This window comes from Methylocella silvestris (assembly GCF_002891535.1).
GTDB lineage: Bacteria > Pseudomonadota > Alphaproteobacteria > Rhizobiales > Beijerinckiaceae > Methylocapsa > Methylocapsa silvestris_A.
The window spans coordinates 456,449-512,003 of the sequence record NZ_PDZR01000001.1 but is presented as its reverse complement, the minus strand read 5'-3'; the positions used below and the strand labels follow the sequence as shown (position 1 = coordinate 512,003).

Below are 55,555 nucleotides of genomic sequence, written 5' to 3'. Positions count from 1 at the left end.
TGCCAATAAATTTCGAACTGGGTCGGATTGAAGAAGCGCTCCGGCCGCAGGAGAATCTTGTATTCGCGATAGTGAATGTCGTCCATTTCGGCTGCCCTGGGGAAAAGCCTCTTTCCTGCATGCTATGGCTTGCGAAAAGGCAAATGGCAACAGATGCGCAAGACTTCGCGCCCTGACGCATGGCGGCAGGCCACTGGATGGTTTGGCGCGCCTGCAGGCTGAGGTTGCGCGGCCGGACCATCGCCGGCCGGCATCAGCCGCAAGAGAAGGAAGGGCGCACCGTCCCGACGCTTGTCCAAATAGTATCGCCGCGCGCGGCCTTGCCAGAATAAAAAAAGGAGCATGACGCTCGGGGAAGAGCGGCATGCTCCAGTTGGGGCTGATCGGGCATGCGGTCCGACCAACGGAGGAAGGCGAATGCGGGTCTCTCCCTCGGAATGCATCCGAAGAGTCCAAGATCCCGCGCCGATAAAAGACTGAGGCGGTTGACCTACTGCCCCAGCTTTCGATTGTCTCAGGCCTGTTGCGTTTCTTTATTTGCGGCCGTCGGCCTGTTGCGCCGGGGCGCCGTCCGTCTTCATCGGAAGCGGCTTCAGCGTGCCCATATATTTGATGTAAGCGACGAGATCCCAGATCTCGTCCGGCGTGAACACGCCGCCCCAGGGGGGCATCGGCGTCGCGCCGCGGCCTCCCTCGGTGATGGTGGCGAACACATAATCGGGCTCAAGTCCCTTTCGGCCGATAAACAGCGGCGGCTCCTGACCATGGCAGAAGGACGCGCAGCTTGCCTCGAAAGACTCTTTTCCGCGCGCAATTCTGGCAGGATCGGCGAAGTCTATATCCTCCGCCGTCTGTGGAGCCAGTGCTCCAGGCGGAGGACTGCCTCCGGCCGAGAGCGGAGCGGCGCCAAGCATCAGCAGGAAGACCGCCCCGATTAAACGTTCATTCATTCCGCGTATCCATTTTCATCAGAGGCTCGCGCCCTTTTTCGGCGTGGCCGAATCGCTGCCAATTTCCACTCCGACCAGACGCGCAGGAAGACCAGCGCCGCCGATCGGCACGACGAGAAACTGCTTTCCGCCCGCCGCATAGGTCATGATGTTGCCGAACGCCGCGCCCGGCAGCTTGAGCTCGCCGAGCAACTCACCGGTCTTCGGGTCATGGGCGTAAAGATAGGGCTCCGCCTCATCGACCGTCGCCTGGGTCACCAGCGCGTTGCCACGCGACGACAGGCCGATAACGCTGTTCGTCCCTTCAGGCGCAACAAACAAGGCCTGATCGGTCAGGAGGATATGGCTCTGGCGCGGCACGCCGACGCGGCCGAGGTTCAAATCCTTGATCGCCGGATTGTCGACCGGGCCTCGGCCCGCCGGGATCTTCCAAAGCTGCTTGCCGGTGTTCATGTCATAGGCCGTGATCGTCGAGAAGGGAGGTTTGAAGAGCGGCAACCCCTGCGGGCCGCCGACGCCCGACCACGTGCCAGTGTACTCGTAAACGCCGGCGACTTCCTTCTTCAGCTTGATGCCGAAGGGGATTGTGAAGGAGGGCACATAGAGGATGTTGCTGTCTGGATTATGCGCCGAGCCGACCCAGCTCGCGCCGCCGAGAACGCCGGGCGTTTCGAGAGTGCCCGATATATCGATCGACGGCGGCGTGAAGAGAGGCCCCGTATTATAGCGCGAGAAAATCTTCTTGGCCTGCTCTTTCAGGATAGGCGTCAGATCGAGAAGATCGTCTTCGGTCGAACCCTGTTGCACGTAGGGCAGCGGCCAGGTCGGGAAGGGTTGCGTCGGCGATGAGTGTTCGCCGGGAACCTGAGACTGCGGGACGGGGCGCTCCTCGATCGGCCAGATCGGCTTCCCGTTCGTGCGGTCGAACGCATAGATGAAACCCTGCTTGGTCGTCTGAACGGCGGCCTTGATCTTCTTTCCGTCGACCGTGAGGTTCATCAGATTTGGCGCGGTCGGCAAATCATAGTCCCAGAGGCCGTGATGAACGATCTGGAAATGCCAGGCCTTCGCCCCCGTCTTGGCGTTGAGCGCAACGAGAGAATCGCCGTAGAGCCCGTCGCCCTTGCGCCAGCCGCCGAAGAAATCATTGTCCGGCGTCGAGAGCGGCAGATACACGAGGCCGAGCTCCTCGTCGCAGCTTGGGCGGGCCCACATATTCATGCTTCCCGCGATCTTCCATGAGTCGTTCTCCCACGTCTCGTTGCCGGGCTCGCCCTCCTGCGGCGGGGCATGGAAATCCCAGGACTGCTTGCCCGTCTTGGCGTCGAAGCCGCGCACGTCGCCCGGCGGATGAAACTTCATCGGAGGACGGCCAACCGCGAAGGAATCCAGCACCGCGAAGGGCGGGATCACCTGCCCGGCGCAGATCATCGGCGCGGAGGTCACCGTCACCAGCGACCGGTCGATGGGGCGGCGCAGTCCTTTCGTCAAATCGACGCGGCCGTGATCGCCCCAGCTCTCGATCGGCTTGCCGGTCTTTGCGTCCAGCGCGATCAGAAACGCATCTGCGGTTCCGACAAAAATGCGCTTGTCGTCGCCATTCGCCCAATAAGCAACGCCCCTGTTGATGAAACCGAGATTTGGCGCCGTTCCGTCGACATAAGCTTTCGGATCATAGGTCCAAAGCGTTTTCCCGCTGGCGCCGTCGATCGCCGAGACGATGCTGAGCGGCGATGAGGCGTAAAGAATCCCGTCAATGGCGATCGGGGTCGATTCATTGACCCAGGTGCGCAGTTCCGGGTTCGCCTCGGGAATTTCATTGCCGGGAAGGTCGATGGTCCAGGCGACCTTCAGCTTTTTGAGCGCTTCAAGCGTGACGCTTTTGGCCGGCGCGTAATTCGACGCCGCCTTGTCGGACATATATTCCGGCCAGTCCCCTGACCCGGCGCGCGCCGCCGTCGCCATGCCAAGGCCGGCCAGCAGGCCAGCGCCCGCCGCAATAAATCTCTGCGGCTTTTGACGGCCGAAGACCTTCCGCGCCCCTTTCGATTTCGATAGTTTTGTCATCGACGTTTCCCCTTTTCGGATTGATCGTTTCTTAAAAGACGCGGGCGGCTCGGTGCTCGACGACGGCTGTCACCACACGTAAGCGAGTTTAAAGTAGCCGGCGTTAGTCATGGTGACGCTTGTCCCCTGGACCGAATGCGAGTAGCGCACCGTCAGCGACATCGTCGGCGAGAATTTGAACATCACGCCGGCGCCGAGGGCAGTCTCGTTGCTGTGCGGCGCGGTGATCAGCCCGCTCTCAACCTGATAGGCGCTGCTCTGCGTCTGCCAGTCGAGGGCGAGAAACGGCTCGAAAATTGTGGCGTTGACCCAGCCGAGGCGCACGTTGAAATGGTACGTCGTCCCTGGCACGGCCTCCGGGGACCCGTTCGGCAGATACTGATTCGAGCGCGTGACGACGCCGAGGTTTCCGGTGAGGCTGGCGATCGGCCATTGCGCGTCAAAAAAGATGCTCGCGTAATTGGCCCAATAGCCGTTTGTGACGTCCTTCATGCCGACCGGCACCTGCAAAAAGTTCTGCACGCCGAGCGTCGAGTTAGGGGTCGGCTTGAACCACATGGCGGGTCCGGTCAACGTATCGCCAATGCCTCGGACGCCGCTGCCGGTGCCCGGGCCGGTCACGCCGACCTCCGGCGTGATCACTTCATAAGCGAAGCCGATGTCATTGATGTTCGGGAAGCACCAGAAGTAGACATATTTTGAGAGGCCGACGAACTGATTCTGTCCACTTCCCGGAACCGAGTTGCCGGATTTGTCAAAGGCGCGGTTTCCTGTGTTGTTCTCGCCATATTGGACAAACACGTTGAACGGCTTGAAGTTGACCGGCAGATCATATTCATGCGGCCCGATGACCGCAAACGTGATGTTGTCGGCGAGCGCCGGCGATGCGCCGAGCCCTACCGCGAAGGCCGCAGCGAGCAGCGCCGAGGTCCCGCTTGACACCTTGTTATGAGCTCCGTCATCACCCAGACCCTGGTATGATTTTTCCGACATTTCCCCTCTCCCTCTTTGACGCTTTCAACATGTAAGATCGGTCGTGCCTCGACAGCGAGCGCCGCCGCTATTTTTGAAGCGCTGACCAAGCTTTCCATGAAGATCCGCGTCGCGAAAGCAGTAAAGGCGAAAACATTCTTGAATCTCCACGTAAGTGTCTGAAATACCACAAGCTTTATCATCTTGTATCGAGCCCACGCCCGGTCGGCCACGCTGGCGTTACGCCCGCGCGGGATCCCTTGATCTTGCTTACTTGCTGTTGCTTTACAGAAGCTTCGCCGCGCGCCTTCGAGGACGCGCAGCGGATGTCTCGAGCTATCTCGGCCGCAGCCGCCACATTAGCAGTCTGTTATGCATCATATTCACTTGAAAACCGCCCGCACTTTCCTGCTACACGCCAACTCCCTGACGAATCAACGCATTCACAGCAGCCGCTTTCTCCATCTGAACCATGTGACCTGCTCCATCGATCACTTCCGCGCGCCAACCCGCCGGCAGCGCCGCCGTGTGGGAAGCGGGGATGATCTTGTCGGACGCTCCCCAAATGACCGTGACGGGGCGTTTCGTCCCGGCGGCTTCATCGGCAAGCACAGAGCTCTGTTTGCCGCCAGGAAACATGTTTTTAGCCAAGGCCTTCAGGGCCTCGGTCACTCCGTCGAGCCGCTTGTATTTGAGCAGATCGTCGATCAACTGGCGGCTGACAAGATTTGGATCTTCAAACAACTGTTCAAGCGCAGGCTTCAGCTCGCGCCGCGAGGACGCGGCGGCGAAGCTCTCGATATAGTCGATGTTGATTTCATCGCCGAGACCCGCGGAGCTGATCAGCGTCAGGGATTTGACAAGGTCGGGGCGATCGATCGCTGTCCGCAGACAGATCGCGCCGCCCATGGAGTGGCCGACAAGATGGGCTGCCGAAACGCCGAGTTTGTCGAGAAAACCGGCCAATGCTTTCGACATCCCGCTCAATGAGGCGTCAGCGAGCGACTTGATCGATTGACCGTGGCCAGGCAGATCGAGGGCATAGACTGTCGCGTGTTCGGCAAGCGCGTCGATGTTGAACAGCCAGTTGTCGAGATCGCCGCCAAAGCCGTGAACGAGAACGATCTGCTCCGGTCCGGTTCCTCGCTTGGCGTAGCGAAGCGTTCCGGCGGGCGTCTCCGCGAACTCATATTGCGCGGCAGCGTCCTCCTCCGAACCTTCCTCGGCTGCGGGCATGACATAGCCCGCGACGAAGGCGTCGATCTCTGCGTCGGGGACATCCGAATCGGCCAGCACTCCGATCAGAGCCTTGATCGGATAGACAGTGTCCGGCTCCCCGAGAATGCGGCGCAGCACGCCGGCCTCGCCAGCTTCGACCACATTGGTGATTTTGTCCGTTTCAACCTCGAGGAGTTCGTCGCCGACCTTGATGGCGGATCCGGGCTTCTTGAGCCAGCCCGTGACCTTGCCTTCGGCCATCGAGAGACCCCATTTCGGCATCACCAATGGCTTTATGCGTTCGTCCGTCATTTGCGCTTTATCCTCAGGCTGCGACCATCTTCTGGATGATCGTTTTTTTGACCGCGCCCGCAATGGTTTCTGCGGACGGGATGTAGATGTCCTCGAGCGTCGGCGAGAACGGCACCGGCGAATGCGGCGCGGTCACCATTTGCGGCGCCGACTTCAGCGCCCTGAAGGCGTGTTGCGCGACGAAGGCCGTGATATCGGAGGCGATCGAGCAGCGTGGATGGGCCTCATCGACGGCAATCAGCCGGCCCGTCTTTTCGACACTTTCGATCACGGTGTCCCAGTCCATCGGCGACAGGGTGCGCAGGTCGATCACCTCGACGTCGACGCCTTCCCTGGCGAGCTTCTCGGCGGCCTCGAGCGAGCGATGCACCATCAACCCGTAAGTCACGATCGTCGCATCCCTGCCTTCGCGGGGGATCGCGGCCTCCCCGAAAGGAATGGCGTAGGATTCCAGCGGCACATCGACCTCGTGCGCGTAGAGATTTTTATGCTCGCAGAAGATCACCGGATCATTGTCGCGGATCGACTGGATGAGCAGCCCCTTGACGTCATAGGCGTTCGAAGGGCAGACGACCTTGAGGCCCGGGATGTGGGTGACGATAGGCGTCAACATCTGCGAATGTTGCGCGGCGGCGCGATAGCCGGCGCCGATCATGGCGCGGATCACGACCGGCGTTTCGGCCTTGCCGCCGAACATATAGCGGAACTTCGCCGCCTGATTGAAGATCTCGTCGAAGCAGCAGCCGATGAAGTCGATGAACATCAATTCGGCGACCGGCCGCATGCCGCAGGCGGCCGCGCCGATGGCGGCGCCGATATAGGCAGACTCCGAAAGCGGCGTATCCATGACGCGCGCGCCATGCTTGGCGAAAAGCCCTTTGGTGACTCCGAGCACGCCGCCCCAAGCGTCGTCTTCGCCGGGCGAACCGGCGCCCCCGACGATGTCCTCGCCCATCAAAATAACGGTCGGGTCGCGCGTCATTTCAAGGTCGAGCGCCTCGTTGACGGCCATTTTATAGCTAAGCTTGCGAGCCATGACTTCGTTACATCCTTCTAATCAATACGAGACGTAGACGTTGGACATCAGATCCTTCGGCGAAGGCAGCGGCGCGGCTTTCGCGCTGGCGACCGAATCCTCGATCAGCTCCGCAACCTCGCCGTCGATGGCATCGAGTTCCGCATCGCTGATGACTCCGGCCTCCGTCACTTTGGCGCGGAAGATTTTCAGACAGTCGCGGTTGGCGCGGTTGTATTCGTTTTCGCCCTTGGCCTTGTAGGTTTGCGCGTCGCCTTCAAAATGACCGAAGAAGCGGATGACCTCGCACTCGAGCAGCGCCGGGCCGCCGCCCTCGCGCGCGCGCTTGATGAGTTCGCCGACCACCTCGTAAACCGCGAAAAAATCGGTTCCGTCTGCGTGGACGCCGGGAATGCCGAAACCCGCGCCGCGATCGACGTAGGATTTCACGGCCGTTCCATAGTCGCGCGAGGTCGCTTCCGCGTAGCCATTGTTCTCGCAAACGAAGATCACCGGCAGATTCCACACCGCCGCGAGGTTCATGCTTTCGAGGACCATGCCCTGGTTGGCGGCGCCGTCGCCGAAGAAGGTGATTCCGACGCCGCCGTCGCCGCGAAACTTCGCCGCGAGCCCAGCGCCGCAGATCAGCGGCGCGCCGGCGCCCAGGATGCCATTTGCGCCCATCATCCCCTTGGACAGGTCGGCGATATGCATCGAGCCGCCACGCCCGAGGCACGAACCGGTTTCCTTGCCGTAGATTTCGGCCATCATTCCATGGACGTCGACGCCCTTGGAAATGCAATGGCCGTGGCCGCGATGGGTCGAGGCGATCCGGTCGCGATCATTGAGATGCATCATGATGCCGGTCGCGACCGCCTCTTCGCCGGCGTAGAGATGGACAAAGCCCGGTATGTCGCCTTTCGCGAAATCGATATGCAGCCGCTCCTCGAACTCGCGGATGGTCTTCATCATGCGGTAGGCTTCGAGAAGCCCGGCCTTGTCGACTGGAAAGGGATTGTCGCTCATTTTTTTCTCCGTGATCCTTATGACGACGCGGACGCCGCCATCAGCAGCGGTCCGTCGCCGGCGTCCTCGTTCGGCGTGTCTTCGCGCAACAGGCCCTGCGTCGCGGCGGCGCGCATGCACGCCGCGATATCGACGCTGCGAAATGCTCCCTCGCGCAGCGTGATCGAAACCTTGTCCTTGCGTGAAAATGCGATTTCGCGCTCTCCGTCAAAGGCGAGCGATCCGGCCTCGAGACGGGGAACGATCGCCTCGCCGGGCGCGATCCTGCGCCAGTCGGCGACGCCGATCGGCGCAATCAATCCCGGAGCGATCGGGGCGCGCAGCCGCGCGCGCGCCGCCCTGCCCTCGCCGGCGAAGATGACCTGCAGGCCGAAAGCATCTCGCCGGGACAAAGGTTCGATCAGACCGGCGATGGCGGACATTCCGATCAGCGTCGGGTCGGCAAAGGCGACATATAATTCGCGGAAGGTTTCAGGTTTCCACAGGGCTTTCGCGCCGACGTGGCGGTCGCTGACGAGCGCAATATCGACAAGGGCGATATGGGTTTGTCCGCCAATGACGGCGTCAAGGCGCTTGTTGGCGCGAAAGGCGAGCGCGGCGGGGAGCTGGCCCGTTACGGCGAGGCCGACGGCCAGGCCGACGACGGTCGGCTCATTCTGTTCGGCGAAGGCGTTGTTTGTTCCGGTCGAGATCGCAGCGATCGGCGTTGCGGCGCAGGCGGATATGACCGCGCGATGGGTGCCGTCGCCGCCAAGAGCGACAATTGCGCCGGCGCCTCCGGCGCGCATCAGGGCCGCTGCCGTGCGCGTATCCTCGACGGTTCCAAAGAGCGGCATGTCGAGCGGGGCAACCTCCGGATAGCGTTGAAGCCCCTGATTTCCCGCGCGGGCTATTCCGCGCAGCACATGATGCATCAGCCCGGCGCGATCCGGCATCATGACCGCATGGCGGACGCCACATGCATAAAGCCCGGCAAGCACGCGCAGCACGGCGTTGGCCCGCTCGGCGATTTGCACGCCGGACGCATCGGCGACAACGCGGCGAATGTCGCGCGCCGAAAATGGATTGGCGATGATACCAACGCTGGGCGTCAAATCCGGTCCCCTGATCCCGCTTGCTTGTTGTCGGGCGCAGAGAGAACAGCAAGGGCGATGCCAAGGCGATTTAGTTTATAAAATTGTAATTAAAACAGATAGTTATAAATTTATGATCCATTGTGCGAAGGCGTTGTGGGCCGCCCCGCCTGTGGCGTGCCGCGCAACAGGTGTGGCGCCTGCCGCAACGTCGATGCGCCCCTGGGCGCCGCCTTGTTGCGGCGCAATACAGAGCGCCTTCCGTCAAAACGCGCTGAATTCCTGGATGGGCGCATTTTCTAATTCACTGCCGCCGGCGAATTCATGCGGCCGAACAACGACACAAGGCCATCGAGCCGCCCGTCAAAAATCCCGCTTCTGCGGCGGGACAAGGCCAAGGCGCCGCATCCGCCGATGCACCGTCGAGCGGTCCACCGCAAGCGCGCGCGCGACCGCGGAGACGTTCCAATGATGCTCGCGCAACGCCTCCTCGAGCCCGTTCAGCGCGTCGGGCTGCGGGCCCTCGTCTCCGGCGCGATTCGCCGCGAGCGCAGCCGGCCCGGCGCCGTTGAGGCTCTTGAGGATCGATTCAGGCAAATCCTCGACTTCGATCTGTTGCTCGGAGCAGACAGCGCTGGCGTAATCGAGACAATTGACGAGTTCGCGGACATTGCCGGGCCAGGAATAAGCGCAAAGAGCGGCAAGGGCCGCATCGCTCAGATGGCGGAGCGCGTCATCCCGGTTCGACCCTCGTTGCAGGAGACGTTCGATCAGCCATTTGACGTCGATCCGGCTGCGCAGCGGCGGCAGGGTCAGAACAGCTCCATTGAGCCGGAAATAGAGATCCTCGCGGAAACTCTTGGCTTTGACGAGTTCGACGAGATCGCGGTGGGTGGCGGCGATCACCCTTATGTCGATCGGGATTGGCTTGACCTTGCCGAGCGGCGTCACCTCCCGCTCGGCAAGGACGCGCAAAAGACGCGTCTGCGAGGCGAGCGGCATGTCGCCGATCTCGTCGAGAAACAGGGTGCCTCCCTCAGCGCCGAGCACCAGTCCCTTCTTGCCCTTGCTCGCTGCTCCAGTGAACGACCCGGCCTCGTAGCCGAATAATTCGCTTTCGATCAGGCTTTCCGGCAGCGCCGCGCAGTTCACCGCGACAAACGGCTTGTCGGCGCGGGGCGAGGCGGCGTGCAGCGCCTTGGCCAGATGCTCCTTGCCGGTTCCGGTTTCGCCCTGGATGAGGATGCTCATCTGCGTGCCGACGATCTTGGCGGCGCGCCGCAACGCCTCGAACATCATCGGATCGCCGGAAAACATTTCACGCAGCGGCAACGGCAGATTGGGGCCCGGCGTCGCCGGCTGGCGCGGCAGAGAGGCGAGCGGCGGCGGCATCGCCTGCGCAAACAACATCGCGCCGCCGCCGACAAGCCGCATGGTGCGCTGATCGCTTGGGCGGAATCGGGCAAATCGCGGCAAGTTCGAGACGTCGCATTCAAAAAACGTCGACAGAGGTTCGCCAATGAAACGATCCTTCTCATGACCAAGCCGACGGCATTCGCGGGCAAGCAGCTCGCGCGTACGGCTGTTATGGCCGATGATGCAGCCGTTGGCGTCGACCGCGAGAATATATTCCGGATCGATGTCGAGGAATTCCTGGGCTTTCGACAGCTTCAAAATCCACTCGCCGCGGAAGCGATTGAGCAAATTCGCATTTTCGATCTTATGGGTGAAGCTTCGCACGAGCTGCAGCGCGAGATGCTGGCTAAGCTTGGGCTCGGGCGAATGAAGCGCCGAAATATCGAGCGCGGCGGCGAGGTCGCCATTGGTGTCGAAGATGGGCGCGCAGGTGCAGGTCAGCGAAATGTGCGAGGCGTCAAAATGATCGCTTTGATGCACGATAAGAGGCTCGCCGGTGGCGATGCAGGTGCCGACTGCGCATGTTCCGGCAAGCTCCTCGTGCCAATCGGAGCCGAGATAGAGGCCCGCCTTGCGCAGATAGCCGCTATAGGTCGGATCGCCCATGAAATCGACGGTGACGCCCTTGGCGTCAGTCAGCAGCATCACATAGTCGAGGCAGGACACCTGGCGATAAAGGGTCTCGAGGCCAAATCGCGCCGTGTGCAGAAATTCCTCCATCGCGTCGCGATGTTCGTTGAGACGCTCCTGCGGCAGGATATAGGCGTCGCGCGAGGCGATCGGATCCAGGCCGTGCTCCGTCACGCAGCGGCGCCAGGATTCCTGAATAACCCTGTCGCGCTCGGTCGTCTGGCCCATCATGAGGGCCAGCACCTCATCAATATGAGCAACGCGGCTTTGCCTGATCAAGGGCTTCCTCCCGGCAAAGAATGCTGGTTCTTATTTTTGCCAAGAAGTAAAAGCGTTTGCGTAAATGTTCAAGCGTAAATGACAGCACTTGCACAGCGACAAAGATTTCGATGATTTTCGTCTTTGGCCGCATTGAAAACGCGAGACGCCCATAATCTTGGGACAGGTCTATTGCTATCTAAGTCGTAGTTGGCCTTGCAGTCGCTCCGTTTTCATCGAAAGATTCACTTTCGTTCATTTGATTCTCGATCTCGGGAGCTGCATCTCGAGCATGATCGGAAAAGGCGCAGCCTTTCCAGCAAGGCGCATGCATAAATCAATAGATCAAGTGCGGCAGGCGATTCACCCTGACCGCCCGGGTGCAGCGCCTTGAAGGCGGGGCGAGCGCCGCGCAAGGCGGACGCCAAGCGCCGCTTCCGTCAATCCCCAAACACCGACCAGCGCATGGCTTTGGCCAGCTGCTCCAGCGCGAGCGATCCCAGCACCGAATTGCCGTTCTGATCGAGACCGGGCGACCAGACCGCGATGGAGGCCTTGCCCGGCGCGACGGCGAGGATGGCGCCGCCGACCCCGCTCTTGCCCGGCAGGCCAACCCGGAACGCGAAATCCCCTGAGCCGTCGTAATGTCCGCAGGTCAGCATCAGCGCGCTGATGCGCCGGGCCCGTTCGCTGGAGACGACCGAAACATTCTGGCCCGGCAGCCGCCCGGAAAAGGCAAGATAGCGCCCCGCCATAGCCAGCTGGCGGCAGGTCATCGCAATCGAGCAATGGTGAAAATAGACGCCAAGCACATGGTCGACCGGATGTTCCAGCACTTTGAAGGCGCGCATGTAATTGGCGAGCGCCGTGTTGAGGAAGCCGGTCTGCTTTTCAGAACGGGCGACATGTTCGTCGATCGAAATTGTTTCGTCGTCGGCGATAAAGCGGACGAAGTCGAGGATCTCCCCCAGCGCTTCCTTTGGCGCGTGTCCGGCGAGCAGCGTATCCGTGACCGCGATGGCGCCCGCATTGATGAAGGGATTGCGCGGCTTGCCTTTCTCATATTCCAGCTGGACGATGGAATTGAACGGATCGCCCGAGGGTTCGCGGCCGACCCGGCTCCACAGCCGGTCGCCTACTTTCCCGAGCGCCAGCGTCAGGGTGAAGGCCTTCGAGACGCTCTGGATGGAAAAGGGCGTCTCGGCGTCGCCGGCGACGATCATCTTGCCATCCGCCATGAACACAGCCATGCCAAACTGGTCGATGGGCACCCGCGCGAGTTCGGGAATATAGGTCGCGACCTTGCCGCGCTCGGTGCGGCGCGACAGGCTCTCCGCGATCTCCGCGACGACGGATTCGATGTCAGGCAAATAAGCTTCTCCCGGATCGGATTGGGCCTTCGCCTGACTATAGCCGAAAACTTATCCATCATATGCTGCGGGCCAAACTCGATGCCTGATTAGCCGTGGGCCGCCGCAACGCAGCTGAACTCTGGCGGCGTCTCAAGTCGCTCGGCTTCCCGGGCTCGCGAGCGTGGCGGGCGAATGGGCGACCCGGCGGCGCACCGAAGGCCAGCCGCCAAGATTTGCAGAAAGCGCTTTTGCGCCGCACCGATGACCACGGCGCGCGATCATTATGCAAGGCGGAAATCGTCGCCATCGCGGCGAGTGAAGCCGGCGCGCCGATGCTCGGCAGGATCGCTTTGACCTGAATCAATGCGGCGCCCAGACCGATAATTGGTAGTAATTGGATGGCTGGCTTGCATTTCAAGTTTCGCGACCGGGCCGATGCCGGCCGCCAGTTGGCAGCCAAATTGGTCACGATGCAGCTTGATCGCCCGGCAGTCTATGCGTTGCCGCGTGGCGGCGTGCCGGTGGCTCTGGAAATCGCGCGCGCCCTGCGCTGCCCTCTCGATCTCATTCTGGTGCGCAAGATCGGCGCGCCCGGCGCGCCGGAATTGGCGCTTGGCGCCGTCGTCGAAGGCGAAAGCCCGCAGACCGTGATCAACGAAGATGTTCGGCGGGCTTCCGGCGCGGACGACGCTTATCTTGAGCGCGCGCGCCAGCGTGAACTCGCGGAGCTCGAACGCCGGCGCGTCCGATACCTTGACGACCGTGCGCGACTGGAGCCAACCGGACGCACCGCCATCATCGTCGACGATGGTCTTGCCACGGGGGCCACGGCAAAAGCCGCGCTCATCGCGATCAAACGGCAGGGCGCCGCCAAAATTGTCCTCGCCATTCCCGCGGCGCCGGAAGAAACGCTGGCTGAAATGCGCCAGCACGCCGACCTTGTCCTGTGCCTGCATCCCGCCAGGCATTTCCAGGGGGTCGGCGCCTTCTACGACGATTTCCATCAACTCACCGATGAAGAGACAATCGGGTTGCTGCGTCAGCGCTGGGCGGAGACCGGGGAAGCCGAGTCGGGTTCAGCCAGGCGTCAGATCGCTGTCCCGCCGCTCGGTTTGGTCGGCGATTTCTACGTGCCGCCGGACCCGCGCGGCGTCATTCTGTTCGCCCATGGAAGCGGGTCGAGCCGCCTCAGTCCGCACAACGCCGCCGTCGCCAACACTTTGAACGCACAGGGCTTCGCCACGCTTCTGCTGGATCTGTTGACAGAGAAAGAAGCGAAGGACCGCCGTAACGTTTTCGATATTCCACTGCTCGCGGAGCGCCTGCTGGAAGCGGCGATTTGGATCCGCGCCGAGCCCGACATCGCCGACCTGCCGCTTGGCCTGTTTGGCGCGAGCACCGGCGCGGGGGCGGCCATGCTGGCGGCGGCTGAACTTCAGGGCGGCGTGGCGGCGGTGGTCTCCCGCGGCGGACGCCCCGATCTGGCCGGCCCCCGGCTGGCGGAGGTCCGCGCGCCGAGCCTGCTGATCGTCGGCGGCGAGGATCGGCAGGTCCTCGCGTTGAACCGGCAGGCGCTGGCTGCGCTGAAATGTGAAAAGCTGCTGAAGATCGTTCCCAACGCCACCCATCTGTTTGAAGAGGCTGGCGCGCTGGAGCTGGCGACCGATATGGCGAGCGCCTGGTTTCAGCATTATCTGACGCCATTGGAGCCCAGCCGTGCGCCGGCGCCCCCGGCAGCGCGGCCGGCGCCACAGATATCGACGGCGGCCGTGCTGCGCGCCGCCGCCGAACCGTTGCTTTCGTTGGATGACCCTACCTTCGCTGCCGCCTTTGACCGCTTTGCCCAGTCCCGCGTCGTGTTGCTTGGCGAGGCCTCGCACGGCGCCTCGGAATTCTACCGCGCCCGCGCCGCCATCACGCGTCGGCTGATCGAGCGGCACGGATTCACGATCGTGGCTGTCGAGGCTGATTGGCCGGACGCCGCCGCAATCGACCGCTATGTGCGGCGCAGCCCGCATCAGCCGATGAGCTCAACGCCATTCGCCCGCTTCCCAACCTGGATGTGGCGCAACAAGGATGTCGACGCCTTCGTCGGCTTTCTGCGCGGCCACAACGCCACGACGTTGCCCGGCGACAAGGTGGGGTTCTATGGCCTCGACCTCTACAACATGACGGCCTTGATAGCCGCCGTGCTCGCCTATCTCGATCGCGTCGATCCCAAGGCTGCGGAAGCGGCGCGGGCGCGCTACGCCTGCCTGTCGCCCTGGTCGCGGGAGCCGGCGGCCTATGGGCGGGCCTCGCTCACCGAAGGCTACGCGCTGTGCGAACAGCCGGTGACGCGCATTCTCGTTGATCTTTTGGAGAAGGAACTCCAATACGCGCGCCTCGATGGCGGGTATTTTTTCGACGCCACGCAGAACGCCCGTCTGGTGGCCGACGCGGAGCGCTATTACCGGGCCATGTATTACGGCGCCCACGAATCCTGGAATCAGCGCGACCAGCACATGTTCGATACACTGCAGAATATTCTCGCACAGGCCGGTCCGGACAAGAAGGCCGTCGTCTGGGCGCATAACTCCCACATCGGGGACGCACGATTCACCGACATGGGCGCCGAGCGCGGCGAGCTGAACATTGGCCAGTTGTGCCGTCAGACGTATGGGCGCGGCGCTGCCTTGATCGGTTTTGGCACGCATACCGGCACCGTCGCGGCTGCGTCCGAATGGGACGCGCCGATGGAGGTCAAGGCTGTCAGGCCGTCGCGTCCGGGCAGTTACGAGGCCTTGTGCCACGAGGTAGGCGCCGAACGCTTCTTGCTGGACTTACGAGCCGGGCAGCATGACGATCTTCGCCGCGTCATGGCCGAACCACGACTTGAACGCTACATCGGCGTCATCTATCGGCCCGAGACGGAGCGCTGGAGCCACTACAGCTACGCGACGCTTCCCGACCAGTACGACGCTTTTGTATGGTTCGACGAGACTCATGCGGTGATACCTTTGCCGACGAAGGTAACCGCCGGCGAGGATGAGACCTATCCCTTCGGCCTCTGATGCGAAATTCAACAGACCGCGACGCATGTCGCGGTCCCGCGCCTTGCAGTTATGCACGCGGCAAACCGACGGCCCCGCCCGAGCATGGACCGGGTGGGACGCGCGGCCGGAAATCGACCGACGCGTTCGTTCATCGGAACGCATAGAAGCTCGCGGCTCAGCGCCAAAGCGATGATTGGAGACGCGCGCGATGAAAGATCTGCCGCTGTCGAAGGTCTACCAGTTGCTCGAACCTGGCCCTGTGGTCCTGCTGACGACCGCCGCCAAGGGCTGCGCCAACGTCATGACGATGTCCTGGCATATGATGGTCGAATTCGAGCCCCCTTACGTCGCCTGCGTCGTCGGCAGCGCCAATCACAGCTTTGCCGCGTTGAAGGCGACGAAAGAATGCGTGATCCCTGTTCCGGCGCTGGAGCTGGCGTCCAAGGTCGCGGAAGTCGGCAATTGCTCGGGCCGCGATGTGAACAAGTTCGAGAGGTTCGGCCTGACGCCGACGCCCGCCAAGCGCGTGGCGGCGCCTCTGATTGCCGAGTGTTTCGCCAATCTCGAATGCAAGGTGGTCGATACGCGGCTCATGCGCCAATACAATCTCTTCATTCTCGAAGTGCTGAAGGCCTGGCGCGATCCGGCGCAGAAGCAGCCCAAGACAATCCATCATCATGGATATGGCCGGTTCGTTGTGGATGGCGAGACGATCAAGCTGAAATCAAAAAAGCGATAGGCAGCGGTCCCGAGGAGCTCGGCGAGCAGCCTCGTCCGGGACGAAGAATATGAGGCGCGGCCCAATTCTATGTAATTAATTAATAATATGACTAGTCATATTAATTCCGATATCCCCGCTTCATCGGCTCGCATTTCGTTTTGCTCCCAGCGAAATTTGGCGTTTTCACGAAACTTTTCTTGCAATTAATCAGACCGGTCATATTATACGGCAACAGAAGATAAAATAGGGAGAAGGGGATGGCCAGAGCCAGCCTACGCGAAAACATCGTCGACGCCGCGCTGGAGCGTTTTCACGCCCAGGGCTTTAATGGCTGCAGCGTGCAGGACATCACCGAGGCCGCCGGCGCGCCCAAGGGATCATTCTACAATCATTTCAAGACGAAGGAGCTGCTGGCGCTGGAGGCGCTCGCGCGCTATCGCGACGACAGCCGGATGGGCATGCTGTTTGAGGGCGACAAGCCGCCGCTGGAGAGGCTGCGGGCGCATTTCGAATTTCTGGCGGCAAGATCGGAAGGCTGGGCGTTCGCGCGCGGATGCATGATCGGCAATTTTGCGGCGGATATGGCTGACGACTATCCGGTCATGCGCGAGGCTTTGAACGAGACGCTTGCCCGGTGGAGCGGCGCTGTGGGCTCGTTATTGCGTCAGGCCCAGGCCGAGGGCGAGCTTGCGCAGGACCGTGATCCGGAGGTTGTGGCGCGTTTCCTCATCAACTCCTGGCAGGGCGCAGTGATGCGATCCCGGCTGACGAAAAGCCGCGCGCCGCTCGATGACTTTTTAACCTGCGCCTTTGACCTCATTCTGGCGCGACCCCTCGTCGCCGCCTGAAACCAGGATCGCGCCGATGATCGTCGCTGAACCGCCGCCGCCGCCAAAATCAAGCGCGCGAATCGATCATCTGCTGATCGGCGCGCTCGCCCCGCTTGGCGACAAGCGCGCGCCAAGCGGCATCGACAAGCATCCGGCCCGCCGTCGCTTGAAACTTGGTCGCGAGGGGTTCGAGGGCGATTTTCAGGGCGATCGCAAGAATCACGGCGGCCCCGACAAGGCGGCGCATCACTATCCCTTCGAGCATTATGCGACGTGGCGGACGGAAATCGGCGCCCTGCCGCGTCTCGATCAGCCGGGCGCTTTCGGCGAGAATTTTTCCACGCGAGGGCTCGACGAGGATAGCGTCGCGCTTGGCGACGTCTTCCGGGTCGGCGCGGCTTTGATCGAGGTCTCGCAGGGACGCCAGCCCTGCTGGAAGCTCAACGTCCGCTTCGCAATCCCCGACATGGCAATGCGGGTGCAGAAAAGCGGGCGCACAGGCTGGTATTATCGCGTCCTCGAGGATGGCTTTGTCGCGCCCGGAGATGAATTGCGCCTCATCGACCGCCGCTCGCCCGACTGGCCGATCAGCCGCCTTTGGCGCGCGCTCTATGTCGATTCGCAAAACAGCGAGGAACTCGCCGCGATGGCCGCTCTCGCCCGTCTCCCGGACGGGTGGCGGCGCATCGCCGAGCGGCGCCTCGCGATGCGGACAATCGAAGACTGGTCGGCGCGGCTCACCGGCGCCGATCCGGCTTAGGCCGTCTCAATGCTGACTTTTACGTCAACCGCGCCGACCGCAGCCGGAGGTGAGCCAGAAATCTATTCAGCGGCCATGCGCCGCTCCGCCGGCGAGGCCGACGCATCGGGGCGCTCCGTCGCCGCCGGGCGGCGGGCGTAGCGCTGCGCCAAAATCGCGCAGGCGAACAGCTGAACCTGATGAAACAGCATGAGCGGCAGAACGATAAGGCCAAGGGGCTGCCCCTGAAACAGGATGCTCGCCATCGGCAGGCCGCCCGCCATGCTTTTTTTCGACCCGCAGAAGACGATAGCGATCTCGTCCTCTTTCGAAAAACCGAGCCGGCGGCTGAGCAACGTTGAAGCGACGAGGACAATCGCCAGGATCAGAAAATCGAGCGCGAGGATCAGCGCCAGCCCCTGCCAGCTGAGCTGCGCCCAGACGCCCGCGGCCGTCCCCTCGGCGAAGGCGACATAGACGATGAGCAGGATCGAACCGCGATCGACGATCGACGTCAGAAGCTTATGCGCCAGGAGCCAGCGGCCGATCAGCGGCCGGGCGAGCTGCCCGAGGGCGAAAGGCAGCAGAAGCTGCAAGGCGACGTCCTCCACGGCCGCGACGTTGAAGCCGTGGCTCTGCGTCGACAGAAGCAAAGCGACAAGCGCCGGGCTGATGAAAACGCCAAGCACGTTGGACGCCGACGCGCTGCAGAGCGCCGCCGCGACATTGCCGCGCGCGATCGAGGTAAAGGCGATCGAGGACTGGATCGTCGACGGCATCAGACAGAGGTACAAAAGACCAACCGCAAGCGGCGACGACAGGAAGGGGCGGAGAGCCGTTGTGAGTGCGAGGCCGATCGCCGGAAACAGAATAAAGGTCAGAAAAAGCACGATGGATTGCAGCCGCCAATGGGAAAATCCCTCTATGACGGCCCGAGGCGCGAGGCGCGCGCCATAAAGAAAAAACAGCAGCGAAACAGCGCCATAGGCCGCGTAGCCCATTGTCTCCGCCGCAGCCCCCCGCGCCGGAAAAATCAGCGCAAGCGTCACCGTGGCGATGAGCGCGAAGAGATAAGGGTCAACCCCGAAGCGGGACAAGAGCTGCCGGTCGAACATGGCGTCACCAAAATTAGGAGAGCGTTTTTTCTAACACGCACGCCGTTATGAAGAAACGTGATAGATTTGATAACAGTCATTTAGAAATGTGATGAAGAACCCATGGCCGATCCGATTGATCCCGTCCTTCTGCGCAGCCTCGTCGCGGTCGCCGAGGCGAAGAGCTTTACCCTTGCAGCCCGGCAGCTCGGCCTCAGCCAGTCAACCGTCAGCCAGCATATCAACAGGCTCGAGCTGAAAACCGCGCGGCGTCTGCTTTCGCGTGACACCCATTCCGTGACTCTGACCCCGGACGGCGACGCCGTGCTGCCTTTCGCGCGGCAGGCGCTCGAAGCCAATGCGCGCATCGCCAGCCTGCTCGCAGGCTCGGATCTGCGCGGACATGTGAGGTTCGGCACATCGGAGGATTTCGTCTTCACCGCTCTGCCGCAAGTGCTGGCCGAATTTACCAAGCAGCACAGCGCCGTCGATCTCGAATTGACGGTCGGCCTCAGCGGCATTCTCTATGAGCGTTATGACGCCGGCGAACTCGACCTCATTTTCGTGAAGCGGCGGCGCGGCGACGAGCGCGGCCGATTTGGCTGGAAGGAAGAGCTGGTCTGGGTCGGCCAGCCTGGTTTCGAGATGAATACGGCCGCGCCGCTGCCGCTGATCGCGCTGCGTCCGCCGAGCATAACCCGCGCCCATGCGCTTGCGGCTCTGGAGAAGGCCAAGCGGAGCTGGCGCATCGTCTGCACCGCCGACAGTCTCAGTGGCATCAGGGCGGCGGCTCTCGCGGGGCTCGGCGTCGCCGCCCATTCGGAGCGCCTCATTCCGGAAGGCCTCGCGCCGCTGCCTGCCTCCCGCGCGTTGCCCGCCTTGGGACATATCGAATTCGTGGTCGTCGGCGGCGGCCACGGCAATGCGGCGGCCGAAGCGCTCGGCCGCGCGATCCTCGACAATGCCAGCCGTATCCGCACCGCAGCCTGATCGTCAGAACAAAAACCGATCCGATTGAAACGCGCTTGCTCGAACTCATTGTTCCAATGCATCCGCTCTCCCCGAAAACGCTGCCACTTCCGGGCGGATGCTCTAGCGGCGCGGCGCGACAGTCGAGGTCAGATCCCATTGCGACGGATCGCCTTCCGGCGCCCCGCCTCTTGCCGCCGGCGCGGAGGAAGGCCGGCCCATTGGCGCGACTGGCGCATAAGCGCTGGCGGCGGCAGGCCGCGTCGGGATCGCCGCAGGCGGACGCATCGCCGCGGCGAAATAAGCGTCGGGGATGCGCGCCGTCGGCCCTGGCCCGGGGCCAACCTGAAGCGCTTCGGCATTCTGCTTCAAAACATTATTATGCGCGACCTCGAGATCGTCGTCGATGTCCGGCGCCTCAGGCAGTCCGTCGGAGGGGGCGGCCGCCGGCGGCGCCACGGCAGGATTGAGCTGCAGGAACGGCTTGCAGATGCGGCGCGGTCCGGTCGAAGTCGCGCCATGCATCGCAAGATCGGCGTGAATATGATTGTAGTGGAAGACATTGGAGCCCGGCCCGAGCACCGTCGTGAAATGGGAGCAGGCGCCCATATGGACCTCCTGCAAAAAGGCGCGGGCCTGATCGTCGCCGCGCGTCCAGTCGCGCACCACGGTGATCTCGCGTCCGTCGGCCAGCCGGAAGCCGCCGATGTCGAGGGCGTTGCCGAACGCATGTTCCGACAGGCGCCCATAGGCGGACCCATTGATGCCGCGGCAGGAATAGGAGCCCATGCCGATGATTTCGACGATGCGCTGGCCGAAGCGGGCCTGCGCCGTCGGCTGCACGACCTCGCGCACCCATTCGTTAAGCGCTGCGACCATCGGACAATCGAGCGTATAGCCGGTCTGAAATCCAACCGTCCCATTGTCGAGGGCGTAGACTTTGAGGGGCCGCGTCAGCCCGCAAATGCCAGGGCCGCTGATCTCGCGCGCCGGCTGGATATAATTTGAGAGCTCGAACGGGCGGCGCGCGAAACAGGCGTTTTCAGCCTGCTCGCGCCAGACCGGCCGGCGCGCGCGCTCATAGTTGGAGCAGCCGGCCAGCGATCCAATCAGGGCTGCAACAAAGGCGAGGAGCAGGATCCGGCGCGCCATTGCGGCAGATTGGCTGCGATTCTTTAACCCCCGCTAAAGCAAGTAGGTTAACGAGGGTTGAAATTTAGCGCCGCCGGGAGCGGCCAAGAGTGAACGCCATGGCAAAAGTCGCAGCGGGTCCGCATCTGTTCATCGACGAGGACGAGATCGCCCTCTCCTATGCGCGCGCCTCCGGGCCGGGCGGCCAAAACGTCAACAAGGTCGAGACGGCGGCGCTGCTGCGGTTTGACGCTGAAAACTCACCTTCGCTCGAGGCGCCGGTGAAGCGTCGCCTGCTGCGTCTTGCCGGCGCGCGCGCGACGAAAGAAGGCGAGATCGTCATTTTCGCGCAAAGCTTTCGCTCGCAGGAGATGAACCGCAAGGATGCCATAGCGCGGCTGCTGGCGCTAATCGCAGCCGCGGCAAAACAGCCAAAGTTCCGCGTCAAAACCCGCCCATCGCTGAGCGCGCGCAACAAGCGTACGGACGCAAAGACCGCGCGGGGAACGGTCAAGAAGCTGCGCCGCGCCCCGGATGATTGAGCAGCCGCCCGAAGCTGAAAGCTTTGTGGACCAGCGGATGCGTTGAAATATGCTCTGGCGCGCATGAAAAAGGCGCCGCTTTCGCGGCGCCTTGAGTTGCCTTGCGGCGGTCTTAGACCGAGGTCGTATTGTCGCGCGAGCGGCGCTCCTGCATGAAGCGGTCGAACTCCTCCCGATCGCGCGCATGGCGCAGAGTTTCCATGAACTCCGTAAATTCGCGCTCGGCGGCGACAAGCTTGCGGCGCTCTTCCTCGAGACGGGCGAGTTCACTATTGCGCCAGTCGTCGAAAGCGCGATTGCCGCTGGAGCCGAAGCCCGCGCTGCGCCAGCCGCGTTCGGCAAAGCCGCGGGCCGAGCCCGAGAACCGCCAGGACGAGGCGCTTTCCCATTTTTCGCGACCGAACGAGAACAGATCGCCCTGGTAACCGCTGCGCTTCTGCCAGAATTTGAAGCCGATCACGGCGACGCCGAGCGGCCAGTACAAGGCAAAGCCGAACACCATCGCGGCGATCTCAAGAGGCTTCCATCCGGCGCCGCACACAGCCGCGCGGGCGCTGGCTCGGGAAAAGCCCGGATCGTAAGGTTTTCTTCCCATGTCTTCGCTCATCGACAAAAGCTCCTGATCGCCGGGACGCCCGCTTCGCGCGGACCGGTGATGATCAAGATGTAGGAGGCTTTTTGCTTTCGTCGAGATTGGGCGCGTAAAATTTAATAATTGCGCCGCCCGCTCCGTCCTGCCGGCGCGCCCGCATCGCGCGCCTGGTGGTAAGGCTATCCCTGCTTCACCAGCGCCAGCAGCGCGCGGTGAATGATGTCGTTGCCGGCGCAGACCGTGCCCTTGGCCAGCGGATCGGGGCCCCCGTCAGCGTCGGTAATATAGCCGCCAGCCTCCTTGATCATGATGATCCCGGCGGCGATGTCCCATTGCTGCAGGTCGCGCTCCCAGAACCCGTCGTAATTGCCGGCGGCGACATAGCAGAGATCGAGCGCCGCCGAGCCGAGCCGGCGGATATTGGCGACATTCGCCATCACGGCGGAAAATTCCTGCTTGAAGCGGGCGTGGCCGCTCGCCTTGCCGATATGGGGCGTGCCGCAGCCGATCAGCGCATCGGAAAGCTCGCGGCGGGCGGCGACGCGCAGCCGCCGGTTGTTGAGATAGGCCCCCTGCCCTTTTTCGGCGACGAACATGTCGTCATTGGCGGGATTATAGACGAGGCCGGCGACGACCTGTCCCTCGCGCACGAGGCCGATCGAGATCGAAAAGATCGGCAGACCGTGCAAAAAATTGGTGGTGCCGTCGAGCGGATCGATGATGAAAGTGTGGCTCTTGTCCGAGCCCTCGACCGCGCCCGATTCCTCCATGATGAAGCCATAGCCCGGGCGGGCCTTGGACAGCTCCTCGAACAGCACTTTTTCGGCGCGCCTGTCGGCGGCGGAGACGAAATCGCCCGGCCCCTTCACCGAGACCTGCAGATTTTCAACCTCGCCGAAGTCGCGCTTCAGCCCGCGCCCGGCTTTTAGCGCCGCGCCGGTCATTACATTCATGAGGGCGGAGCGGATCATGCTTCGGCCCTGCGCAAATAGGCGACCTCATTGGTGTCGACCACGATTTTCTCGCCGACGCCGATGAAGGGCGGCACGAGCACGCGCAGGCCGTTTTCGAGAATGGCGGGTTTGTAGGAGGAGGCCGCCGTCTGGCCGCGCACGACCGGGTCCGCCTCGACGATTTCGAGCGTCACCTGCTGCGGCAGCCGGATCGAGATCGGCCGCGCCTCATGCATCTGCAGCGTGACCTTCATGCCGTCCTGCAGAAAAGCCGCGCGCTCGCCGACAAAATGCTTGGGGAGTTCGATCTGATCATAGGATTCAAGATCCATGAAGACGAGATTGTCGCCCTCGGCGTAAAGATAGCTGAAGTCCTTCAGCTCCAGATCGACCGTATCGACGGTCTCGTCGGCGCGGAACCGCTCATTCAGCTTGCGGCCGTCAATGAGATTCTTGAGCTCGACCTGATTGAAGGCGCCGCCCTTGCCGGGCTTGACGCTATTGGTCTTGACCGCAACCCAAAGGCCGCCGTCATGGCTGACGACCGCGCCGGGCGTGATCTGGTTTCCGTTGATTTTGGGCATTGGACTTTCGCTTGGAGCTCGCGGCGGGAGCCGCTGCGGTTTGCCCTGTCGAGGCGCGCAGGTCAAGGCGCGCGGATTTCGCGCCTCTTGTCCCGGCTTTCGAAAGTTATTACTTCAGTGATAACGTGAGGGACTTGCCATGGTTGAGCTCAAAGTCCGGCGGTTCGGTAATTCGCTCGGCGTCGTACTCCCGAAAGAGGCGATCGCCCGCCTCAAGACGCATGACGGCGCGCCGCTCTTTCTGACCGAAGCGCCGGAAGGCGGCTATCGTCTGACGCCTTACGACTTTGACTTTGCGAAGAAAATGGAAAAGGCCGAGGATATCATGCGCCGCTATCGCGACACGCTGCATGTCCTCGCCAAATGACCGGCTCGTCTGGATCGACGAGCGCGACGCTGTCATGCTTCATGAACGCCTCCTGGCTGAACACGGCGGCGCCGAGGGCCTGCGCGAGGCGGCGCTTTTGCAATCGGCGCTTGCCCGGCCGCGCCAATATGCGGCTTACGCCGACGCGCGGGACATTTTGACCCTGGCCGCGCTCTATGCGGCGGCCATCGTGCAGAACCACCCCTTCGTCGATGGAAACAAACGCACGGGATTCCTGCTCGGCGTGCTGTTTCTCGAACTTAACGGCTACGTCTTCAGCGCGGCGCCGGAAGACGCGGCGAACGCCGTCCTCGCCCTCGCTTCAGGCGCCATGGACGAGCGCGGCTACAACGCCTTTTTGGCCGCGAACGCGAAGCGTTAGACCAATTGGGCGACGCGAGGCGTCAAGCAATGGAGCCCTGATTGCGCCTTGCAGTCTTAATGTGTATGAATAGAATAAATTATACACACAAAGAGACGCATGCGCACCAATATCGAGATTGACGACGAGCTGCTGGCCGAGGCCATGGCAGCGACCGGGCTTTCGACCAAGAAAGCCACCGTCGAGGAGGCTTTGCGCGAGCTTGTGCGGCAAAAGCGTCAGAGCCGCGCGATCGCCGACATGATCGGCCTTGGCTGGCAGGGCGATCTTGACGCGTCGCGGCAAGGCCGATCCGACGATCCAAAATCTTGATCGTCGTCGACAGCTCGGTGTGGATCGCCAATCTCCGCGATCTCGACACGCGAGCGGTGCGCCTGCTGCGGTCGATCGAAGACCCCAACGAAATTTTGGTCGGCGACCTCATTTTGCTGGAAGTGCTGCAAGGCGCGCGGAGCGAGGCGCATGCGGCGCGGATCGAAGCCAGTTTGCGCCAGTTCCGGATCGAGCCCCTGCTCGATGCCGGGCTTGCCGTTCGCGCCGCGCAAAATTATCGCGCGCTGCGCGAAAAGGGCGCGACCGTGCGCAAGACCATCGACCTCATCATCGGAAGCTTTTGCCTCGCCCGCGGCCACGCGCTGCTCCACGACGAACGCGATTTTGCGCCGATGGCGGAGCATCTGGGGCTGCGGGTGGTTTGAGGCTGCCTCCTCCGCGGCCGTGCGACGATGCCGGCCTTGTGCCGGCGCCGGTCCCGATCAGGAGCTTGTGCTCCTTACGGGCGGCGACAATCTTGAAAACTCCATTTCCCTCATCTCGGAGCCATTTCGTGAGAAATGGCGTCTCGAAGGATGCGTTCAGTGCACGTTGTTGACGCCCTCGTGGTTCGAGACGGTCTCTTCGAGCCCTCCTCATCATGAGCGCTGCATCATGAGCGCTGCGGGAGGAAGTGAGCATTTCCAAACGCAAGGCGCTGGAGCTCAAAACACATGGAGGACAGCACAAGATGGATCTATCGCGACGCGCTCCCCATTTTTAACGACGACGTCTCGCTTGTTGCGGGCAACTCTTCACGGCAAGTATTTTGTGTGATTGTATTAAAGTGCCCCAGCAACTGACTTCATGTTTCTACGCACTTAGCGACAAAAAAACTAAACTCAGCCTATGTCCTTCCCAGTCTTAATAATTAATTGCTCCGCAAGATATATTAGGATTTGAATTTCTTTATGGAGCACATCCTCTTGTCCAGAATAAGGAATAAAGCGCGCGATTTCTCCCTCCTTATTATGGACAAGTGCATTTCTTACCGCATAAATCCTAGACGAAATATTATTTATTATTGTATTTTCTGATAAATCTATTCTTGTTTCTTTATTGAAGACATTTGCATTTTCTGTGAAATAACACCCATTTTTATTTTGATATTGTTCTATCCAATTGCGCAAATCACTTTTTTCAAAGTAGGTCGACAAAACCATTTTTAGTGCCCCGACTTCGTCAAGGCGCGTCTCGAATGCAGTTATCAGCTTGACCAACTCGCGTAATTTCTTTGTTTTGGTGTGTGCAAAATCTGGAGAAGCCAAATGATCTTTTATTTTACGGTGCAGCACATCTTCCGAAACAGATGTAAAAAAATACTCAAGTATTTTGTATAAAGCTAGATATCCAAGCACAAGGCTGTCGCTCGCGAGCGCTAGATTGTAGTAACTGATCAGCTCCGAATTATAGGTCCGAACTGGAAATTGGATGCTTTCATGCTCCTTTCGACCGAGCCAGTAATTTGTACGCTCCCAAGATTTAGTGAATGATATCGGTACGCCTTTTCCGTAAGCAAAATGAAAAATAGCAGCTCCGGCGAGTTCGTGCATACGTGCAGCGCTTCGACCGAACGCGTCTCGCACTCCAATCACCTTAATTGTATTGATACGAAACAAGTCAGCCACACTTGTTTCACCTGAGCCGAAAGGGCGAGACAGCAGGCGTCTTAAGCCACCCCCAAGAACATCGACATCTAGAAGACTAATACAAAAAAATTCAGAGGCCCTCTCAACAGAGATTAATGTACCTTCATCTGACTGGACACTTATGTTGTCGGCCATTCTGCTAAAAGGCCTTCTCAAACCACCCTCGAATTGAACTGCGTGCTCGTAATACTCCGGCATCCATAGATCGGTCTCTCCTTGCTTCTTTATTGTGTCCTTTTGTGACCGATATCTATTTAACTCCGATCTACTCACATTAATTTGCCGCCCCTTGTAATAGGCCCGAATGTTCGTATGATCGGTTTCTTCTATGCGCTCAGCTACTAGGCCGCGCAAAACCACATTTGCAAACTCTAAATCCGACATGGCTAGTATGCACCAAAATTAACCGCAAAATCGATTGACCCTTAAACCCGCATCGGCATCAGCACATAAAGCGCGCTGGCCCCGTCGCGGTCCTGCACCAGCGTCGGGGAGCCGGGATCGGCGAGTTTGAAGAGCGCCGTGTCGCTGTCGAGCTGTTCGGTGATGTCGAGCAGATATCTCGCGTTGAAGCCGATATCGAGCGGCGTCGAATCATAGTCGACGTCGAGTTCTTCCTGCGCCGAGCCGGAATCGGGGTTTGTGACTGACAGCGTCAGCTTGCCGTCGGCGATGGCGAGTTTCACGGCGCGGCCGCGCTCGGAGGAAATCGTCGAGACGCGGTCGACCGCGGCGGCGAAGGGTCCGCGCTCGACAATCAGCCGCTTGTCATTGCCGGCCGGAATGACCCGCATATAGTCCGGAAAGGTGCCGTCGATCAGTTTTGTGGTCAGCACCACATCGCCAAACGTAAAGCGCGCCTTTGTCGTCGACAGCTCGACGCGGATATCGGCGGAGAGATCCTCGATCAGCTTCTGGACCTCGGTGACCGCCTTGCGCGGCACGATTACGCCCGGCATGCCGGAGGCGCCTTTCGGGCAGGCGATCTCGACGCGCGCCAGCCGGTGGCCGTCGGTCGCGACCGCCCGCAGCACCGAGGCGCCCTCCGCCTCCATCGAATGCATGAAAATGCCGTTGAGATAATAGCGCGTCTCTTCATTGGAGATGGCGAATTGCGTCTTTTCGATCAGGCGCTTGAGATCGGCCGGGGGCAGCAGGAAATCATGGCTGAAGTCGCCCGCCGCAAGATCGGGAAAATCGCTGTCGGGCAGGGTTTGCAGATTGAAGCGCGAGCGGCCCGAGCGCAGCAGCAACTGGCCGCTGTCGCCGGCGATCTCCAGGCTGACCTGCGAGCCGTCGGGGAGCTTTCGCACAATGTCATAGAGCGTATGGGCCGGCAGCGTCGTCCCGCCGGCGACGCCGACATCGGCGGCGAGGCGCTCGGTGACCTCAAGGTCAAGGTCGGTCGCCTTCAGCAGCAGCGCCTTGCCTTCGGCGCGCAGCAACACATTGGACAGGATCGGAATGGTGTTGCGGCGCTCGACCACGCGATGAACATGGCCAAGCGATTTGAGCAGGGCCGCTCGCTCAAGGGTGACTTTCATAGCGCGTCCAATCCATTCAATTATTGCCGCGCGCAAGCCAGATCGCCTCCCGCCGGGGGCGAGACTTTGGCGCGGCGCTGCAAAATGCGCAAGCGCCGGGGCGGAGTTTTCAAGGGCTTCGCGATCGCCTGTCCCCGCGCCGATCCTCGATCTAGTCAACAGACGAGGCGAGTGGGGATAGGCCGCAAAATCGCCGCACCCGCGCGGTTTACGTCCCGTTAAGCTCAAACCCTCTAGATCAGCGTCATGATTTTGCAGCCTTCAGCTCCAAAATCTCTGTTCTGATCGGATCGACGCGGGACCGCCGATGGCCACTCAAGGCTCCAGCCGCGGAGAGCGCGGCCCCGCCCGCAGCGGCCCGCCGCGCAAGAAGCCGCGCCGACGCGGCTTGACCCTCGCCGGAGCGGCCTCGCTGCTGCTGACGCTGGCGGTCTGGGCCGGCGTCGCGGGCGCGGCGATCATCGCCTTTTACGCGACAAAACTGCCGCCGATCGACCAGCTCGCGGTGCCAAAGCGCCCGCCGAACATCGCGATCCTCGCCGATGACGGCAGTCTCATCGCCAATCGCGGCGACACCGGCGGCGCGAGCGTGCGGATCGCCGATCTGCCGCCCTATCTGCCAAAGGCCTTCGTCGCCATCGAGGACCGGCGCTTTTATTCCCATTTGGGCGTCGATCCGATCGGCATCTTGCGCGCTTTGACCCGCAACGCCGCCGGCGGGGCGACGCAGGGCGGCTCGACGCTGACGCAGCAGCTTGCGAAAAATCTGTTCCTGACGCAGGAGCGGACGGTTTCGCGCAAGATTCAGGAGGCGATCCTCGCGGTCTGGCTCGAACATAAATATTCGAAAAACCAGATCCTCGAACTCTATCTCAATCGCGTCTATTTCGGCTCCGGCGCCTATGGCGTCGAGGCGGCGGCGCAGAAATATTTCGGCCATGGCGCGCGCGCGCTGACGCTGGCCGAATCGGCGACGCTCGCCGGCCTTATGAAGGCGCCGACTAAGCTCGCGCCAAACCGCAACGCCGCCGGAGCGCGCGAGCGCGCGGGCCAAGTCATCGCCGCCATGGTCGATGAGGGCTTTATTACTGACGCGATGGGAAAATTCGCCCTCGCCCATCCGGCGGCGGCGACAAAATCGGATGGCGCGGGCACGGCCAATTACGCCGCCGACTATGTGATGGACGTTCTCGACGATACGGTCGGCGCGATCGAGGAGGATATCACCGTCGCGACGACGATCAGCGCGGCGCTGCAGGCCAATGCCGAAAAGGCGCTGACCGAGGAACTCGACCAGAAAGGCGCGAAATTCGGCGTCGGCCAAGGCGCTCTGGTGTCGCTCGATCCGACCGGCGGCATCAAGGCGCTGGTCGGCGGGCGCAATTACGCCGACAGCCAATTCAACCGCGCGACCGCCGCAAGGCGCCAGCCGGGATCAGCGTTCAAGCCCTTCGTCTATCTCGCCGCGCTGGAACATGGGCTGACCCCGGCGACCATCCGTGAAGACGGCCCGATCAATGTGCATGGCTGGCAGCCGGAAAATTACTCGCGGCAATATTTCGGCCCTGTCACTCTCACCAAGGCGCTTTCGCTGTCCCTGAATACGGTGGCGGTGCGGCTCGGCGTCGAGGTCGGCCCCAAAACCGTGGTCGCCACCGCGCATCGGCTGGGGATCGTCTCGGAGCTCAGCCCCAACGCCTCGATCGCGCTCGGCACGTCGGAGGTGAGCCCGCTCGAACTCGTCGCCGCCTATGCGCCCTTCGCCAATGGCGGCATCGGCGTGCAGCCGCATATCATCGTCCGCGTCAAGACCGCCGCCGGAAAACTGCTCTATGTGCGCAAAGGGTCGAGCAACGGCCGCGTCATCGACGCAGCCTATCTGCCGATGATGAACGTCATGATGCAGGAGACGTTGCTGACCGGCACCGCGCGCAAGGGCGATGTGCCGGGCTGGCAGGCGGCGGGCAAGACCGGCACCAGCCAGGATTGGCGCGACGCTTGGTTCGTCGGATACACGAGCCATCTCGTCACCGGCGTGTGGCTCGGCAATGACGACAGTTCGCCGACGAAAAAGGCCTCCGGCGGCACGCTGCCGGTGGAGATCTGGTCGCGTTTCATGCGCGCGGCGCATCAGGGAATTCCGCCCCAGCCGCTGCCGGGCGGGCTGTGGCAGGCGCCGCTCGTCGCGCCGCCGCCCTTCTGGCCAGATGCGCCGACGTCCGTCGGCTCTCCCCCGCCCGTGGCGGACGCGGGCGGGCCTGCAGCTCCGACCGGCTATCCGGCTTTTCCTTCCGCGCAGCCGCGCCGGGCCGAGGCCGACGCCTCTCCGCGCGGACGCAACGGCGGGCTCGTGCCGCCCGGTCTTATTCCCAGCCCGGGCGAGTCAGCGGCGGCGCGGCCAGCGCCGCGCGAGCGCAATTTTTTTGAAAATCTGTTCGGCGGCGGTTAGGCGAAGGTTTTTATTGCTGCGCCTGCGCGGCCTGTTCCAGCGGGGTCGCGGTCGAATCGCTTGAACTCAGCGTCGCCGCTTCCTCGACGAAATCGATCCGCACCATATTGGTCGCGCCCGGCGTGCCGAAGGGGACGCCGGCGACGATAATGATGCGGTCGCCGACAAAGGCGAAGCCCTCGCGGAAGGCGAATTTCGAGGCGCGCGCCGACATGTCGGCGATGTCGTTCGCGTCCTTGGTGACGACGGCGTGGACGCCCCAGGCCAGCGCCAGACGGCCGGCCGTCTCGGGAAAAGGCGTCAACGCAAGGATCGGCGCGGCGGGCCGCTCGCGGGCGATCCGCAGCGCAGTCGATCCGGACGCGGTCCAGGCGACGATCGCCTTGAGATCGAGCGTCTCGGCGACGTTGCGCGCCGCGACCGCGATGGCGTCGGCGCCGGTCGCCTCGGGCGTCGTGCGCTGCGCATTGATGATGCCGCGAAAGTAAGCGTCGCGCTCCACCTCTTCGGCGATGCGGTTCATGGTCGAGACGGCCTCGACCGGATAATGGCCGGCGGCGCTTTCGGCCGAGAGCATTACGGCGTCGGCGCCCTCGAACACCGCCGTCGCGACGTCGGATACTTCGGCGCGGGTTGGAACCGGCGCATTGATCATCGATTCCAGCATCTGCGTCGCAACGACCACCGGCTTGCCGAGACGGCGGGCGGTGCGGCTGATGCGCTTTTGCAGGCCAGGCACTTTTTCCAGCGGCATCTCGACGCCAAGATCGCCGCGCGCGACCATCAGCCCGTCGGAGATTTCGACGATCTCCTCGAGCTTGGCGATTGCCTGCGGCTTTTCGATCTTCGACATCACTGCCGCGCGGCCGCGGGTCAGTTTCTTGACCTCGGCGACGTCCTCCGGCCGCTGCACGAAGGAGACCGCGACCCAGTCGACGCCGGCCTCAAGCCCCGCCTCAAGATCGGCGCGGTCCTTGTCGGTCATCGGCGAGACCGGAATTTCAGTGTCCGGCAGGCTGACGCCCTTGCGGTTCGATATTTCCCCGGCGACGTCGACAACGGCGACGGCGTGCGAGGCGTCGGCGGTCACGACATGGAGGCGCACCTTGCCGTCGTCGATCAGCAGCGTATGGCCGGGCACGAGAGCGCGCAGGATCTCGGGATGCGGCAGGCAGACGCGGGTCTCATCGCCGGGCTCCGGATTGGAGTCGAGCGTGAAGGTCGCGCCGCGCGCGAGCTTGACGGCGCGGTCCTTGAACAGGCCGATGCGCAGCTTCGGCCCCTGAAGGTCGAGCAGAATGCCGATCGGCCGCTTGAATTCCTTCTGCACGGCGCGGATCATCCGCACCTGCTCGCGCATGGCGTCGTGAGAGGCGTGGCTCATATTGATGCGGAAGACGTCAGCGCCCGCCTTGAACAAGGCCGCCAGCGTCTCCTGCTTCGCGGAAGCTGGTCCTATCGTCGCAATGATCTTGCACCGTCGCAGTCGCCGCATGACAGCCTCTTCGTAAAATAAGTCAGGGAGTTGGCTTTTGAGGCGCGGGATCGGTCAGCTGCACCGTCCAGTTCTTGGCTTCCTTGCCCGTATCGACCTCAAAAAAGCCGGTCCGGTCGAAGCCGCGGACGTAGCAGTCCTCGCGCCCCAGGATGCGGAATTCACGGTCGCGCGTGCACATGAAAGCCTTGCCCTTCCATTCGCCGCCACGCTCATCCATCGCGTAGACATAGTAGAATTCAGCCGCAAGCGGCCCGCGAACGAGGGTTTCACAGGCGCCGGGCTTCAAATTCCACCAGCCCTCGCTCACCCAAATCTCGCCGTCGGTGTAGGCCAGCGAAATGCTGGTCCTGCTCGCGGTGTTATTGCAGAGACGAAAGTCGGCCGACGCAGGGAAGACCGAGGCCAGAAGAAGCCCAAGCCCTATGATCGCGGGAGTAATCGCTTGTTTCATCGCCGTCAAGGTCGTGGTTGAAATTGGCCGGACATGGGTTCTTTTCTGGAACGATATTCTTGCCGCCGCTACGGCGCTTCTATCCCGGCGACAAGGGATTGACCAGCAAACCGCGCCCGAGCGCGCGCCCCCGCCGATGAATGAGCCGCCCCCCCGCGCCGATAGTCGCAAATCCCGGCAAAAACGAGTTGCGGCGGCGCGCCTGCAGGTTATTTTCGCCGTCCTGAGCGCAAGACGCCGCGCCTCTTTTTGAAGGAGACGCATCGATGACCTTGACCAAGCCCGCATCGGCCCTGGAGGCCGCCGCGTTCGAGCCGGTCGAGCGGATCGCGGGCGCACGCGAGGCCGGCGTGCTTTTTATCTGCGATCACGCCTCGAACGCGCTGCCGCCCGCCTATGGAACGCTCGGCCTGCCGCAAAGCGAGCTCGAACGCCATATCGGCTTTGATATTGGCGCGCGGGCGCTGACGCTCCGCCTCGCCGCGCTGTTCGGCGCGCCGGCGATTCTCTCGCGCTTTTCGCGGCTGCTGATCGATCCCAATCGCGGCGCCGACGACCCGACGCTGGTCATGCAATTGTCCGACGGCGCGATCGTTCCGGGCAATGCGGCGATCGCGGCGGAGGAAATCGAGCGCCGCATCGCCCTCTATTGGTGCCCTTACCGCGATGCCGTCTCCCATGCGGTCGATGCTATGACCGCCGCCGGCCCGCTTCCCGTGGTCTTGTCAATCCATTCCTTCACGCCCTGCTGGCGCGGCGCAAAGCGGCCCTGGGAGGTTGGAATTTTGTGGGACAGCGATGCGCGTCTTGCCGCGCCCCTGATCGCCGCGCTCCGCGAGGCGGGGATCGAAACCGGCGACAATGAGCCATACGACGGCGCCCTTGTCGGCGATACGCTCGACGAGGAAGTGACACGGCGCGGCCTCGCCGGGCTGCTCGTCGAGGTTCGTCAGGATCTGATTTCGACAAACGAACAGGCGGAGCGCTACGCCGATCGGCTCGCGCCGATCTTCGCCTCGGTGCTGGCGCTGCCGGAATTGCGCCAGCTCGCCTTTTTGCCAAGCCGCACGGGGCGGCATGCGGAGCGTTGAGGGCATTCGCTGGACCGAAAGCGCAAATAGCGGGGATGACGGCCCCTCGCGCCTTGACGCGCGCGCCGCAACGCCACATGGCGGACGCTAGAACCAATCCTGAAGGACCTTCGCCAATGACGAAAGATATCGCCGAAAGCGGCGTCGCCGCCGCCGAACTCACCCAGTTCGTCGAGCGCGTGGAGCGGCTCGAGGAAGAAAAGAAGGCGTTGGCCGACGACATCCGCGACGTCTATGCGGAGATGAAAGCCCGCGGCTTCGACGTCAAGGTCGTTCGCCAGATCGTCCGGCTGCGCAAGCAGGATCACGCCGAGCGGATGGAGATGGAGGCGATTCTCGAACTCTATATGTCCGCGCTGAACATGAAATAAGGGCTTTAAAAACGCCGGGCCTATGCTGCTTTGCGGCAACGCAAGGGGCGCTTCTGCGTTCTCAGTCATCCTGCCCTGAGAATTACCGAAAGTTGGAGCAATAGATGACCGACGACGCCGAGATTTTGTTTTCGCCGTTCACTCTCGGCGATCTTCGCCTGCCGAACCGGATCGTAATGGCGCCGCTCACGCGCAGCCGCGCAGCCAGGGGCACGCTCGCCCCGCATGATCTTAACGCGACATATTACCGCCAACGGGCCTCGGCCGGCCTCATCATCAGCGAGGCGACGCAGATTTCGCAGGAAGGCCAAGGCTATATCGCAACGCCCGGCATTTATAGCGAGGCGCAGGTCGAGGGGTGGAAAAAAGTGACGGACGCCGTCCATGACGAGGGCGGGCTGATCTTCATCCAGCTCTGGCATGTCGGCCGAATCTCGCATGTGTCGCTGCAGCCGCAGGGCGGCGCGCCCGTCGCCCCCTCCGCCCTTACGGCGAAGGCCGACACTTTTATCGAGAGCGGGCTCGCGCCCGTCTCGGCGCCGCGCGCGCTCGCGCTCGATGAAATCCCGCACGTCGTTGCGGACTATCGCCGCGCCGCCGAGAACGCCAAGCGCGCCGGCTTCGACGGCGTCGAAATCCATGGCGCCAACGGCTATCTGATCGACCAGTTCCTGAAGGACGGGACCAACAAGCGCGAGGATTCTTATGGCGGATCGGTGGAAAACCGCATCCGCTTCGCCCTCGAGGTCACCGACGCGATCCTTGCCGTCTGGGACAAATCGCGTGTCGGCATCCGGCTCTCGCCGGTCAGCCCCTTCAATGACGCGGTCGACAGCGATCCGGAAAAACTGTTCTTCCCGCTCGTCGCTGCGCTGAGCGAGCGCGGCCTTGCCTATATCCACGTGATCGAAGGCGCGACGGGCGGCGCGCGGGATATCGCGTCGTTCGATTTTTCGGCGCTGCGCAAATCCTTCAGCGGCGCCTATATCGCCAACAACGCCTATACGCGCGAGTTGGCGATCGAGGCGCTCGAGGCCGGCCGGGCCGACCTTGTCGCGTTCGGCAAATTGTTCATCGCCAACCCCGATCTCGTCGATCGGCTGCGCGAAAACGCGCCGCTGAACGCGCCCCACGCCGAGACATTTTATGGCGGCTCGGCGGAAGGCTATACAGACTATCCGGCGCTCGACACCGCTTGAGGCGAGGCGAGGCGAGGCCGGCCGCCGCCGGCCTCGCTAATTGCTAGAAGGGCCCGAACTTCTTCAGTTCGGTCTTGAAAGCTCCGGCGATATCCGGGTTGGCCAGCGCGAAAGCGACATTGGCCGAAAGGAAACCGATCTTCGAGCCGCAGTCATAGGTCTTGCCGTCGAAGCGCACGCCATGAAAGCTCTGCGTCGCGGCAAGCTCTTTCATGCCGTCTGTCAGCTGGATTTCACCGCCAGCGCCCTTCTCTACTTTTTCCAAAATCTTGAAGATTTCCGGGCCGAGCAGATAGCGCCCGGAAATGATGCAGTTCGACGGCGCGGTTCCCTGCGGGGGCTTCTCCACCATGCCGGTAATTTCGAAAGATGAGCCAAAATCCTTGCCGATCGAGACGATTCCATATTGGTGCGTCTCTTCCGGCGCCACTTCCTCGACGGCGATGATGTTGCCGCCGTGTTTTTCATAGGCCTCGATGCATTGGGCGAGGCAGCGGCCTGAACTCTGCGGCCCGGCCATTGTCACCATGTCCGGCAGGAGCACGGCGAAAGGCTCGTCGCCGACCAGCTCCCGCGCGCACCAGATCGCATGGCCGAGCCCGAGCGGCGCCTGCTGGCGCGTAAAACTGGTCGCGCCGGCGGCCGGCAATTGCTCCTTGAGGGCGTTCAGCTCTTTCAACTTGCCGCGCTTTTGCAGCGTATCGTCAAGCTCGTAGGCGATGTCAAAATGGTCTTCGATGACCGCCTTGCCGCGTCCGGTGACGAAGATGAAGTGCTCGATGCCGGCCTCGGCCGCCTCCTCGACGACATGCTGAAGCACCGGACGATCGACGATCGTCAGCATTTCCTTCGGGATCGATTTGGTCGCCGGAAGAAACCGCGTGCCGAGGCCCGCGACCGGAAAAACAGCCTTGCGAATCCGTGTCGTCATCGAGTGTCCCTATATGGGCGCCGTCCCGTGGAAAGGCGCAGAATGAACGGCGGCGTGATCATAACGAACATCAGGCCATCAAACCAGCGAGCGCAACCGCAGCATTATGTCGTATGGCTGAAGCGCGCCTTATCGAAGAGGACTAAAGCTTGGGGCGGCCTCAGGTTCCGCAATAAAACCGTCATCAGGCGGCAACGGGACATCGCGAGAGATTATCAGTTCCGCTTCGCAGCAATTTCATTAAACTGGCGCTTGCGCTTAACAGGGGCAGTTCATGGCAGTACTCGTTACCGGCGGCGCTGGCTATATTGGCGGCCATATGGCGTTGGCGCTGCTCGATCAGGGCGAGGAGGTCGTCGTTCTTGACAATCTCTCGACCGGCTTCGCCTGGGCGGTCCCTCCCGCAGCCAAGCTGATCGTCGGCGACTTCGGCGACAGCGCGCTCGTCGATCAGATTTTCGCTGACCATCGCATCGACGCGATCGCCCATTTCGCGGCGAAGATCGTCGTGCCGGAGTCCGTCTCGGACCCTCTCGCCTATTATCTCAACAATACGGCCAAGGCGCGCAATCTGCTCGAATGCGCGGTCAAGGCTGGCGTCAAGCAGTTCATCTTCTCCTCGACCGCGGCCGTTTATGGCGAGCCCGCGGAAAATCCAGTCTTCGAGAATGTCGCCCTGGCGCCGATCAACCCTTATGGCCGCTCGAAGCTGATGGTTGAATGGATGCTCGCCGACGTCGCGGCGGCGCATCAGCTGCGCTATGTCGTGCTGCGCTATTTCAACGTCGCCGGAGCTGATCCCGCCGGGCGGCTCGGCCAGTCCTCGCCGGTCGCGACCCATCTCATCAAGGTCGCGGTGCAGGCCGCGCTTGGCCATCGCGACGGACTTGACGTGTTTGGAACCGATTATCCGACGCGCGACGGCTCCTGTGTGCGCGACTATATTCAGGTGACCGATCTCGTCGACGCGCATTTGCTGGCGCTGGCGCATCTGCGCGCCGGCGGCGGTAGCCTCACCTGCAATTGCGGCTATGGCCGGGGCCTTTCCGTGCTCGAAGTCGTCGAGGTCGTGAAAAAAGTGTCGGGCGTCGATTTCGAGGTGCGGCTGAAGGGACGCCGGCCCGGCGATCCAGCCTCGCTCGTCGCCGGCGCCGACCGCGTCCGGCAGGAGCTCGGCTGGACGCCGAAACATGACAATCTCGCCGAGATCGTCGAGCAGGCGCTGTCGTGGGAGCGCCGGCTGCACAATAGAAAGACCGGATAACGCTATCACAATCGCGTGATCATGTAACGATCCGCATCGACCGACGTAGAGCTTGTGTGGGCCGCAACGGCTCGCGCAACGCCCGCGCCGCCGCGGGTTTTTCTGTGGAGTTCACCATGACCAGCAGCCACGACTCGGGCATTCGGACCAGCAAAGTCGCCTCTGGCGCAAGCCTCGCCATCGCCGCCATCGCTCTCGCGATGAATGGCGCCGCCTTGAGCCCGGCCGCCGCCAAATCGGCGAAAATTGTTCATTGCATGGGGATCAACTCTTGCAAGGGAACGAGCGCCTGCAAGACGGCGGAAAACGCCTGCAAGGGGCAAAACAGCTGCAAGGGCCATGGCTGGCTACCGACCAAGACAACCGCCGCCTGCACGTCAAAGGGCGGTACGGTTATCTGATATAACGGCTCAACTTTGCGGGGCGCGGCGGTGAGATTGAACCGCCCGCGCCTCGCGCCCCCCCCAGCGGCGACCGTCACACCGAGAGCGACGATGGAAAAGCCTGCCCCTCTTGGCTTCGGTCTCGGCCTTCGGCACCGCTATCATGCCGAAATCGTCAAAGAACGGCCCGACATCGACTGGTTCGAAGTGATTTCGGAAAATTACATCGGGCGGGGCGGACGCCCGCTCGCCATCCTCGACGATATCCGCGCCGATTACCGCATTGTCATGCACGGCGTCTCGATGTCGATTGCCTCGACCGCGCCGCTCGATTTCGACTATCTCGGCAAATTGCGGGATCTCGCCCGCCGCTGCGAGCCCGAATGGATTTCCGACCATTTGTGCTGGACCGGCGTCCATGGCGTCAATCTGCACGACCTTTTGCCGATCCCCTACACGCGCGAAGCCCTGGATCACGTCGCCGAGCGCATTTTGCGCGTTGAGGATTTTCTGCAACGCCGCATCGCCATCGAAAATGTGTCGAGCTATGTGACCTTCGCCGAGTCCGAGATGACCGAAGAGGCCTTCTTGCGCGAACTCGCCGAAAAAGCCGATTGCTGGCTGCTGCTCGACGTCAATAATATCTTCGTCTCAAGCTTCAACCATGGCTTCGACCCGGCCCGCTTTCTCGATGACATTCCGCAGGAGCGCGTGCTCCAGCTACATCTTGCCGGACATTCGGACCACGAGACGCATAAAATCGACACCCACGACCAGCCGGTGATTGAAGAGGTGTGGTCCTTGTTCGAACGCGCCTGTCGCCGCTTCGGCGCGATCTCGACCATGATCGAGCGCGACGACAATTTCCCGCCGCTTCACGAGCTTGTCGGCGAACTCGATCGCGCCCGGGCCATCGCCGCCGCGGCGCGCATCCGCCGGGAGGCCGCCGAATGACCCTGAAGGACATGCAGGCGGCCTTTCAGGGCGCCATTCTTTGCGGCGACGAGGACGCCCCGCGGGGCGTCGAGGATGGGCCAAGGCTCAACGCGGCGGCGCGCTTCAAGATCTATTACGATGCGTATCGGCTGCGGCTTGCCGAAGGCCTCTCCACTGAATTTCCCGCACTGCGCGAAACCCTCGGCGACGAGGCCTTCGGCGCGCTGTTTGAGGCCTATCTCGAAGGCCGCCCCTCGCGCGCTTTCGCGGCGCAGGATTATTGCCGCGGCCTGCCGGATTTCATGCGCGAGGATCCGCATTGGCGCGAACAGGATAACGCCCTCGGCCTTGCCGAATTCGAGCGCGCCTTGTCGCGCGCCTTCGACGCGCCGGACGCCCCCCAGCTCGCCATTGACGTACTCGCGGCGCAGACGCCGGAGGATTGGCCGGAACTGACCTTTGTCCTGCACCCTTCGGTGCAGATGATCGAACTTCCGCGCAGCGCGCGCAGCGCCTATGCGTTGAGCCAGAGCGAGCTGTCCGAGACAGCCGACCAAGAGGATGCGGGCGGCGAGGACAACGCGCCGATGGAGACGGTGCTGTTCTGGCGCCAGCGCGATCTTTCCTTTTACCGCGCGCTCAGCGGCGACGAGGAGATCGCTTTGGCCTCGCTGCAACGCGGGACGGATTTCGCGCTGATCTGCGCGGTTCTGGCGCAAAATCGCCCCGCCGAGGACGTCGCGGGCGAGGCCGCCGGGTTTTTGGGGCGCTGGTTCACCGACGGGCTCATTGCCGGCATCCGCGCGGCGGACCCGGCCGGAAGCTAGATTAGATCCAGCCGTCGATCTCGCGCGCAATGATATGACGGATGACCTTCATCCCCAGCGCGCTGTCGTTGAGGCAGGGGATCAACGCGAATTGCTCGCCGCCGGCCTCGATAAAAAACTCGCGATTTTCGACGCCTATCTCGGAGATCGTCTCGAGGCAATCGACGGAAAAGCCCGGCGTCAGCACCGCCATGCGCCGCACGCCCTTCCGCGCCAGTTCCTTGACGGTCTCGTCCGTATAGGGCGAGAGCCATTCGGCGCGCCCGAACCGTGACTGGAAGGTCAGCGGACAGCGCTCGGGCGAGAAATCGAGGCGCTCGCGCAAAAGCCGCCAGGTCTCGACGCATTGATCGTAATAGGGATCGCCCGCCTCGACATAGGATTTGGGGATGCCGTGAAACGACACGAGGACGACTTCCGGCTCGAAATCAAGCGCGCCAACGCCCGCGCGGACCGACTCCGCCAGCGCGTCGATATAGACGGGATCATTGTAATAAGGCGGGACGCTGCGCATTTCAGGACGCCACTTCATCCGCGCCAGCGATTCTTCCACCTTGTCCGTGACGCTCAAAGTCGTGGCGCCGGCAAATTGCGGATAGAGCGGGACGATGAGCAAGCGGCCGCATCCCTGCTCTCGCAGGCGCTGCAGGGCCGAGCGGATCGACGGATTGGCGTAGCGCATCGCCCAATCCGCGACGATGTCTCCGCCGGAGCCAAATTCGCCGGAAGCAATTGAGCCGGCGAGCTGCTCCGCCTGCGATCGCGTCACGGTCTTCAGCGGGCTTTCATTGCGCTCCTTGTTCCAGATCGTCTCGTAATTCTTGCTGCTTTTTTGCGGCCGGGTCGTGAGGATGATGAGATTGAGGATCGGCCACCAGATCAGGCGGGGCGTATTGACGACGCGCCTGTCGGACAGAAACTCCTTCAGATAGCGGCGCACGGGCCAATAGCCGAGCGCGTCCGGCGTGCCGAGGTTGACGAGCAGAATGCCGACCCTGGCAGACCCGGCGACGGGACGCGCGTCGACAGCTTCGGTCTCAGCGGTCATGGCGGGCGTTTTCTCTCAGGCGGACGCGTCGCGAAGATGCACTACGACTTCGATTGCCGCGACGCGTTTTCCCGGCGGCGTCGGCGGCAGATCGAGGGGATCTATTTTCACTTCCGGAATGTCGACCAGCGTCCCATCGATCAGGAAATGATGGTGGATCTGCGTATTGGTGTCGAAATAGGTTCTCGTGCCGTCCACCGCGACCTCGCGCAGCAGGCCGACGCCGCTGAACTGGTGCAGGCTGTTATAGATGGTCGCGAGCGAAACCGGGACATTGGAGGCCTGCGCCTCCTCGGCCAGATTTTCCGCGGTAATGTGACGGTCTCCGCGCGAGAACAACAGCCAGCCAAGCGAAAGCCGCTGCCGCGTCGGGCGCAGCCCCGTGTCCGCGAATTTGATGCGTAGCTCGTGAAATGGGCAACCGGGAAGTTGTCCGAGCGGCGCTTTCAGCTGGCCCGGGAGGCGGCGCGATTTCGAGTTCGATCTTGGCATCAAGCGCTCTCATGAAAACAGAAAATCAAGAATAGGGCGCCCCCGGCGGATGAGCAACCTCGCCGCTCCGGCGCTTGTGAAAACGATATTTTTTATTTTATAGTAGGCGCAGAGGATCACCGGATGGCGCAAATTACGATCTATACCACGACCACCTGCCCCTATTGCATCAGGGCGAAGGCGCTCCTGGAAAAGAAAAATCTCGAGTTCACGGAAATCTCCGTCGATGGGAACCCGAAGCTTCGTAGCGAACTTGCCGAGCGCACCGGCCGCACCAGCGTGCCGCAGGTCTTTGTCGGCGAAAGCCACGTCGGCGGCTGCGACGATTTGTATGAGCTTCACTACGACGGCAAGCTCGAGCAGCTGATCGCTGATCACGCCCGATGATCAAATTTTCGCTGCGTTGCGCCGATGGTCACGAGTTCGAAAGCTGGTTCAAAGAGGGCGTGGCTTTCGACGCCCAGGCCGGGGCCGGCCTGATTTCCTGTCCGGTGTGCCAAAGCGCCTCCGTGTCCAAAGCGATCATGGCTCCGGCGCTCGCGCGCCGCGACCGGTTTAACGAGGCGCCCGCCGTCTCTGCGCAGGCCGCACCGTCGCAAGGCGCGGCGGCCCCCGATGTGCCGGCGGTTGCCGGCGGCCCGGTCGAGATCTTCAGCGCCGCAGACGCAAAATTGCGCGAGATGGTCGCCGCGTTCCGTCAGCGCGTCCTCGAAAACTCCGACGATCTCGGCGACAAACTTGCCGAGGAGGCCTTGAAGATCCATCACGGCCTGGCGCCAGATCGGCCGATCCATGGTCAGGCGAGTTACGAGAACGTCCGCCTGTTGATCGAGGAGGGCGTCAATATCCTGCCGCTGCCGCGCGCGCCGGGGGAATTTAACTGAAAAGCGCGCCGCCTCCGATGGACGGCAAGTCAACTTCAGGCGCGGAGCTGATTGAAATGGCGAAAGTCTCCCGGCGGGGCGTGCTGGTCGCCGCCGCAATGGTCGTTTGCGTCGGCGCCGCCGCAGCTCCGCTCGCGGCCGACGATCCCGATCTCAGCCGCGAAGCCCTTTTGAGCGATCCCGCAACCCCCGTCGGCGGCGATCCGAACGGCGACGTCACCATCGTCGCCTTCTTCGATTATAATTGCCCCTTCTGCATGAAATCGGAGCCGGCGCTGGAGCAGCTGATGGCGTCCGATAAACATGTCCGCCTCGTCTACAAGGACTGGCCGATCTTTGGCGGGGTCTCCGTTTACGCCGCCAAACTCGCGCTCGCGGCGAATTTTCAGGGCAAATATGCCGCCGCGCATCACGCGCTGATGGCGACGTCCCGCCGCAAGTCGAGCGAAGCCGAAGCGCGCCAGCTTGTCGCCGCGGCGGGCGTCGACATGGCCCGCCTCGACGCCGACCTTGCCGGCAAAGCGGCAGAGATCGACGCGATATTGAAGCGCACCGACAAGCAGGCGACCGGCATGAGCTTTGCCGGAACGCCGGTCTATCTGATCGGGCCCTTCCTCGTCGCGGCCGCGCTCGATTTGGACGGCTTCAAGAAAGCCGTCGCCGACGCGAGGGCGAAGCGCGCGCCGTGAGGCTTGCCGCCTGGAAGCTGAAGATTTTGACCAAGCAGACGCGTTAAAACAACAGGTTAGAGCAAAAGTCTGTCAGATCGACTTTGCTCTAGCCTTCCGCCGGCGCGCCGTCGAGACCACGCTTGCGCAGCAGAGCTTCCGGCGACGGCGCCCGTCCGCGAAACCCAGCGTAGGCCGCCTCATAGTCGCGGCTGCCGCCGGCGGCGTAGACGAAATCATGCAGCCGCCGCGCCGTCTCCGTATGGAAGATGTCGCCTGTCTCGTGAAAGGCCTCAAAACCGTCCGCGTCGAGAATTTCCGACCAGAGATAGCTGTAATAGCCGGCCGAATAGGATTCGCCGGAGAAGATGTGCTGGAAATGCGGCGTGCGGTGACGCATGGCGATCGCCTCCGGCATGCCGATGCGCGCCAGCTCCTTCTGCTCGAGCGCGACGACGTCGAGATCCTCCGGCGTCGCGTTGAGATGCAGGCTGAGGTCGACCAGCGCCGAGGCGGCATATTCGAGCGTCGCGAAGCCCTGATTGAATTTTCGCGCGGCGACGAGCTTTTCGATCAGCGTCTCCGGCATCGGCGCGCCCGTCTCATAATGCAGCGCAAAGCGGCGCAAGATCTCGGGCTGCTCGAGCCAGTGCTCATAGAGCTGCGAGGGAAATTCGACGAAGTCGCGCGCGACATTGGTGCCCGAAAGCGTCGGATAGGTCACGTCGGACAGCATGCCGTGCAGACCGTGGCCGAATTCATGGAACAAGGTGCGCGCGTCATCGAAGCTGAGCAGGCTCGGCTCGCCCTCCCCGCCTTGCGCAAAATTCATGACATTGACGATGATCGGCAATTGCGCGCCATCGAGCTTGTGCTGGCCGCGAAAATCGCTCATCCACGCGCCGCTACGTTTTGACGACCGCGCCAGATAATCGCCGATGAACAGCGCGACCGGCTTGCCGTCCCGCGCGACCTCGAAGGCGCGCGCCCCCTTGTTGTAGAGCGGAATGTCGAACCGTTCAGTAAAACTGAGCCCAAACAGCCGGTTGGCGGCGTAGAAGGCGGCCTCGATCAATTTGCCGAGCTGCAGATAAGGTTTGATCTCACCCTCATCGAGGTCAAATTCGGCCTTGCGCTGCTTTTCCGCATAGTAGCGCCAGTCCCAGGGCGCGATGGCGAAATTCTCTCCCTCGGCGGCGGCGAGCTTTTGCAGCGCCCCCTCCTCCTCCGCGGCGCGCCGCACCGCCGGCGTCCAGACCGATTCCAGGAGATCGAGCGCCGCCTGCGGCGTCTTCGCCATGGTGTCGGCGAGGCGGAAATGGGCGAAGCTCTCATAGCCAAGAAGCGCCGCGCGCTCGGCCCTGAGCCTCACCATTTCGGCCGCGATCGGGCGATTATCCGTGTGGCCGTCGCTTTCGCCGCGCGCCGACCATGCGCGGAACGCCCGTTCCCTCAGGTCGCGGCGGTTTGAGAACTGCAGGAAAGGCTCGATGCTCGAACGCGACAGGGTGATCCCATATTTGCCGGGATGGCCGCGCTCGGCGGCGATGCGCGCCGCGCTGGCAATCAGAAAATCGGGCAGGCCGCCGAGATCTTCAATGTCGAGAATCAGCAGATAGGCTTTTTCGTCGGCCAAAACATTCTGGCCGAATTGCGCGCCAAGGCTGGCGAGCCGCTCGCCGATATCGGCGAGGCGCGCCTTGGCCGCTGGCGGCAGGCCGGCGCCGTTGCGCGTGAAATTCAGATGATAGCGCTCGAGCACGCGGGCCTGCTCGGGATCGAGGCCGAGCTTTGCGCGATTGGCGTACAGCTCCGCCACCCGCGCGAACAGGGCCTCGTTCAGAAAGAACGCGCTGCGATGACGCGACAGGATCGGCGCCATGTCGCGCTCGACCGCTTCCAGCGTTTCATCGGAATCCGTGCCGACGAGATTGAAAAAGACGCTGGCGACCTTGTCGAGGTTCTTCCCGCTGCGCTCGACCGCCTCAATCGTATTGGCGAAGGTCGGCGGCTCTGGATTGGCCGCGATGGCGTCGGTTTCGGCCCGCGCCTCGGCCAGCGCGCGATCGAACGCGGCACGAAATTCATCGGAGCGGATGAGGTCGAAGGGCGGCGCCTCGAACGGCCCGGTCCAGGGTTCGAGCAGAGGATTGGCCTCGCCCGGGTGCGACTTCGTCATCAATGGCCTCCAGGCGCAAAACTGCGCAGGTCCAGGAATTTGGCGACGATGATAGCCGATCGCGTCGGGCGCGGCCAATATGGCGCGCGCGAAACGCTCGTCACGAAGCTCCGCCAGAGCCGCCCTATTTCCTGGGTTTCGACCACCTCGACTGCGCCCCGGCTTACGCAAGAAGCGCATTCATGCGTAGATGTCCGAAGAGGCGCCATGGATCTCATAAATATCACCGCCTGCGACCGCGAACCGATTCACGTTCCGGGGGCTATCCAGCCGCATGGGCTATTGCTGGTCGCCGGGCGCGAGAGCTTGAGCGTAAATATGGCGGCTGGCGACGTGGAAGGTCGCCTCGGCGCAGGGGATTGGCTGTCCCGCCCCCTGTCTGATTTCATCGGCGAGGCGTGGGCGGCGCGCGCGGCGGAAACGCCGGAGGGGCCTGCAGGTCTTTTTCTGGGGCGGATCGAAACAGCGGGAGCAGAGCGGCTCGACGTCAGTGTTCACGCCACGAAGGACGTCCTTTTTGTCGAGTTCGAGCCAGCGTCAACAGACGCGTCGCCGGCCGCGTTTGTTCTCTCTGAGCTCGAAGCGGCGACCACGGAGTTTCAAAACACAGACAATATTCAGCAGCTTTGCGACGTCGCCGCTGAAAAATTCCGCGCGCTGACAGGCTTCGACCGGGTGATGGTTTACCGCTTCCTTGACGACGACTCAGGCCGCGTTGTCGCGGAATCGCGTTGCGAAGATCTTGGGTCTTTTCTGCATCATCACTTTCCCGCCTCCGATATTCCCCGGCAGGCGCGGGCGCTCTACGTCCGCAATCTCGTGAGGACGATCCCGACGATCGACTATCAAGCTGTGCCGCTGCGGCCCTCGGGGCCAACGGCGGCTCTCGACCTCAGCGATTGCGCGCTGCGCAGCGTCTCGCCGATCCATTTGCAATATTTGCGCAATATGGGCGTTTGCGCCTCCGCCTCGGTTTCCATCGTGACGGGCGGTCGGCTTTGGGGGCTGATCGCCTGCCACAACATGCAGCCGCTCGGCCTTACCCATGATGCGCGCAACGTCTGCCGGGCGCTTGCCGTCTCCCTCGCGCAGCAGATCAAGGCCAGGGAAGAGGCTGAGACCTATCGCGAGCAGCTGCGGCTGACCAATTTTTCAGCCGGACTGGTCGAGGTGCTCGCGCGGGAGGGGTCGCTTAACGACGCCGTTTCGAACCATCTCGCCGAGCTCGCGCGGATGTTGCGCAGCGACGGCGTCGCCATCCTGCGCGGCGCCGACCTGATCGCTGGCGGGGAAGGTCCGAAAAACCACGAAATATCCGCCCTCGCCCGCTGGATCGTTTCGCGCGGAAAGACGTCCTTTTCCACCGACCGGTTGGCGCAGCTCTATCCCGAGGCCGCGGCGTATCGGGCGCCGGCCAGCGGCGTCGTCGCGGCGGTGCTGTCTTTCGAGGAGCCCTGGCTGATCTTGTGGTTTCGCGCCGAGAAGATCGAAATCGTCAAATGGGCTGGCAATCCGCACAAAGATCCCCAAGCCGGCGCGGCCGCCGAGCTGACGCCGCGCGCCTCCTTCGAGATGTGGTCCGAGACGGTGTTCGGCCGGGCGCGCGACTGGAGCCTCGCCGAGATCGAGGCGTCGGCGCAGCTCGCCAGCGCCGTGCTCGAAGCGCGCCAGAACTGGCGCGTGCGCGACCTTAACCGGCGCTTGACTGACACGCTGCGGGACAAGGATCTTCTGCTCGAGCAGAAACAATATCTGATTGGGGAAGTGAACCATCGCGTTCAAAACAGCCTGCAGCTCGTCTCCAGCTTCCTTACACTCCAGGGCATGCAGTCGCAGGACTCCAGCCTGCGCGCCGCGATCGACGAGGCGAACCGGCGCATCGGCGCCGTCGCCTTGTTGCACAAGCGCCTCTATCGCGGCGACCAGATCGAAATCCTCGAACTCAGCCGCTATTTCGAGGAGCTTGTCGCCGACGCCATCATCGCCCTCGGATCCGGCTGGACGGAAAATATCACGCTCGACCTTGCGCCGGTCTCGGCGTCAACCGATCAGGCGATCGCTCTCGGCCTCATTCTGACGGAGCTTTTGATCAACGCCAACAAATATGCCTATGGCGGCGCGCCGGGCCCGGTCGTCCTCAAACTGAGCGAAGAGCACGGCAACCTGCGCCTCGTCCTCTCCGACAGGGGCGCCGGCAAGGCGCCGGCGGCGCGTAAAGGATTTGGCGCGCGAATGCTGGAGGCCCTCGTGTCGCAGCTCGGCGGCGAGCTCACCTATGAGGACAACAAGCCGGGCCTGCGCGTGACGCTATCGGCGCCGCTGCGTGGACCGCCCTGAGACCTATCCCCGCTCGCTGTCGAGATGTGCCATCTGGGCGGCGTCGTAGCGCTGGCCCGCGGCGACGCCTTTTGGCGCGATCGCCTCGATGGCGGCAAACTCCCGCGGCGTCAGCGTAACGTCGAGGGCGCCGAGCGCCTCGGCAAGACGGTCGCGCCGCCGCGCGCCGATGAGCGGGATGATGTCCTCGCCCTGCGCCAGAACCCAGGCGATCGCAATCTGCGCGACGCTTGCGCCCTTGTCTGCGGCAAGTTTCCGCAGCGCCTCGACGAGCTGAAGATTCTTGTCGACATTGCCCTCCTGAAAACGCGGACTGCGCGCGCGAAAATCGCCCGGCTCGAGCGGCCCGGGGCGCCAATGCCCGCTAATCAATCCGCGCGACAGCACGCCATAGGCCGTGAGCGCGATTCCAAGTTCGCGGCATGTGGAGAGAACGCCGCTCTCAATCTCACGCGAGATCAGCGAATATTCGATTTGCAGATCCGCGATCGGATGCACGGCGGCCGCGCGCCGCAGCGTCTCGCTGCCGACCTCGGACAGGCCGATTTGCCTGACATAGCCGGCCTTGACCATATCCGCGATGGCGCCGATCGTGTCCTCGATCGGCACATTCGGATCGAGGCGCGCCGGGCGATAGAGGTCGATATAGTCGAGCCGCATCCGGCGCAGCGAATAGGCAAGCGACGTCTTGACCGCCTGCGGGCGGGCGTCGAGACCGATAAAGGCGCCGGCGGGGTCGCGTTGCGCCCCAAATTTGACGCTGACCTGAAAGGCGTCGCGGCTTACCCCCTGCAGCGCCTCGGCGATCAGCATCTCATTATGGCCCATGCCATAGAAATCCCCGGTGTCGAGAAGGGTCACGCCCGCATCGAGCGCCGCATGGAAGGTCGCGATGCCTTCGTCCCGATCTGACTTTCCATAGAGATCCGACATTCCCATGCAGCCAAGGCCGATGGCCGAGACCGGCGGCCCTTTGGCCCCAAGTTGACGCGTTTTCATTGGCAAGCTCCCATTTCTTTTACTGGAAGACATGATTATAGGGCCGGGCCTCCTGTGCGATAATCCGTTCAATTCTGAACGCAGCGTACGGAGGAGCGAACGATGCCGCCCAATTTGTCCGAGCTCGACGCTTTCGTCGCCGTCGCTCAGGCGCGAAGCTTTCGCGGCGCAGCCGCACTGCGGGGCGGCTCCGCGTCTTCGCTCTCGGAGGCCCTGCGCCGCCTCGAAGCTCGGCTCGGCGTGCGCCTGCTCAACCGCACGACGCGCAGCGTGACGCCGACGGAAGCTGGAATGCGGCTGATGGAGCGGCTGGCTCCGGCGCTCAGCGATATCGCGGGCGCGCTCGACGCCGTCAACAGCTTCCGCGACAGTCCAAGGGGCGTGCTGCGGCTCAACGCGCCAGGGATCGTCGCGGCAAAAATCCTGCCGCCGATCGCCTGCCGTTTCTTGGCCGCCCACCCTGGGGTGACGCTGGAAGTCATGGCCAGCGACAGTTTCATCGACGTGCTTGCCGCGGGCTTTGACGCCGGCGTGCGCTATGAGGAGCGCCTCGCGCGTGACATGATCGCCGTGCCGATTGGGCCGCGCGTCCAGCGTTTCGTCGCGGCGGCCTCGCCCGCCTATCTGGCGGCGCACGCAGAGCCGGCGCATCCGAAAGAGCTCGTCAACCATCGCTGCATCCGCCATCGTTTCGAGAGCGGCGTTACATCGCCCTGGGAATTCGAATGCGGCGGCGAGGTCGTAAAGATCAGCCCCGAAGGCCCGCTCGTCGCCAACACGGCCGAACTCGAAGTGGCCGCGGCGGTCGCGGGGCTTGGCGTGATCTATGGCTTTGAGGAGTTTTTGCTGCCGCGGCTCGAGACCGGCGAGCTTGTCGCCATCCTCGAGCCCTGGGGCCAGAGCTTTTCCGGCCCCTTCCTCTATTATGCAAGCCGGATCCACATGCCGGCGCCGCTGCGGGCCTTTGTCGACTTCATCAAGACCGACGGCTGAGCGACCTCAGCGCCCCTCGCCCGCCTGCCACAGCGCCTCAAGCCCGACGCGATAGGTCGGGAAGGCGAGGTCGACGTGCAGCTCCTCCTTGAGCTTGCGGTTCGAGGCGCGCTTGTTCTCCGCGTAAAAGCTGCGCGTCATGGGCGAGATATTTTCAGCCAGTTCGATCGGCTGCTCCGGCGGCGGTTCGATCCCCATCAGGCTCGCGGCATAGGCGACGACATCCTGCGGCGGCGAGGGCGCATCGTCCGAGACGTTCCAGACGCCTCCCGGTCCCTCATGCGCGATGGCGGCGGCGATGGCCCGGCTGATGTCCTCGACATGGACGCGGTTGAACACCTGATCGGGCTTGATCAACCGGTGCGCCTTGCCGTCCCTGAGGTTCAAAAGCGCGTTGCGGCCGGGGCCGTAAATGCCGGCGAGGCGCAGGATGTGCACCGTCTTGTCGCGGCTGCGGCCAATCGCAGCCCAGGATTTTTCGGCATTGAGCCGCGTCTTCGAGCGCTGCGAGGTCGGCGTCGGAACGCCGCTCTCATCGACCCATTCGCCCTGCCGGTCGCCATAGACGCCGATCGTCGAAAGATAGACGATGATTTGCGGCGTGCGTAGGCTGGCGATTTTTTGGCCGTAGCGCGCCAGAACCGGATCGACCGAGACGCCGGGCGGGATCGAGATCAAGAGCACATCGGCGGCGAGCATCTTCTCCGTGATGCCGGGGTCCTCGCGGTCCGGCCCGAACACGAAGACCTCGACGTTCTCGTTCGCCAGCTCCTTCGCCTTGTCGGCGCTGCGCACGGTGCCCCAAATCTGATCGAACAAATCGCCGAAGCGCGCGATGAAATCCTGCGCGCAATAGCCAAGACCAAACGCAAAAAGCTTCATGACAGCCGACCCTTTTCAATATCCGGAGCGTTTTGCGCCGCAGCCCATTCCCGGCGCGCCCCGACATCCGTTTCGCGCGCCGCCAGAGCGTTATGATCCGCGAGCAAGTCCGGCGCGAGGCGCGACAGCGCCCAGACGGCCATCGCCCGCATCAATGGCGAGGCGGCGTCAAGATGGCGCAGGGCCTCCGGGCCAAGCTCCGGCGCGCCCGAATTGCCCGCCGCGATCAGCACATTTCGCATGAAACGCGCAAAGCCGATGCGTTTGACCGGACTGCCCGAAAACAGATCTCTGAACGCGGCCTCATTGAGCCGCAGCAACTTGGCCAGCGGCGGCGCGCTCATATCGTCCCGCGGCTGCAGCCTGATCTCGCGCGCGTCCTGCGCAAATTTATTCCACGGGCAGACCGCGAGGCAATCGTCGCAACCGTAGATGCGGTTGCCGATCTTCTCCCGAAATTCTGGCGCGATATGGCCCTTGTGCTCGATCGTCAGATAGGAAATGCAGCGCCGCGCATCGAGCACATGGGGCGCCGGGAACGCCTGCGTCGGGCAAATGTCGAGACAGGCGCTGCAATTGCCGCAATGATCGCGCTCCGGCTGATCCGCCGGCAATTCGAGGCTGGTGAAGATCGAGCCAAGGAAAAGCCAGGAGCCGAATTCGCGCGAGACCAGATTGGTGTGCTTGCCCTGCCAGCCGAGCCCCGCCGCCTGCGCCAGCGGCTTTTCCATCACGGGCGCGGTATCGACGAAAACCTTGATCTGCGGCGCCTCCAGCCCGGCGGCGCGCGCGGCGGCCGAGAGAAAACCCGCAAGCTGCTTGAGGCGTCCCTTGATAAGATCGTGATAGTCGCGATTGCGGGCGTAGACCGAGAGATTGCCGGCGCTCTTTTGCGCAAGGCCCGCCAGCGGGTTCGCCGCCGGGCCGTAATTGACGCCGAGCATGATCGCTGAGCGCGCCTGCGGGAAAATCAACGCAGGGTCGGCGCGGCGCTCTGCCGTCTCCGCCATCCAGTCCATCTCGCCGGCAAAGCCCGCCTCGATCCACTCGGCGAGGCGCGCGCCGGCGCCGCCCACCGAAGGCTGCGTGATTTTCAAGACGTCAAAGCCGAGTTCCTTCGCTTTCGCTTCGAGCCGCGCCGCAAGGCGCTCGTTCAGAAGTCGAGATCCGCGTAGACCGGCGCCGGGCTCATCCCCGGCAGGCGATCGGCGAGCAGCGCGCGGAACGCCGGACGTGATTTCACTCTCGAGTACCAAAGCTTCGCCGTTTCATAGTCTTCCCATGGGACGTCGCCCAGAAAATCGACGCAGGACAATTGGGCGGCGGCGGCAAGGTCGGCGTGCGACAGCCGCTCCCCCGCGAGCCATTTCCGCCCGCCCGCCAGATATTCAATATAACGCAAATGGGTGCGGATGTTGGCGCGCGCCGCGCGCACGAGATCCATGTCCGGCGCGCCGCCGCCGCGCTCGCGCGGCCGAAAGCGCTTATAGACTTTTTCGGTCACGAGCCAATTGGTGACCTCGGCGAAGAATTTTTGGCCGAACCAGTCGGAGAGGCGCCGCACTTCGACGCGCGACAGCGGATCTTCCGGCAAGAGCCGATGCTTGCCGAGCGAGACGCCGCGCGTCTCGTCGAAATATTCGGCGATTGTCGCCGCCCCCGGCACGACGACGGACGGATGCTCAATCAGCACCGGCGTCTGGCCGGCGGGGTCGAGGATCAGAAAATCACGGCGGCGCTCGAAGGAGTCCTCTTCGATCAGGCGTGGTTCGATCCCATATTCCCCCAGCAGCAGCCTGACGAAACGCGAATGGGCGCAGAGGGGATGATGATAAAGAGTTATCATTCAGCTTTCGGGATCGGGGTGGGACGGCTGTCCTCAGCAGATCGGATCTTTGCGGCGGAATAAATTCGCCGGGACAGGCTTCCCAATTTAGGGTGAAGAATTCGTTAAGAAAGAATTTGTGGAGTCTTCGTCGTCGGGCGCGGCCCGCGCAATCAAATCGGCGGTCCAAGCCCAAAACAGAGCCGGCGCGCTCAAGACGCCGGCCCTACAGCCGGGAGGTCTGCTATGACAACCTATGTTCTGTTGCTGAACTGGACCGATCAGGGCGCCGCCCAGGTCAAGGATTCGCCGCGGCGGCTCGACGCCGCCAAACGCGCGCTAAAGGACATGGGCGGCGATTTCAAGCATGTCTTTCTGACGATGGGGGCTTTCGACCTCATCGGCGTCTACGAGGCGCCCGATGACGCCGTGGCGGCGCGCTTCGCCATGCAGCTCGGCATGCTCGGCAATGTCCGGACACAAACGCTGAAGGCGTTTCCAGAGACGGCCTATCGCGAGATCATCGCCTCACTGTCGTAAGACGCGGCGCGGGGGGAGGAGCCTTGCCGCGTCGAGGAATCTCGCCGCGGGAGGAGCCGGGGCCTGCGCGGCAGCCCCTACTCCACCTCGACCTCGACTTCGTCGCGCGGGATGACGTCGACCTGCACGTCGACATCCTGCTCCTTGGCGCCGAGGATGATGCCGGCGACGGGGGAGATATCGGCGTAGTCGCGGCCCTTGGCGAGGGTGATGTGGTCGTTGCCGATCATCATCGAATTGGTCGGATCGAGATCGACCCAGCCGACCTCTGCGCCGCACCAGACCGAGACCCAGGCGTGCATGGCGTCGGCCCCTTCGAGCCGCTTCTTGCCCGGCGGCGGAATGGTGCGGATATAGCCGCTGATATAGGCCGCCGGCAGGCCAAGCCCGCGCAGCGCGGCGATCATGATATGGGCGAAATCCTGGCAGACGCCGCGGCGCTTTTCGAACGCCTCGGAGATCGGGGTCGAGACGACGGTCGCTTTCGGATCATATTTGAAGTCGCTGCGAATGCGCCGCATCAACTCCGCTGCGCCTTCCAGCACCGGCCGTCCGGGCGTAAAGCTCTCCCGCGCATAGTCGACCGCCGGGGCGAAGCGCGGCACGTAGCGGCTCGGCTGCAGGAAATGCACCGGCGAGTCCTTGTCGAGCGACTCGCTGTCATAGGCTTCTTCGCGGACGTCCTCGAATGGCGGCGTCGACGACGGCTCGGGCGGCGGCGGACGATCGACGTCGACGCTGGTGTCGACCTCGACGACGAGCTCGCTATGCTCGGTCGAAATCGTCATCGAAGAGACGCGATTGCCGAAGAAGCAGACCCGCTCGATCAGCTGCGAAGGCGTCGGATCGATGATCAGCCGGTTCGACAGAACTTTCTGACCCGGCAGATCGATCGGCGACAGCCGCAGCGAGCAATGCGCATAGCGCACCGGCGTGCCATATTCATAGGTCGTCACATGGTGAATGTCGTAGATCAAGCGAGGCCGCTCCAGCGATCCGCGCGCGTATTGTGCGGACCTTGCAGGAAATAGCGGGCCGCGACGGCTTCCGCCAGTTCAAGAAGACGTTTTTCGAAGCTGAGAATGAGATCGGTGTCGAGATCGGCGGCGACCGCCGTCGTGACCTCGGCCGCGATCTTGATGATCTGCCGACGCGGTTTTTCCAGCATGCCGTCGTCGCTGAGAACAGGAAGATTTTCGAGATGCTCGCCAAGCCGCTCCAGCTGGAAGGCGACCGAGCGGGGGTTGAACGGATCGAGCACGACCATGTCGCGCACCGTATTGAGCTCGACTCCCATTAGATAGCGCGAACGGTAGGTGATCTGCGAGTCGGCCAGATCGAGCAGCACCTCGAGATCGTCCGCGGGCGCGTTCGCGCCGGAGAACTGGCGGGCGAAGCGGCAGGAGTTGATCGCCCGCTCGAGGCGCCGGCCGATATCGAACAGACGCCAGCCGGCGCCGCGGTTCATGTTTTCCTGAGCCAGCCCGGACAGCGCCGCGATGGTCCGCAGCGCGGCGTCGGCCTGCTCGTAGGCGTCGGCCTCGCTGAGCACCGGCTTGCGGTTCTCGCCGATCGATTGATGCAGTTCGTCGATCAGCCTCAGCGTATCCGGCGACAGCCTTTCGCGAATGACCGACGCAGCGCGGCGCGCGTCGCGCACGAGCGAGAGCGCGGAGCCGTAATCCGCCTCGCTGTGCAAAGCTATGCTGCAAAGCTTCAGAAGATCGCGCGCCGCCGCCTTCGGCGCGGCGTGCCAGGCGACGAGAAGACCCGTCACCTTCTTGATGGTCCAGCCGGCGAGGCCAGTCTCGGCGTCGATATTGATCATCCGGCCGGCGAGACAGCGAATGAGGCGCAAGGTCGCCTCGACCCGTTCAAGGTAGCGCCCGAGCCAGAACAGATTGTCCGCGGCCCGGCTCGGCAGATTACCCATCAGGCGGCGTATGCGCGCGGTCTCATGGGTCGGCAACAGGGTGATCATTTCGACCGGCTTGTCGGCCAGCACCCAGACATCCGCCGATTGAACGCCAGCGCCCATCGAAACCGCGCGCGCGTCGGCGCGATCGGAGATGCGGCAGAAGCCGCCCGGCATGATCGACCAGCCATTGGCCGTGCGCGCCGCATAGACGCGCAGCACGAAGGGCCGCGGCGTCAGGCGATCCTCGTTCCAGACCGGGGTGGTCGACAGATTGACGACTTCCTGCCCGACATAATCGATGCCGCGCTCCTTGATGGCGGCGATCAGCCTCGTCTTTTCGTCGGCGTTGAGAAGCCCGGCGATCACCGGCTGATTCTGCGGAAAGCGCAGCACCGGATTGCCGAAGGCGCCCGCTATGGCGAGGTCGTCGAAATCCTTGATGACCGAGGCGCGCTCTTTCTGCTGGCCGCACCACCAGGTGGCGATGTTCGGCAACAGCAGATCCTCGCCGAGCAGCTTGCGGCAGAGTTTCGGCATGAAGCTCAGCATGGCCGGGCCCTCGAGCACGCCGGAGCCGAGCGCATTGGCGAGCACAACGCCATTCTCGCGCACCGCGTCGACAAGACCTGCGACGCCCAGCCGCGACTGGCTGTTCAGCTCCAGAGGATCGGCGAAATCGCCGTCGATGCGCCGCCAGATCACATCGGCGCGTTTCAGCCCGGCGATGGTGCGCACATGAACCTTGCCGTCGCGCACGGTAAGATCGCCGCCTTCGACGAGGATGAAGCCGAGGTAGCGGGCGAGGTAAGCCTGCTCGAAATAGGTCTCGTTGAGGGGCCCCGGCGTCCACAGGCAGATACGCGGATCGGAGCGTTCCGAGAGCCCCGTCAGGCCGTAGCGGAAGGCCTGAAAGAAGGGCGCGAGCCGTTCGACGTTCATGTCGCGGTAGAGGGCCGGAAAGGCGCGCGACAGCACCAGCCGGTTCGCGAGCGAATAGCCGGCGCCCGACGGCGCCTGCGCTCTGTCGCCAAGAACCCACCAGCGCCCGTCCGGGCCGCGGCCAAGGTCGACCGCGATGAATTGCAGGAATTTGCCGCCCGGCGGCGTCACCCCATGCAGCGGATGCAAAAAATCGGCGGAGCTCGCGACCACCGCCGCCGGCAGATCGCCGGCGGTGATGAGGTCGCCCCGTCCATAGATGTCGGCGATGATCCGCTCAAGCAGTTCGGCGCGCTGCTCGACGCCGCGCGCGATCTGGTCCCATTCGGTCGCCTCGATCAGCAGCGGCAGATGCGACAGCGGCCAGGTGCGCTCGCGCGTGTCGCCATAGCTGCGATAGGAGACGCCGACGTCGCGGATATGGCGGTCGGCCGCGGCGAAACGGCGGCCAATGTCATCTTCGCCAAGGCCCGTCAGCGAATTCAGATAGCGCAGCCAATAGTCGCGGGGGCGCCCATCGGCGCCAATGAATTCGTCAGGAATCCCCGGCAGCGGCTTATAGCCGGCGATCATCGCCGTCAGCCGCTCGGCCGCCGTCGTCTCTGTGGTGGGAGGGGCGTCGCTGATGCTCATGCCAATCTATTGCTTCGGCCGAAAGGATTTAAGCACTGCGGCGTCCGTCTCGAGCCGCGCCGCGCCGATGAGATCGAGGCAATAA

The 55,555-nt window shown here is 62.9% G+C and carries 55 protein-coding genes (2 of these 55 cut by a window edge); 25 read left to right on the top strand and 30 right to left on the bottom strand.

The window, feature by feature from the left end; all coding sequences use genetic code 11:
- The 10 genes from CR492_RS02390 to CR492_RS02345 all read right to left on the bottom strand — a co-directional run.
- On the bottom strand, positions 1-86 hold the 5' portion of the coding sequence (locus tag CR492_RS02390) for a hypothetical protein (RefSeq protein WP_102842079.1). 754 nt of this gene lie to the left of the window's left edge; only the first 86 of its 840 coding nucleotides appear in the window; it begins with the start codon at positions 84-86; its stop codon lies beyond the left edge, outside the window.
- A gap of 447 nt (positions 87-533) precedes the next feature.
- The gene (locus CR492_RS02385) at positions 534-950 is read right to left on the bottom strand and encodes a c-type cytochrome (RefSeq protein WP_102842078.1); all 417 of its coding nucleotides are present in this window, start codon (positions 948-950) and stop codon (positions 534-536) included.
- 18 nt (positions 951-968) lie between these two features.
- Positions 969-3,017 (bottom strand): pyrroloquinoline quinone-dependent dehydrogenase, encoded by a 2,049-nt coding sequence (locus CR492_RS02380; protein ID WP_102842077.1) that lies wholly within the window; start codon positions 3,015-3,017, stop codon positions 969-971.
- Positions 3,018-3,086: 69 nt separating this feature from the next.
- Entirely contained in the window at positions 3,087-4,010 is a 924-nt protein-coding gene (locus CR492_RS02375) for a transporter (RefSeq protein ID WP_102842076.1), read from the bottom strand.
- Positions 4,011-4,400: 390 nt separating this feature from the next.
- The gene (locus tag CR492_RS02370) at positions 4,401-5,519 is read right to left on the bottom strand and encodes an acetoin dehydrogenase dihydrolipoyllysine-residue acetyltransferase subunit (protein ID WP_102842075.1); all 1,119 of its coding nucleotides are present in this window, start codon (positions 5,517-5,519) and stop codon (positions 4,401-4,403) included.
- A 13-nt stretch (positions 5,520-5,532) separates the two neighbouring features.
- On the bottom strand, positions 5,533-6,555 hold the full coding sequence (locus CR492_RS02365) for an alpha-ketoacid dehydrogenase subunit beta (RefSeq protein WP_102842074.1): 1,023 nt from the start codon (positions 6,553-6,555) through the stop codon (positions 5,533-5,535).
- 21 nt (positions 6,556-6,576) lie between these two features.
- Complete coding sequence (locus CR492_RS02360) at positions 6,577-7,560, bottom strand: thiamine pyrophosphate-dependent dehydrogenase E1 component subunit alpha (RefSeq protein ID WP_102842073.1); 984 nt, start codon at positions 7,558-7,560, stop codon at positions 6,577-6,579.
- A 17-nt stretch (positions 7,561-7,577) separates the two neighbouring features.
- Positions 7,578-8,654: an ATP-NAD kinase family protein gene (locus tag CR492_RS02355; protein ID WP_102842072.1), complete on the bottom strand. Its 1,077-nt coding sequence runs from the start codon at positions 8,652-8,654 to the stop codon at positions 7,578-7,580.
- Positions 8,655-8,996: 342 nt separating this feature from the next.
- Complete coding sequence (locus tag CR492_RS02350; protein ID WP_102842348.1) at positions 8,997-10,955, bottom strand: sigma-54-dependent Fis family transcriptional regulator; 1,959 nt, start codon at positions 10,953-10,955, stop codon at positions 8,997-8,999.
- Positions 10,956-11,377: 422 nt separating this feature from the next.
- Positions 11,378-12,307 carry a glutaminase gene (locus CR492_RS02345; protein ID WP_102842071.1) on the bottom strand — a complete coding sequence of 310 codons (930 nt, stop codon included), beginning with the start codon at positions 12,305-12,307 and terminating at the stop codon, positions 11,378-11,380.
- 380 nt (positions 12,308-12,687) lie between these two features.
- Between CR492_RS02345 and CR492_RS21415 the strand changes: the two genes are divergently transcribed.
- The 4 genes from CR492_RS21415 (at position 12,688) to CR492_RS02325 (ending at position 17,635) form a co-directional block, all read left to right on the top strand.
- On the top strand, positions 12,688-15,342 hold the full coding sequence (locus tag CR492_RS21415) for an erythromycin esterase family protein (RefSeq protein ID WP_102842070.1): 2,655 nt from the start codon (positions 12,688-12,690) through the stop codon (positions 15,340-15,342).
- A gap of 190 nt (positions 15,343-15,532) precedes the next feature.
- The gene (locus CR492_RS02335) at positions 15,533-16,063 is read left to right on the top strand and encodes a flavin reductase family protein (protein WP_102842347.1); all 531 of its coding nucleotides are present in this window, start codon (positions 15,533-15,535) and stop codon (positions 16,061-16,063) included.
- A 239-nt stretch (positions 16,064-16,302) separates the two neighbouring features.
- The gene (locus tag CR492_RS02330) at positions 16,303-16,893 is read left to right on the top strand and encodes a TetR/AcrR family transcriptional regulator (RefSeq protein ID WP_102842069.1); all 591 of its coding nucleotides are present in this window, start codon (positions 16,303-16,305) and stop codon (positions 16,891-16,893) included.
- Between the two features lie 16 nt (positions 16,894-16,909).
- Positions 16,910-17,635: an MOSC domain-containing protein gene (locus tag CR492_RS02325; protein ID WP_102842346.1), complete on the top strand. Its 726-nt coding sequence runs from the start codon at positions 16,910-16,912 to the stop codon at positions 17,633-17,635.
- A gap of 62 nt (positions 17,636-17,697) precedes the next feature.
- On the opposite strand, the gene CR492_RS02320 is transcribed toward CR492_RS02325, so the two are convergent.
- Positions 17,698-18,729: a bile acid:sodium symporter family protein gene (locus CR492_RS02320; RefSeq protein WP_102842068.1), complete on the bottom strand. Its 1,032-nt coding sequence runs from the start codon at positions 18,727-18,729 to the stop codon at positions 17,698-17,700.
- 102 nt (positions 18,730-18,831) lie between these two features.
- On the opposite strand from CR492_RS02320, the gene CR492_RS02315 reads away from it, so the two are divergent.
- Positions 18,832-19,698, top strand: a complete 867-nt coding sequence (locus CR492_RS02315) for a LysR family transcriptional regulator (RefSeq protein ID WP_102842067.1) — start codon at positions 18,832-18,834, stop codon at positions 19,696-19,698.
- Between the two features lie 102 nt (positions 19,699-19,800).
- Here CR492_RS02315 and CR492_RS02310 read toward each other — a convergent pair whose 3' ends face one another.
- On the bottom strand, positions 19,801-20,829 hold the full coding sequence (locus CR492_RS02310) for an extensin-like domain-containing protein (RefSeq protein WP_102842066.1): 1,029 nt from the start codon (positions 20,827-20,829) through the stop codon (positions 19,801-19,803).
- 98 nt (positions 20,830-20,927) lie between these two features.
- On the opposite strand from CR492_RS02310, the gene arfB reads away from it, so the two are divergent.
- The gene (arfB, locus tag CR492_RS02305) at positions 20,928-21,350 is read left to right on the top strand and encodes an alternative ribosome rescue aminoacyl-tRNA hydrolase ArfB (protein WP_102842065.1); all 423 of its coding nucleotides are present in this window, start codon (positions 20,928-20,930) and stop codon (positions 21,348-21,350) included.
- A 112-nt stretch (positions 21,351-21,462) separates the two neighbouring features.
- Here arfB and CR492_RS02300 read toward each other — a convergent pair whose 3' ends face one another.
- From CR492_RS02300 to efp, 3 genes are all read right to left on the bottom strand, one after another.
- Positions 21,463-21,957 carry a DUF2852 domain-containing protein gene (locus CR492_RS02300; protein WP_245411927.1) on the bottom strand — a complete coding sequence of 165 codons (495 nt, stop codon included), beginning with the start codon at positions 21,955-21,957 and terminating at the stop codon, positions 21,463-21,465.
- A gap of 164 nt (positions 21,958-22,121) precedes the next feature.
- Positions 22,122-22,913, bottom strand: coding sequence for an inositol monophosphatase family protein (locus CR492_RS02295; protein ID WP_102842064.1), 792 nt, complete (start codon positions 22,911-22,913; stop codon positions 22,122-22,124).
- Positions 22,910-23,479 (bottom strand): elongation factor P, encoded by a 570-nt coding sequence (gene efp, locus CR492_RS02290; RefSeq protein ID WP_102842063.1) that lies wholly within the window; start codon positions 23,477-23,479, stop codon positions 22,910-22,912. The genes CR492_RS02295 and efp overlap by 4 nt, the downstream gene beginning before the upstream one ends.
- 139 nt (positions 23,480-23,618) lie before the next feature.
- Here efp and CR492_RS02285 point away from each other — a divergent pair, with 139 nt between their 5' ends.
- The 4 genes from CR492_RS02285 (at position 23,619) to vapC (ending at position 24,926) form a co-directional block, all read left to right on the top strand.
- Positions 23,619-23,846, top strand: coding sequence for an AbrB family transcriptional regulator (locus CR492_RS02285; RefSeq protein ID WP_102842062.1), 228 nt, complete (start codon positions 23,619-23,621; stop codon positions 23,844-23,846).
- On the top strand, positions 23,830-24,228 hold the full coding sequence (locus CR492_RS02280) for a type II toxin-antitoxin system death-on-curing family toxin (protein ID WP_102842061.1): 399 nt from the start codon (positions 23,830-23,832) through the stop codon (positions 24,226-24,228). Before CR492_RS02285 ends, CR492_RS02280 begins: the two co-directional genes overlap by 17 nt.
- 99 nt (positions 24,229-24,327) lie before the next feature.
- Positions 24,328-24,540 carry a type II toxin-antitoxin system VapB family antitoxin gene (locus CR492_RS02275; RefSeq protein ID WP_102842060.1) on the top strand — a complete coding sequence of 71 codons (213 nt, stop codon included), beginning with the start codon at positions 24,328-24,330 and terminating at the stop codon, positions 24,538-24,540.
- Positions 24,537-24,926, top strand: a complete 390-nt coding sequence (gene vapC, locus CR492_RS02270; RefSeq protein ID WP_102842059.1) for a type II toxin-antitoxin system VapC family toxin — start codon at positions 24,537-24,539, stop codon at positions 24,924-24,926. Before CR492_RS02275 ends, vapC begins: the two co-directional genes overlap by 4 nt.
- Before the next feature lie 456 nt (positions 24,927-25,382).
- Here vapC and CR492_RS20350 read toward each other — a convergent pair whose 3' ends face one another.
- Together CR492_RS20350 and dnaN are read right to left on the bottom strand one after the other, a co-directional pair.
- Positions 25,383-26,573 carry a hypothetical protein gene (locus CR492_RS20350; protein ID WP_146030143.1) on the bottom strand — a complete coding sequence of 397 codons (1,191 nt, stop codon included), beginning with the start codon at positions 26,571-26,573 and terminating at the stop codon, positions 25,383-25,385.
- 41 nt (positions 26,574-26,614) lie between these two features.
- On the bottom strand, positions 26,615-27,733 hold the full coding sequence (gene dnaN, locus CR492_RS02260; protein WP_102842057.1) for a DNA polymerase III subunit beta: 1,119 nt from the start codon (positions 27,731-27,733) through the stop codon (positions 26,615-26,617).
- A 307-nt stretch (positions 27,734-28,040) separates the two neighbouring features.
- Here dnaN and CR492_RS02255 point away from each other — a divergent pair, with 307 nt between their 5' ends.
- Complete coding sequence (locus CR492_RS02255; RefSeq protein WP_102842056.1) at positions 28,041-30,182, top strand: PBP1A family penicillin-binding protein; 2,142 nt, start codon at positions 28,041-28,043, stop codon at positions 30,180-30,182.
- 10 nt (positions 30,183-30,192) lie between these two features.
- Here the strand turns inward: CR492_RS02255 and pyk are convergent, their stop codons facing one another.
- Both pyk and CR492_RS02245 read right to left on the bottom strand, forming a co-directional pair.
- Entirely contained in the window at positions 30,193-31,677 is a 1,485-nt protein-coding gene (gene pyk / locus CR492_RS02250; protein ID WP_102842055.1) for a pyruvate kinase, read from the bottom strand.
- 22 nt (positions 31,678-31,699) lie between these two features.
- On the bottom strand, positions 31,700-32,131 hold the full coding sequence (locus CR492_RS02245) for a DUF1036 domain-containing protein (protein WP_102842054.1): 432 nt from the start codon (positions 32,129-32,131) through the stop codon (positions 31,700-31,702).
- Here CR492_RS02245 and CR492_RS20665 point away from each other — a divergent pair.
- The 4 genes from CR492_RS20665 (at position 32,019) to CR492_RS02225 (ending at position 34,792) form a co-directional block, all read left to right on the top strand.
- Positions 32,019-32,384, top strand: a complete 366-nt coding sequence (locus CR492_RS20665; RefSeq protein ID WP_180982407.1) for a hypothetical protein — start codon at positions 32,019-32,021, stop codon at positions 32,382-32,384. The genes CR492_RS02245 and CR492_RS20665 overlap by 113 nt on opposite strands.
- Positions 32,385-32,397: 13 nt before the next feature.
- A complete protein-coding gene (locus tag CR492_RS02235; RefSeq protein ID WP_102842052.1) occupies positions 32,398-33,222 on the top strand; it encodes an N-formylglutamate amidohydrolase in 825 nt (274 codons plus the stop codon).
- A gap of 116 nt (positions 33,223-33,338) precedes the next feature.
- Positions 33,339-33,593, top strand: a complete 255-nt coding sequence (locus tag CR492_RS02230) for a DUF2312 domain-containing protein (protein ID WP_102842051.1) — start codon at positions 33,339-33,341, stop codon at positions 33,591-33,593.
- 104 nt (positions 33,594-33,697) lie between these two features.
- Positions 33,698-34,792: an alkene reductase gene (locus tag CR492_RS02225; RefSeq protein WP_102842050.1), complete on the top strand. Its 1,095-nt coding sequence runs from the start codon at positions 33,698-33,700 to the stop codon at positions 34,790-34,792.
- A 43-nt stretch (positions 34,793-34,835) separates the two neighbouring features.
- Here CR492_RS02225 and galU read toward each other — a convergent pair whose 3' ends face one another.
- Positions 34,836-35,723: a UTP--glucose-1-phosphate uridylyltransferase GalU gene (gene galU, locus CR492_RS02220; RefSeq protein ID WP_102842049.1), complete on the bottom strand. Its 888-nt coding sequence runs from the start codon at positions 35,721-35,723 to the stop codon at positions 34,836-34,838.
- 274 nt (positions 35,724-35,997) lie between these two features.
- Here galU and galE point away from each other — a divergent pair, with 274 nt between their 5' ends.
- The 4 genes from galE (at position 35,998) to CR492_RS02200 (ending at position 39,133) form a co-directional block, all read left to right on the top strand.
- Complete coding sequence (gene galE / locus CR492_RS02215; RefSeq protein WP_102842048.1) at positions 35,998-36,987, top strand: UDP-glucose 4-epimerase GalE; 990 nt, start codon at positions 35,998-36,000, stop codon at positions 36,985-36,987.
- A gap of 116 nt (positions 36,988-37,103) precedes the next feature.
- Complete coding sequence (bufA2, locus tag CR492_RS02210) at positions 37,104-37,388, top strand: BufA2 family periplasmic bufferin-type metallophore (RefSeq protein WP_102842344.1); 285 nt, start codon at positions 37,104-37,106, stop codon at positions 37,386-37,388.
- Between the two features lie 93 nt (positions 37,389-37,481).
- Positions 37,482-38,324 carry an MNIO family bufferin maturase gene (gene bufB, locus CR492_RS02205; RefSeq protein WP_102842047.1) on the top strand — a complete coding sequence of 281 codons (843 nt, stop codon included), beginning with the start codon at positions 37,482-37,484 and terminating at the stop codon, positions 38,322-38,324.
- A complete protein-coding gene (locus CR492_RS02200) occupies positions 38,321-39,133 on the top strand; it encodes an HvfC/BufC N-terminal domain-containing protein (RefSeq protein ID WP_102842046.1) in 813 nt (270 codons plus the stop codon). The genes bufB and CR492_RS02200 overlap by 4 nt, the downstream gene beginning before the upstream one ends.
- Position 39,134: 1 nt before the next feature.
- On the opposite strand, the gene hemH is transcribed toward CR492_RS02200, so the two are convergent.
- Entirely contained in the window at positions 39,135-40,181 is a 1,047-nt protein-coding gene (gene hemH / locus CR492_RS02195; protein ID WP_102842045.1) for a ferrochelatase, read from the bottom strand.
- Between the two features lie 15 nt (positions 40,182-40,196).
- Positions 40,197-40,673, bottom strand: coding sequence for an iron response transcriptional regulator IrrA (gene irrA / locus CR492_RS02190; protein WP_102842044.1), 477 nt, complete (start codon positions 40,671-40,673; stop codon positions 40,197-40,199).
- A 123-nt stretch (positions 40,674-40,796) separates the two neighbouring features.
- Between irrA and grxC the strand changes: the two genes are divergently transcribed.
- The 3 genes from grxC to CR492_RS02175 are packed head-to-tail and all read left to right on the top strand — an operon-like array spanning position 40,797 to position 42,246.
- Positions 40,797-41,060 carry a glutaredoxin 3 gene (grxC, locus tag CR492_RS02185; RefSeq protein ID WP_102842043.1) on the top strand — a complete coding sequence of 88 codons (264 nt, stop codon included), beginning with the start codon at positions 40,797-40,799 and terminating at the stop codon, positions 41,058-41,060.
- Entirely contained in the window at positions 41,057-41,557 is a 501-nt protein-coding gene (locus tag CR492_RS02180; protein ID WP_102842042.1) for a DUF1178 family protein, read from the top strand. The genes grxC and CR492_RS02180 overlap by 4 nt, the downstream gene beginning before the upstream one ends.
- 56 nt (positions 41,558-41,613) lie before the next feature.
- On the top strand, positions 41,614-42,246 hold the full coding sequence (locus CR492_RS02175) for a DsbA family protein (protein ID WP_102842343.1): 633 nt from the start codon (positions 41,614-41,616) through the stop codon (positions 42,244-42,246).
- 88 nt (positions 42,247-42,334) lie between these two features.
- Here the strand turns inward: CR492_RS02175 and CR492_RS02170 are convergent, their stop codons facing one another.
- On the bottom strand, positions 42,335-44,404 hold the full coding sequence (locus CR492_RS02170) for a M3 family metallopeptidase (RefSeq protein WP_102842041.1): 2,070 nt from the start codon (positions 44,402-44,404) through the stop codon (positions 42,335-42,337).
- 207 nt (positions 44,405-44,611) lie between these two features.
- Here CR492_RS02170 and CR492_RS02165 point away from each other — a divergent pair, with 207 nt between their 5' ends.
- Positions 44,612-46,741: a histidine kinase dimerization/phosphoacceptor domain -containing protein gene (locus tag CR492_RS02165; RefSeq protein WP_102842040.1), complete on the top strand. Its 2,130-nt coding sequence runs from the start codon at positions 44,612-44,614 to the stop codon at positions 46,739-46,741.
- Positions 46,742-46,744: 3 nt separating this feature from the next.
- Here the strand turns inward: CR492_RS02165 and CR492_RS02160 are convergent, their stop codons facing one another.
- Positions 46,745-47,740, bottom strand: a complete 996-nt coding sequence (locus CR492_RS02160; protein WP_102842039.1) for an aldo/keto reductase — start codon at positions 47,738-47,740, stop codon at positions 46,745-46,747.
- A gap of 102 nt (positions 47,741-47,842) precedes the next feature.
- On the opposite strand from CR492_RS02160, the gene CR492_RS02155 reads away from it, so the two are divergent.
- Positions 47,843-48,733 carry a LysR family transcriptional regulator gene (locus CR492_RS02155; RefSeq protein ID WP_102842038.1) on the top strand — a complete coding sequence of 297 codons (891 nt, stop codon included), beginning with the start codon at positions 47,843-47,845 and terminating at the stop codon, positions 48,731-48,733.
- A gap of 6 nt (positions 48,734-48,739) precedes the next feature.
- Here CR492_RS02155 and CR492_RS02150 read toward each other — a convergent pair whose 3' ends face one another.
- The 3 genes from CR492_RS02150 to CR492_RS02140 are packed head-to-tail and all read right to left on the bottom strand — an operon-like array spanning position 48,740 to position 51,461.
- Positions 48,740-49,615 (bottom strand): SDR family oxidoreductase, encoded by an 876-nt coding sequence (locus CR492_RS02150; protein ID WP_102842037.1) that lies wholly within the window; start codon positions 49,613-49,615, stop codon positions 48,740-48,742.
- Positions 49,612-50,772 (bottom strand): tRNA epoxyqueuosine(34) reductase QueG, encoded by a 1,161-nt coding sequence (gene queG, locus CR492_RS02145; RefSeq protein ID WP_102842342.1) that lies wholly within the window; start codon positions 50,770-50,772, stop codon positions 49,612-49,614. Before queG ends, CR492_RS02150 begins: the two co-directional genes overlap by 4 nt.
- Entirely contained in the window at positions 50,769-51,461 is a 693-nt protein-coding gene (locus CR492_RS02140; RefSeq protein WP_102842341.1) for a glutathione S-transferase family protein, read from the bottom strand. The genes queG and CR492_RS02140 overlap by 4 nt, the downstream gene beginning before the upstream one ends.
- Before the next feature lie 225 nt (positions 51,462-51,686).
- On the opposite strand from CR492_RS02140, the gene CR492_RS02135 reads away from it, so the two are divergent.
- A complete protein-coding gene (locus CR492_RS02135; protein WP_102842036.1) occupies positions 51,687-51,980 on the top strand; it encodes a GYD domain-containing protein in 294 nt (97 codons plus the stop codon).
- A 77-nt stretch (positions 51,981-52,057) separates the two neighbouring features.
- Here the strand turns inward: CR492_RS02135 and CR492_RS02130 are convergent, their stop codons facing one another.
- The 3 genes in view from CR492_RS02130 to mog are tightly spaced (at most 6 nt apart) and all read right to left on the bottom strand, a layout consistent with a single transcriptional unit that may run on beyond the window.
- Positions 52,058-52,957: a transglutaminase family protein gene (locus CR492_RS02130; RefSeq protein WP_102842035.1), complete on the bottom strand. Its 900-nt coding sequence runs from the start codon at positions 52,955-52,957 to the stop codon at positions 52,058-52,060.
- Entirely contained in the window at positions 52,954-55,470 is a 2,517-nt protein-coding gene (locus CR492_RS02125) for a circularly permuted type 2 ATP-grasp protein (protein WP_102842034.1), read from the bottom strand. Before CR492_RS02125 ends, CR492_RS02130 begins: the two co-directional genes overlap by 4 nt.
- 6 nt (positions 55,471-55,476) lie before the next feature.
- Positions 55,477-55,555, bottom strand: the 3' end of a protein-coding gene (gene mog, locus CR492_RS02120) for a molybdopterin adenylyltransferase (RefSeq protein WP_102842033.1). 467 nt of this gene lie beyond the right edge of the window; 79 of the gene's 546 nt are visible here — the last part of the coding sequence; the start codon falls outside the window, past its right edge; it ends in the stop codon at positions 55,477-55,479.

Coding starts and splice junctions, on each gene's coding strand:
- CR492_RS02385 (WP_102842078.1), bottom strand. CDS start 950: ATGAATGAACGTTTAATCGGGGCGGTCTTCCTGCTGATGCTTGGCGCC.
- CR492_RS02380 (WP_102842077.1), bottom strand. CDS start 3,017: ATGACAAAACTATCGAAATCGAAAGGGGCGCGGAAGGTCTTCGGCCGT.
- CR492_RS02375 (WP_102842076.1), bottom strand. CDS start 4,010: ATGTCGGAAAAATCATACCAGGGTCTGGGTGATGACGGAGCTCATAAC.
- CR492_RS02370 (WP_102842075.1), bottom strand. CDS start 5,519: ATGACGGACGAACGCATAAAGCCATTGGTGATGCCGAAATGGGGTCTC.
- CR492_RS02365 (WP_102842074.1), bottom strand. CDS start 6,555: ATGGCTCGCAAGCTTAGCTATAAAATGGCCGTCAACGAGGCGCTCGAC.
- CR492_RS02360 (WP_102842073.1), bottom strand. CDS start 7,560: ATGAGCGACAATCCCTTTCCAGTCGACAAGGCCGGGCTTCTCGAAGCC.
- CR492_RS21415 (WP_102842070.1), top strand. CDS start 12,688: ATGGCTGGCTTGCATTTCAAGTTTCGCGACCGGGCCGATGCCGGCCGC.
- CR492_RS02335 (WP_102842347.1), top strand. CDS start 15,533: ATGAAAGATCTGCCGCTGTCGAAGGTCTACCAGTTGCTCGAACCTGGC.
- CR492_RS02330 (WP_102842069.1), top strand. CDS start 16,303: ATGGCCAGAGCCAGCCTACGCGAAAACATCGTCGACGCCGCGCTGGAG.
- CR492_RS02325 (WP_102842346.1), top strand. CDS start 16,910: ATGATCGTCGCTGAACCGCCGCCGCCGCCAAAATCAAGCGCGCGAATC.
- CR492_RS02320 (WP_102842068.1), bottom strand. CDS start 18,729: ATGTTCGACCGGCAGCTCTTGTCCCGCTTCGGGGTTGACCCTTATCTC.
- CR492_RS02315 (WP_102842067.1), top strand. CDS start 18,832: ATGGCCGATCCGATTGATCCCGTCCTTCTGCGCAGCCTCGTCGCGGTC.
- CR492_RS02310 (WP_102842066.1), bottom strand. CDS start 20,829: ATGGCGCGCCGGATCCTGCTCCTCGCCTTTGTTGCAGCCCTGATTGGA.
- arfB (WP_102842065.1), top strand. CDS start 20,928: ATGGCAAAAGTCGCAGCGGGTCCGCATCTGTTCATCGACGAGGACGAG.
- CR492_RS02300 (WP_245411927.1), bottom strand. CDS start 21,957: ATGAGCGAAGACATGGGAAGAAAACCTTACGATCCGGGCTTTTCCCGA.
- CR492_RS02295 (WP_102842064.1), bottom strand. CDS start 22,913: ATGATCCGCTCCGCCCTCATGAATGTAATGACCGGCGCGGCGCTAAAA.
- efp (WP_102842063.1), bottom strand. CDS start 23,479: ATGCCCAAAATCAACGGAAACCAGATCACGCCCGGCGCGGTCGTCAGC.
- CR492_RS02285 (WP_102842062.1), top strand. CDS start 23,619: ATGGTTGAGCTCAAAGTCCGGCGGTTCGGTAATTCGCTCGGCGTCGTA.
- CR492_RS02280 (WP_102842061.1), top strand. CDS start 23,830: ATGTCCTCGCCAAATGACCGGCTCGTCTGGATCGACGAGCGCGACGCT.
- CR492_RS02275 (WP_102842060.1), top strand. CDS start 24,328: ATGCGCACCAATATCGAGATTGACGACGAGCTGCTGGCCGAGGCCATG.
- CR492_RS20350 (WP_146030143.1), bottom strand. CDS start 26,573: ATGTCGGATTTAGAGTTTGCAAATGTGGTTTTGCGCGGCCTAGTAGCT.
- dnaN (WP_102842057.1), bottom strand. CDS start 27,733: ATGAAAGTCACCCTTGAGCGAGCGGCCCTGCTCAAATCGCTTGGCCAT.
- CR492_RS02255 (WP_102842056.1), top strand. CDS start 28,041: ATGGCCACTCAAGGCTCCAGCCGCGGAGAGCGCGGCCCCGCCCGCAGC.
- pyk (WP_102842055.1), bottom strand. CDS start 31,677: ATGCGGCGACTGCGACGGTGCAAGATCATTGCGACGATAGGACCAGCT.
- CR492_RS20665 (WP_180982407.1), top strand. CDS start 32,019: ATGCTGGTCCTGCTCGCGGTGTTATTGCAGAGACGAAAGTCGGCCGAC.
- CR492_RS02245 (WP_102842054.1), bottom strand. CDS start 32,131: ATGAAACAAGCGATTACTCCCGCGATCATAGGGCTTGGGCTTCTTCTG.
- CR492_RS02235 (WP_102842052.1), top strand. CDS start 32,398: ATGACCTTGACCAAGCCCGCATCGGCCCTGGAGGCCGCCGCGTTCGAG.
- CR492_RS02230 (WP_102842051.1), top strand. CDS start 33,339: ATGACGAAAGATATCGCCGAAAGCGGCGTCGCCGCCGCCGAACTCACC.
- CR492_RS02225 (WP_102842050.1), top strand. CDS start 33,698: ATGACCGACGACGCCGAGATTTTGTTTTCGCCGTTCACTCTCGGCGAT.
- galU (WP_102842049.1), bottom strand. CDS start 35,723: ATGACGACACGGATTCGCAAGGCTGTTTTTCCGGTCGCGGGCCTCGGC.
- galE (WP_102842048.1), top strand. CDS start 35,998: ATGGCAGTACTCGTTACCGGCGGCGCTGGCTATATTGGCGGCCATATG.
- bufA2 (WP_102842344.1), top strand. CDS start 37,104: ATGACCAGCAGCCACGACTCGGGCATTCGGACCAGCAAAGTCGCCTCT.
- bufB (WP_102842047.1), top strand. CDS start 37,482: ATGGAAAAGCCTGCCCCTCTTGGCTTCGGTCTCGGCCTTCGGCACCGC.
- CR492_RS02200 (WP_102842046.1), top strand. CDS start 38,321: ATGACCCTGAAGGACATGCAGGCGGCCTTTCAGGGCGCCATTCTTTGC.
- hemH (WP_102842045.1), bottom strand. CDS start 40,181: ATGACCGCTGAGACCGAAGCTGTCGACGCGCGTCCCGTCGCCGGGTCT.
- irrA (WP_102842044.1), bottom strand. CDS start 40,673: ATGCCAAGATCGAACTCGAAATCGCGCCGCCTCCCGGGCCAGCTGAAA.
- grxC (WP_102842043.1), top strand. CDS start 40,797: ATGGCGCAAATTACGATCTATACCACGACCACCTGCCCCTATTGCATC.
- CR492_RS02180 (WP_102842042.1), top strand. CDS start 41,057: ATGATCAAATTTTCGCTGCGTTGCGCCGATGGTCACGAGTTCGAAAGC.
- CR492_RS02175 (WP_102842343.1), top strand. CDS start 41,614: ATGGCGAAAGTCTCCCGGCGGGGCGTGCTGGTCGCCGCCGCAATGGTC.
- CR492_RS02170 (WP_102842041.1), bottom strand. CDS start 44,404: ATGACGAAGTCGCACCCGGGCGAGGCCAATCCTCTGCTCGAACCCTGG.
- CR492_RS02165 (WP_102842040.1), top strand. CDS start 44,612: ATGGATCTCATAAATATCACCGCCTGCGACCGCGAACCGATTCACGTT.
- CR492_RS02160 (WP_102842039.1), bottom strand. CDS start 47,740: ATGAAAACGCGTCAACTTGGGGCCAAAGGGCCGCCGGTCTCGGCCATC.
- CR492_RS02155 (WP_102842038.1), top strand. CDS start 47,843: ATGCCGCCCAATTTGTCCGAGCTCGACGCTTTCGTCGCCGTCGCTCAG.
- CR492_RS02150 (WP_102842037.1), bottom strand. CDS start 49,615: ATGAAGCTTTTTGCGTTTGGTCTTGGCTATTGCGCGCAGGATTTCATC.
- CR492_RS02140 (WP_102842341.1), bottom strand. CDS start 51,461: ATGATAACTCTTTATCATCATCCCCTCTGCGCCCATTCGCGTTTCGTC.
- CR492_RS02135 (WP_102842036.1), top strand. CDS start 51,687: ATGACAACCTATGTTCTGTTGCTGAACTGGACCGATCAGGGCGCCGCC.
- CR492_RS02125 (WP_102842034.1), bottom strand. CDS start 55,470: ATGAGCATCAGCGACGCCCCTCCCACCACAGAGACGACGGCGGCCGAG.